This window comes from Arenibacter sp. F20364, assembly GCF_023015905.1.
Lineage (GTDB): Bacteria > Bacteroidota > Bacteroidia > Flavobacteriales > Flavobacteriaceae > Arenibacter.
Map to the genome: position 1 here is coordinate 1 of NZ_JALKBD010000030.1, position 57,671 is coordinate 57,671.

Here is a 57,671-nt window from a genome sequence, read left to right on the forward strand (position 1 = left end):
AATTGAAATCCGTTTAATCGAAAAACCTCTGTAACTAACTATATTTCAAATATTTCAAAGAACTATTTTAGATTTTAATGGGACAGTAATGAAATTAAATATTATGTCAACGACACTTTACAGCAGATTAGGTGAATTAAAAGGGATTACAAAACTTGTGGATGACGTGGTTGATCTTCATATGCATAACCCAACGGTAAGTCCACGATTTATACCATATATGGATCAACCGGACCGGCTTATGCTTATTAAGCAACATACGGTCCATTTCTTTTGCGCCGGTGCGGGTGGCCCCCAAGAGTATAAGGGAAGGGATATGGTTTCAACGCATAAGGGAATGAATATTTCGGAGCAAGAGTATTTGGCTGTTGTGGACGATATTATGGAAGCCTTGGATAAAAACCATTTCGGGGATCAAGAAAAAAAAGATGTTCTGGCAATCCTTTACTCACTTAAAGGGGTGGTAATTAGGTTATAGCTACAATTATGGGCTATATGCTACTTAAATGCTTCCGTTTTTATTAATGGCTCCAATTTACCGGGCCTTTCTTTATAATACCCTACAAAGCTATAGTTCCAGTGAAGGCCCAATCCAAACCCAAATGGACTAGATGGAATTAAAAAAAAAACCAAAACCTATGAAATTTTACTAATAACTATTCCTACAAATTGATAGACCTTTGTTTAGTTTAACACCCCAATATCTGACAAAATGAACCTATCCAATAATTTTAAAGGGATAATTGGCTGCTTTATTACGTTATTCTTCTATTCCTTGTCCGCCCAAGAATCCAAGGTTTCCACCAACAGTAAGGCCCATGGTTACGAAAACAATAAAAGAGCTGATAAGTATGAACAGCTTTTAAAATTGGGATATAAGGAAAACGAGATATTCGAGGATCTAGGTAATGCCAATTTTTTGGTCGAAAATTACGAGGAGGCCATTTTTTGGTATAAAAAGTTAATCGATACAAATACCAGTTCCACGGCAAAGGCCAGTTATTATGAACGATATCTCTTCGCTCTAAAAAAAATTAGATCCACGGTTACGGAAAGTACTGTCGAAGATAAAGACTGGCTGGCCCAAATTAAAGGGGACTATCAAATCAACGAAGGCACTGCGGAAAATAATACTTCTACCAAAAAGGTAAGTAAATACAGGGATTTCAATTTTCAACAGCCCCATGAACCAGTAGTTTCCAAAGAATTGACAATGGAAGATCTAGGTTTGAAAAATGAATTGGGATCCGACATTGAGGGCCGGGAAAAATTTAAATTTGCTTACAACGCCCCAATAGCGATCACTGAAGATGGGGGTACTGCTTATTTTAGTAAGGCGGTCTATACAAAACCTTTATACGGTGTGTTTTCTAAAAAGGAATTGGTGCACAGAATATTTAAGGCTAATAAGGTAAACGGGGAATGGAAGAATATTAAAGAAGTTGAGTTGGCTCCCAAACATTACTCCACTATTCACCCTACCGTTTCAGCTGATGGTAAAAGATTGTTCTTTGCTTCCAATATGCCCGGCACCTTTGGGAAATATGATATCTACGTAGCAGACATTCAAAACGACGGATCATTTGGTACAGCCAAAAATTTGGGTCAAAAAGTGAATACGGACGACAATGATCTGTATCCGAAAATTATAGGAGGTTCTTCCCTGGTTTTTGCTTCGGAAGGTAGAAAAGGGCTGGGCGGACTTGATGTTTACATGGTGCAGGTTGATCATAAAAAAGTGGGGACCTCTGTTAATCTGGGAACCGACATCAATAGCGTTGAAGATGATTTTTCAATTTTGCTAACGGGTAAAAACGGCATGGGATATGTTATGTCCAATAGAGGTGAAAGTAAAACCAATCCACAAAGGGTAGCATTTACCTATTCCAAAGAGAAAAGGGATAGGTTATTGGAGAAAAGGCAATTCAATATTTTGGAAAGTATTGATGACAACACTCAAATTAATTACTCCAATACTGTTTTCGAGGAGTAACCGCAAGGACTATTATGTGCCAATGGATTAATTGTATTACAACGAAACTATGATAAATTAACAGTAAGAATTTACTTACATGTTTGTAATTTGGTCCTCTATATTTTTTTGGACCAATTCAAGCATATTTTTCTAAAGCCCCGACCAGGTTCGCGGTCAATTTAAGATGAATTATCCAAGTTAAGCGAGAGACACGCCCTATATGATTATAAGAAACACATTATGATCGGAATAACTTAAATTTTCCCCCTTGGATGAATCGCAGAGTTGCCATATTTAAGAAGGTATTACTCCTAATATTATTTTGCATTGCACTCTGCAATAATGCCATATTTGGCCAAGAAGCTAATTCCGATTTTAATTCCTCTACCTCCTATCACAATCAATTGGTTTTCAATAGGTTTTTAATTCACCCAGCATATTCGCTTGTCCGGGAAAATAAAACCTATGTAAATATTCTGCACCAAAATCAATATGCCACCTTTAACGATAATAATCAAAATTATTTTTTGGGATATGGCAATAAATTAAACGATAATACCGCCATGGGAATTGGTGTCTATACCAATCGGGCCGGGGTTATGCAGGAATTTGGTCTAAACGCCAATTATGCCACTTCGGTACAGTTGGGTCGGAATAGTAATTTAAGTTTCGGGACCAATGTCACCTATCTTAACTCTGGAATCGACAAAAGCAGGATAATCGCTTCTGAAAACGACCCGGAAATATTGGATGCTAGAAAAGAGACCAAATTGGCCTTTCAACCAGGGGTAGTACTCTCTTTAGGTCAGATTGATGTTGGCCTGTATGCCCAAGACCTCATAAGTTATAACCAAACAACAAACAGTGTTATCACGGATTTTAGCGATAAAACCCTTAAGGCCTCTCTGCAATATACCCATGAACTGGACGCCAGGAGGGGATTATTTACCAATGCTAGAATAATGCCGCTAATACAGGTCCACAGGACGGAGGAGGCCGATTTTTCTTTTGCAGGATCGGTATTATTGGATTTACCGGATTACGGTTGGGTACAATCTACTTTGGATGATAGGTACGGATTGTCCGTGGGGCTGGGATTCAATCTAGGCAAAAAGATGACCTTGGGATATGTATTTGAAAAGAATTTCTTAAAATACGGCGCCAGTCTTGGATGGAACCACGAATTGTCCTTGGCATATACATTTAAAAATGACTTTCCCAACACTAGTAAACCAATAGTAAATTCAACCTACAGAAAACCTACATCATCCAAAAAAAGAAAATCGGACCCCATTGTAAAGAAATATGAACAGGAGATCCATAAATTGAAAGCTGAAATAAAGAGAAGGGATCAAGGTTTAAAATCAAGTAATCAAGAAGATTCAGAAGTAATTGATGATTATGTTGTTAACGAGGGTTCTGGAAATCAAATGTTAAGATTGGGTTCCAGTTATGATAGCAATGACAATAGCAATAACAATTGTGAATGTCAAAGTGCGTTGGCCTACCAAAATCATTTGCTCTTAAAAGAGCTGGTTAAAAATCAATACGCCAAAAAAGAATATGCTAAAAATGAGGATTCCAAAGATCATATTATAAACCTAACGGTTAATACCGCCAATGCCGATAAAAATGATGGGTGTCAAAATACCCTTGCCTCCGAAAACCGTTCGATATTGGACGGACTCATACTTAGACAGGACTCCTTGGAAACAGCAAATAAGAGGGAGATAGATAAGAGGTTCGATATGTTGGTGCGAATACTGAAGGACGAAATAAAACAAAACATGAAAACTGACCTACAGAAATTGAATAGTGAACAATATGAGACAGCTCTTGCCGATGTAGAAGAAAAAACCATATACCGAATTAATAATGCCGAGAAGAAGGATTACGCCAAATTACCGATAAGAATGGAGGAACAATCGGGTATAACCGGTGTAAAAACTGGCTATTATTTAATAGCCAATGTTTATAAGAATAAAGAAAATGTGGATTCCTTTATAAATGATCTTGAGCATAAGGGTATACACGCCAAACAGTTTTTCAATAAGGAAAATGGTCTTTACTATGTGTATTTGGCAGATTATAATAAGAAAAATGAGGCGGAAATGGCCTATACCACAGATTTGGACGGCAAATATCAAAAAGAAAAATGGATAATGAAGGTCTATAACAACTCAGGTACTGCCGATAACTTATACGAAGACGAGGATCAATTAATGGATCGTTTTGAGTAGTTTTAATTCCTTTTGGAATCCAATTATGGTTATAATATGAAGACGACAGACCACACATTTGGGGAATATAAAAATGGGTCCTTTTCCAAAGCACCTTATTAGTACCTCATATAAATGCAGCAAGACGGTTACCGCTACTCCCATACCCCGGAATATAAATTTTGAATTCGTTTGGCCTCCATTTTGTTTAAAGGTGTCTATCGAATTGCCTTTTAGGCTATTACATTTACAATTGAAATATATCAGTGAAATCGTTTTTTTTTAGTAATAATTCATAATTACCCTTACAATTTTATTTTGTAGGAAAATACATCGATTTTTTATGGATGTTCTGAATTTAATTTCTATATTTAAACTTTATTAACATAATTTTAAGTTTTAAAACCAAGCATAGGAAGATTAAGCATATCCTTTAAGATTTACCTACGATTTTAGATTGGAGTTAAGCAGTGTGTTCCTTATGATAACTTATAAAAATAAAACAGAAACCGAATAAATATTAATTACACCCCAAATCCCCAAATCATGAAAACCTACCGCAACCTATTTAGAAAACTAAGGAATTATTACGGCGTTCTAGCCAAGGATATATTTATTTCCCACACCTCAATAAGACAATTCTTTGCTTTAATCGAAGACAACGACCGGAACCTCAAGGGATATAAACCGAGCTTTAGCTAGGGGCATTGCCCATACTTGTACGATGTGCCCAAAAGCCATTATTGAATTAGAGCGATAATGCCAACCACAGGATTATTATTAATGGAAAAGCTAAAGAAAATCCCCCAAACCCCAAGAGTTATGAAATCTAATGTTCTAAAAATTATTGTAATAGACAATGACCTGTCCTTCCACGAGGCCTACAAATATTATTTTGAAACCTATAAAGAATACTCGCTTGTAGGAATATATGTCTCTGTAAAGGAGGCTCTGTTGGACTTCGACAATGTTCAGCCCGATATTATTGCTTCTGAAATTTCTATGCCCGATGGCTGTGGTATTGAAGGTATTGGACACTTTCGTAAAAAAGATCCCGAGGTTAAAATTATTATGATCAGTGGTCAAAGTGATTTTGAGATCGTAAAAAAGGCCTTTAAAAATATGGCCAATGGTTATCTTAGTAAACCCGTTGACATAGACAGTTTGCACCATGCCCTGAATGCAATCAAGTATGAAGGTGCTACCATAAGCAATGATATAGCCAAGAAAATAATTTCCATGTTTCAAAGGAAATCCTATGCTTATTTTTCTGAAAGGGAAAATGAGATTATAGATTATTTATGTCAGGGCGCTACCTATAAGACCATCGCTGATAATTTATTTGTTACTCCGAGTACCATTAATTTTCACATACAGAATATTTATCTAAAGTTAAATGTAAACTCAAAGTCTGAGGCCTTGTCCAAATTGAGGGAAATGGAATATTCTGCCCATTTAGTTTAAATAAAAAGAGATTGTGTATGGTAAAATAACTACTCTAAATTTCATGGCTTAACATGAATTTCAAAAGCAGAAGACCTGTTAAAATGCCATAATATAACAACCCCGTCTTATTGCCGGGGTTTCTGCTTTAATACGTGTACAATGGTACAGAATTTACTTCTGCTTTAGCTGTAAAATCAAGTAGATCAATATGTAGTTTGCGGTAAATAAAAAAGGTGCCTTGAAGCACCTTTATATTCTTAAATAAAATTATTTGTTACGAATTCATTGCTGAAATAATAAATTCCTTGAATTCTTTGGAAATAGGAATAAGTGTATTGTTAATTAAAATATCCTTGGAGTTAATGGCATCTATATGATCTACATTAACAATATAGGATTTATGTGCCCTATAAAATTTTTGCTGCGGTAATTTCTCCAAGTAGTCTTTCAGCGGAGATCGAACCAAAAACTTTTTATCTACAGTATTTACCTCTAGGTAAACGTTATCGGCCTTAATAAACTGTATATCCCCAAATTGGATTCGATAATACAAATGTTGTTTCTTAACGAAAATAGAATCCTTCAATACTTTGTTGGACATTAGTCTGTCATCTTCCTCTTCCTGATTTTCAACAGCCCCATTGTTCTTAACGGAAGTAAAGTTGGATAGCGCAATTTCAATGGAGGTATATAAATCCTGTTGTTCAAATGGTTTAACCAAATAGCCATTGGGCTTTACTGTCTTGGCATTTTCAACGGTTGCCCTATCGGAGTTGGATGTTACAAAAATAAAGGGGATGTTGTAGTTTTCCCTAATGTGTTTTCCCAGGTCAATACCAGTTTTGTCCGAGGCCAAGATTATGTCGATCAGCACAAGGTCTACTTCCTTGTTTTTTAATACTTCAACAGCTTGCTCGTAAACGATAACATTGTCCACGATTTCGTATCCAATCTCTTCCAACATAGATTGCATATCATCTGCAATTATCACGTTGTCCTCTACAATAAGAATTCTAATTGGTTGTTCCACGGGGTATTTATTTGATTGGTTATTAACTCAAAATTACGAAAAAATATTAAAACTAAAATAAAACAGAATGGCCAATAAAAAAGTACTCAATGCCAACTTCTTCAATTCAGGATCCAGCAGAACTGTATTTTTCAATTTCCACATTCTATTTAGATGTATAAATATGGGTACAAACGCCACTAAATGTAAGGTATTTAGCCAATTATCGTAATGTATAACGGTAAAGGCCAACATACTTAAAAAACTAAATGTGATGAGTAGAACATGGTATATTTTTCCGTTAATAACACCCATTTTCACTATCAAGGTGTTTTTGTTGGAAGCTTTGTCGGACTCATAGTCCCTTAAATTGTTAAGATTTAGCACCCCCGTACTCAGTAGACCGATGGCTACTGCCGGAAAAACGGTGATGGCATAAAGCGTTTTGGTGTAAAGAAACATGGAACCCATGACCCCTAGCAGGCCGAAAAATAGAAATACGAATAAATCCCCAAGACCCTTATATCCATAGGCAGACGATCCAACGGTGTATTTAATGGCAGCCCAAATACTTAGGACTCCTAGAGCGCCGAAAATGATGGTAAAAAGAAGATATTTGGTTCCGAATGATAGATATAGAAGGGCAACTACTAAAAAGGCACATACAATAATCGAAAACACAATACCTTTTTTAAGTTCATTCCGGGATAATTGTCCGCTTTGCAACGCGCGTTTTGGCCCTACCCTATTTTCATTATCGGTGCCTTTAACACCATCGCCATAATCATTGGCAAAATTTGAAGTAATCTGAAAACCGACTGTAGTTAATAGTGCAAATACAAATATATCCCAACGAAATTGGCTGTACATGCTTCCAAGACCTGTACCTACCACTATTCCGGACAACGAAAGAGGAAGTGTCCTCAAGCGGGCCGCACTAACCCATGCTTTTATTTTATGCAATTTAATATGGGTCTTCTATTTCTAAACGCTTTCCTTCTTTGTAAGAAGCGACGAATGCATCCTCAAATCCCATTTTCACCAATTGGAACCTAAAAGATCGAGCTTCTTCCAAGGTTTCAAAATTCCCAAGGGAGTACGAATAAAAGGGATTGGTTTTTACAAATATGGTATTGTTAAGAGACTCCGAAGCTAGAGTTATGTTGTTGTCTACAAAGGATTTAACCTGAACTGAATAAATTTTTTCTTTATCCAAGAACTTTTTGGCCAAGTAAAATTCCTTTACCAAACTAAGTTCCTCGTTCTGTTCCTTAAGATTATCGATTCTTGCTTTTATGACCTCCAAGCTATCTATAGATACCAAGAGGTTATTACTCATGCTATTCCTATTTTCATAGTTGGACGACCTAATAAATCCCGCATTGTAGGAAAAAATGGCTAGGGTGCCAATTAAAAAAAGCACTGTAATACTACCGAAAAGATTTCGCTGTATCTTACTGCGCTTTAATTCCTTGTTCTTGTATTTTATCTGATCCAATAGACGCTCATTAATTATTTGGGCCTTGTCTATATCTTTATGCAATTCCAATAAATCACTTTCTTCTATGAATGGCATAGTATAAATTGTTTAGGGGATGAGTTCTAAAATTAGTAAAAAATAATTGGCTATTTAGGTTTTTATTCTTGGTTGTTGTAAAAGTAATAGTTTTTGTTGCAAAACGACAAATATTTGAAACCAAAATCCTTAAATATTTGAATACCATTTGTTTAAAGACTATTATTTAAACCCAGTGGGTTATAGTAAGCGAATACTATCGGGCTTAATTTCTATTTTACGTTCTTTGTACAAGGTTCCAATGCCCTTTTTAAAGGTCTTCTTACTCATCTGTAAGATTCTCTTAATGTCTTCAGGGTCCGATTTGTCGTGTAAGTTTAGAATTCCACCGTTGGAAACAAGCTTTTCATAAATTAAATTTGCCGCCGGCTCTAAACTTTGGTACCCTATTGGTTGCAAGCTAACATCTATCTTGTTATCAGGTCTAATATTCTTAATATATCCGTGTAGTTTATCCCCTACGGCCACTTTTCTATAAATTTCATTGGAGTAGACCAACCCTTTGTGCTTATGATTGATGATAACCTCCCACCCTAAATCGGTTAGTCTGGTAACCGTTAGATCTACCTTGTCCAATGCTTTTACTGTTAACTCGTCATTGGACAAGAACTTGTCCAATTTATTGGAGGCCACCAATCTATCGGTTTTTTCATCCAAATAGCAATAGACAACATACCATTGACCTTCCTGCATTTTACTGCGTTGTTCCCTAAAAGGCACCAATAAATGCTTTTCCAAACCCCAGTCCATAAAGGCACCATATTCATTTACTTCGGCCACCTGTAGCAATTGAAACTGATCAACCATAATAAAGGGCACCAATGTAGTCGCTACAATGCGTTCTTCGTGGTCCAAATAACAAAAAACATCTATATGGTCCCCAATCTCAAATTCCTCAGGGACATATTTATTGGGCAGTAGAACATCGTTGCCTTCATCATCCCCCAAAAAGAGACCCACTGTAGTATCCCTAAGTATTTCTAAATTGCTATATTTTCCAAGTGCTATCATAGGGCAAAAATACGTTTAAAAAGAATCTCCATAAAAAAAAGCCGCTCTTTTTAAAGGCGGCTTGGATATAAAATGATTTGCAGACATTACTTATTGTAGACGGACTCTTTCTTAAAGTGTTTCGCCAGCATATAATAAACTACGGCCCTGTGCTTGCTCTTCACGGAACTACCGTATTTATCTGTCACGCTATTTATAGCTTCCATTAATTGCGGGCTATCCTTTAGTCCAAGTTTTTTAATTAGGAAGTTATTTTTAACCGTTTGCAACTCCTTGTCATCTGAACCTGATACTTTAGATGCATCCATATTATAGATCGATGGCCCCAACCCAATGGTAACCTTGGTCAATAAATCCATATTTGGTGTTTCGCCAAATTTGTCCTTGATGTCTGCTGCATATTTTTCGATTAATTCATCTCTTTTGCTCATAGTAGTAAATATTCTTAATGATTAGATTTATATCCTTCTAAGATATGAAATCAAAATAACTAAGCAAAATATTGTTATTTAATAATCTAGGGGTTTTAATTTCCATAATCTTAGGTTTTTTGGACTCTTTATAGAAATTACGAAATGCCTTATTTAAGTCGATTTTATTTGAAACGGATTCAAATTCAAATTGATACATTTCGGGCAAGGATTGGATATTAAGCTTATGAGTTGTCTCAAAAAACGTATTAAAATTGTCTGTTTCTTCTTTGCCTGGTAAGATTCTAAAAATGCCTCCTCCATCATTGTTGATGACTATTATCCTTAAATTGGGTTTAATGTAATTATTCCATAGGCCATTGCTGTCATAGATAAAACTTAAATCGCCCGTTATCAACAAAGTGGGATTTGGGTCGTAGATAGAAGCTCCGATTGCCGTTGAAGTACTGCCGTCTATGCCACTGGTACCTCTATTGCAAAAAACACGGATAGAGGGATCCAAATCGAATAATTGGGCATATCTCACGGTAGAACTATTGGACAACTGCAGTTGGTAATCCCTAGGAATGCCTTTCAATGCCAAATGGAATACCAGCATATCCGAAAATGGTATTTCCTGCAAGTACTTTTCTCTTCTTAACTTGTAATGATCCTTCTTTTTTGCCCAATAGTCATAATAGTTGCTCTCGGGGACCGTACTGTTTTCCAATAAATTTTCAAAAAAATCATTGGGGGTCGTTTTAAAATGTTGAGTTAGACAAAAAAAGGTATTGTTCGCTTTTTTTGTATCCACATGCCAATGTATGGAAGGAGTGTAATCTCTTAAAAAAGCCTTTATTTTCTTCGAAACAATAAGTCCCCCAAACGTTAGCACAATTTCAGGTTGTAGCATTTTAAACAATTCATCCTTGCTGTCTGATTTCTCAATGGGAGCAATGATACTGTCTATATTGGGAAAGAAGTTGGGATGAAATAAATTGGAAGTACATTCCGTCATGACTACAACCGTTGGGTCTTTGGCCAGAATTTCCAAATACCTCTGTTCTATCGTGTTTGGCGGATTTACCCCTACCAACACCATTTTTCGGGAGGCACTTTGCCAACTATTAATATAGTCCTGCCATTCTAGCTTGATATTTTCCACAGGACCTTTCAAAAAACAGACCTGAGGTATTAATGAAGACTCCTCGACAGTTTCATACAAGGGCTCTTCGAACGGAATATTTATATGTACTGGAGAAGCATTGGTGATGGCTGTATTAAAAGCCTTGTCCAGTGTCTCATCATTATACTGTTGAACCAGCGCTTGAAATTGGTCAACGTTATTATCCGTTAGTTGATCAGCTGCGTATTTCCGAACTTTATGGGCGGCATGACAAACATCCTGCTTAAGGTTTGCCGAATAACCAATGTGATTTTCAAATACATTTTCCTGTCTTATGGTTTGTCCGTCACCTATATCCACCTTATAAGGTGGCCTATCGGCCGATATGACAATAATGGGAATATCGCTATAGAAAGCTTCCGCTATAGCAGGGTAATAATTTAACAATGCGCTGCCCGAAGTACACAAAATTACTGTGGGTTGTTTTAGTTGTTGGGCCATGCCCAGGGCAAAAAATGCAGCACAGCGCTCATCCACAATACTAAAACAATTAAAAAAAGGGTCTTCCGTAAAACTTATGGTCAAGGGTGCATTCCTTGAACCTGGGGAAATAATTATATTTTTTATGTCCCTTGCCTTGCAATGATAGACAACAGACTGTGCGGAGGGAATAGTGGAATATTTCATTATTACAAAAATACAACTCAGGTATTTCTAAAACCAATGCAATGCTGATTTTTGGTCTACTTTAAAACTATATTTAACATGGTACTACTTTTATCCTTGGTCTCCTGCCATTCCTTTTCAGGGACCGACCTACTGGTTATGCCGCCACCTACGTATATCTTCACCGTATTTCCCAATAGCTGCATACATCTTAAATTTACGTACAATGAGGTTTTGTTCTTAATGGTCCTATATGCCTTGTTTTCCTGATTTCTTCTTGACGAGGGCCTGCTCATATCTTCCTTAAAATTCAACTCCCCTAGAAATCCTGTGTAGAATTGTCTTTGATAATTCTCATTCTTCAAAATAAACTCTTTAGCTGTATTTTTTGGTAGCCCGCAAACAGCTGGGGTTGGATGTAGGGCAGCTATAATTTCTTGCAGTCCCGAATTGTTCATGTGCCCGGAAATGGATGTTTTTATGTGCCAAAGATTGCCCGCCCTTGTAGACATGGTTTCCGATATCTCTATGGAGGAAACCTGATTTTTTAGAGAACTATGGATAAATTGGGTAACCATCTCCTGTTCCTCAAGTTCCTTTTTTTTCCAAATAGGTGCTTCCCCTGCCCTGTACAACTGAGTCCCAGCCAAGGACATGGTTCTAAATTTGTTGTTTTCGGTTTCTAGAAATATTTCTGGAGTTGCTCCCAACCATAGACCTATTTTTGGGTGGAACCAAATATAACAAAAAGCTGTTGGATATTGGTTCAACAGATCTTGGAACATAACGAATGGAGTTTTGGAGGTCTCTACCTCTATATTTCTGGAAAGTACTACCTTTTGTATAGATCCCGAATCAATTTTGCTAATTGCCCTGTCAATTAATTTGAGGTAAAAATCCTTATCGGCATCCTCATCCAATTTGTGGATGAGTGTACTTTCAGAATTCCTAGGTTCCAATTCAAAGGCTTCAACAATAACCTTGTCTTTTTTAATCAATACCGCAGGACTTTCTCCATCGAAAGGTGTAAAGACAAAGCCACTCTCGGTATAATCGCTTATGTAATGTAATTCCTTGTCCTTCTGAAAAATCACTTTTACTTCTACCTCATCGGGTTTTCTGTAAGCTACAAAAGGCAGCCCGTTTTGGAACTGCTCTATCATCTGATCCAAAAAACCTTTGGACATTCTATTTTCTTGATAAGGCAATGGTAGTAAGTTTGCAAATTGAAATTAGGTTCCCGTCTTTATCCGTAACTTTAATATCCCAAATCTGTGTGGTACGGCCTTTATGAACTACTTCCGCCCTAGCGTAAACATCCCCTTCCCGAATACTCTTGACATGATTGGCAGAGATTTCCAATCCACGGATAAAATACTCCTTGGCATCCAGAAAAATATGGGAAGCCATACTTCCTACACTTTCAGCCAATGCCAAAGTAGCACCACCATGCAAAACCCCATCAGGTTGATGAACCCTTGGGCTAACAGGCATTTTTGCCACCAAATAATTCTCCCCCACATCAATATATTCTATATTCAAGGTTTCCATTAAGGTATCCTTGTTGGACTCATTGCAAATTTTTAATATTTTCTCTTGGAATTCGTTCATGTATTAATTTTTTGTAAAATTAAGCATTAGAATTTCAACTATTGCCTTACTTTATCCGATATCTAAAATTTATGGGATCACAAGAAAAACAAATTTCATACAATACGACCAATACCTATAGTACATTAAATACTCTAAACGAAAAGACAAGGAATGTTTGGATAGTATTTCATGGCATTGGGTTTTTGAGCAGATATTTTATTAAATATTTCAGTGAACTACCTAAGGAAGAAAATTATATTATAGCTCCGCAAGCACCATCAAAATATTATTTAACCAAGGATTACAAGCATGTTGGCGCCAGTTGGCTCACCAAGGAAAACAGAGTTTTGGAAACAACGAATGTTCTAAGCTATATGGATAATCTGATTGCAGAGGAAAAAATTCCCTCCCATTGCCAACTTATTGTATTGGGGTTTTCCCAAGGGGTGTCCATAGCTACACGTTGGACGGCCAAAAGTAAAATAAACTTGGATCAGTTGATATTATATGCTGGGGGAATTCCAGATGAACTTACTCCCGATGATTTTAAATTTTTACTGTCCGGCGATACCAAGATTAGATTGGTCTTGGGCAATAAGGACGAATTTATTACTGAGGTCCGTATGAAAATAGAAAAGGAAAAGTTGGACTCCCTGTTTGGCGGAAAGGCCCAATTGATTGAATTTGATGGCGGACATGAAATAAAAAAGGATATTCTAATCAACCTTGTTGAATGAAAAACCCAAGCCCGTTTCTGGAAAACGATTTTGTAAAACTGGAGCCACTGTCGTTAGCCAATTACCATTATTTGCTTCCTGTAGCCAGTCAGGAAAAATTGGTGCAATATTCCCCTTCGGATATAGAAACAGCCGAAGCTCTAAAGAGGTACGTGAAGAAGGCCTTGGAGGACGAAAGAAAATTATTGGCTTTGCCCTTCGTAATTTATGACAAAAGGAGTAACCAATATGCGGGAAGTACCCGATATATGAATATAGACTGGAGAAATAAAGTGCTGGAAATAGGTTCCACTTGGATGGGTAGGGAATTTCAGGGCACAGGCCTTAATGGTCAGGTAAAACATTTAATGCTCAACTACGCGTTTGATGAAATGCATTTTGAAAAAGTTGAATTTAGAATTGATGAGCCCAATGTTCGTTCACGAAAAGCTGTTGAAAAATTGGGAGCGAAATTGGAAGGCATTTTGCGTAAGAACGTTTACCTACTTGATGGGTTCAAGAGGAACACCTGCTGTTATGGTATTCTAAAAGAGGAATGGCCATAACTTTTTTGAAAACATTAAAAACAGGTCATATTATTATTCTTAAGAACTTGCTTGGCATAAAAAATTATGACTTGACTTCCTCCGTAGCTTCCTTTTCGTAATATTTTATTTTTCTTGTTTTATAGGTGTTGTCCGGAGTAATGATCTGTTTTATCCAATTGCCAGATTCATGGCTGTCATATTGGTAGATATATTCCTGTACGGTTACAGACTTGCCTTTTACGGTTTTTAAGGAGGTCAGCATCCCCTGGGGATTGTAGGAGTAAATGATACTCTTGGTGGGAACAAATGTTTTTTGAGCTTCGTTGTAAACAAACTTCTTTTCCGATACTAATTTATTATCGCTGTCATAGGTTTGTTCCAGGGCCTTTTGTGGTTGCCCTTCCAAAAATTCCTTGGTCAGCACCAATTTTTGAACTGCATTGTCTTTGGCCTTAATTTTTGAGGTTCTAATGGATTTGAATATGATATCGTTCAAATAATAGGTTTCTGTAAGCTCCCCTTTGTATACCTCATACTTCACTGCAGTTTCATCAATACCGCTGTCATTGGTGCGCTTTATTGTGGAGAGTTTTCCATCCTCCCCATAATTGTATTCGTACTGATCTAAAAATTCTTTGTTGTATGAAATTATTTTCTCGGTAATCTTTTTGGCTTCCGTGGTATCCAATTCATAAAAATTGGCAATTGAGGTGTTCCTTACAAAAACACCATCCCTATAGTTTTCTACCCGTTTTTCCAATAGTTCGGATCCCCCCAACTTATACAGGGTTATATCATAATCAGTATCGTTATAGCGCGTAACAGCCTTTGTAAGCAATCCCTCTTTGTTAAAGTCATATTCTTCTTTTCCGTAATCCGTGGAAACCAAACAAGATTTCACAGGTCCGTTCAGATCAAAATCTTCAACAGTAAACACTTTTATTTCTTGGGCAGAGAGATTATTAAGGAAGGCAACGCCAAGAATATAGTGAATGTAAAAAGGAATATGGCGTAAGTAGTTTTTCATCATATGCCAAAATTAGTCTTTAAAAAGTCATAATAAAAACAAAATAGAACATAACGAAACCGTAGCATGGAGGCAAGTATTTTTTTTGACCTTCCCAATACTTGGATTTCTATAATTAAATGTAGACACGAAGGTAATAAATTTGGAAATTTATGTTGAAGTTGTTTTTGTCTAGATTACTAATAATAAACATTTTATGATGTTTTGGATATAATTTCTTAAGGGTTTTTCCGTGAACTCAATACAATCCTATACCAAGACGGTTATCCCTGACCGTTTTTCTTATTTTGGAAATTTATCATGTTTTCTTTAACCCTGAATTTCACGATTCTAGTGATTAATGGCCAAGGCAAAGGCTGGTTCAAAGGAAATTGTACAGATCCTTTTCCTTGTTTATACGGTTTCAAATCCCGTTCAAATTCTTTATGGCCAGTAGGCGTGGCATAGAATCCGATATGATCCTTGTAAGCAGCGAAGTAGTCCAAAACACCATAGCATTTATAAGCAGGCATCTTATAACTAATCAATTCTTCTGCCTCGGGAGCGGCTTTTTTGATGGTACTTCGCAGTTGTTCCAAAACCTCCTGCGTCGCCAAAGGACAATTGGCGATATAGTCAGTAACCTCCTTTGTGCGCCTATTTAATTTAGTATCAGGCATAACCTCTATGTAGACTGGTTTTCGTTGAAACTGATCATCCATCGAATACCAAACTTATCTATGAAACTTCCAAAATAATCACCCCAAAACATATCGGCCATTTCCATTTCTATATCACCCTCCTTGGAAAGTCCCTTGTATAGGCGATCAGCCTCCTTTTTACTCTCTGTTGTCAACATGATATAGGTTTGGCTGCCTGGTTGAAGTTTATGTCCGGCCGAAGGCACAATATCCGAGGCCATTAAAATGGTATCCTGTGCAATTTGCAGGGCAATGTGCATGGTAAGGTTTTGTTCTTCCTTGGAGAGTTTATCGGCCTCTGGGACTTCTGACATTTTCATATTGGCCAAGAATTCGCCTCCAAAAACAGATTTATAGAAATTAAAGGCTTCCTCCGCATGGCCGTCAAAATTTAAATAAGGATGTATTTGCATAATAATGAGGTTAGGATTTAACTTGTTGTTAATTCTGCATAATATTTGCCTACTAATGTAGGCACCACTACAGGCATTTTTTCCATATAGGCCCTATTAGGGGAAAAGCTTTTATAAAGATAATCCAAAAAACAGATCCAATAGATTTAATTATTTCATTATCAGGGGGTGATACGGATATTTTCTTTATTCTTAGAAGAAAATTCATAGGTGATAGAAGAAATACTTTTTTTGAAAATAGCCAGTTAAGGCCTTTACCACCCTATTTTTAAGAATATGATATATTGACCTATGGATCATCATATGAATATAGGCAGTTATATTGTGGGGTGATATTACCTATTACAACCTGAAAAAGTCATTTTTTAGATTGACATTTTTATGGATTTAATTGCGCTGGCCCCTATTCTATTTAGGCTGGCAGATTTATAATAATTTAGATTTAATTTTAGTATAACATACTGTATATTTGCTCCTTATAAAATGCCAAACACTAACCCTGGGCATTAAAGTTGTTGATGTTCCTGTTGCCAATGGTAGCGTGGAAATATGGACTGTTCCCGACTATGGGGTATGGGCCAACTTTAATACTTTATGGTAGTTTGTTTAAATTCCGACCATGAAAAACACTAAATTAAAATGCATTTTAATAGACGACTCCACGGTACAACGTCGTGCAGTTGCCAAAATCATAAAGGAACATTCAAAGCTTGATCTAATAAATGAATTTGATAATGGCATGGATGCCAAGAACGATATTGGCAGCAGTACTGTAGATTTGATTTTTCTAGATATAGAAATGCCCGGGTTTAACGGATTTGATTTTCTGGAGTCTATGGAGCACAAACCGCAGGTGATCCTTGTCTCCGGTAACCCCAACTATGCTATGAAAGCGTTCGACTACGACGTAACGGACTATTTGCAGAAACCTTTGGACAAAAAGCGGTTCGATGTTTCCATTAGGAAGGCCATTAATAACTTTGAACTCCAAAATGCGGAAGAGGTTGAATTAGAGTATATTTACGTAAATAGTAACCTTAAGAAAACCAAATTATTCCTGAACGAGATTTTATGGATCGAGGCTTATGGAGATTATGTGAAAGTGATCTCTATTGAGAAAAAAACTTTGATCCTCTCTACCATGAAGGCATTTGCCAAACAATTGCCCAGGGATAAATTTCTTAGAATCCACAAATCATATACTGTTAATCTTGAAAAAATTGAAAATTTTAATGGTTCTACAGTAGAAATAAACGAACAGATTATTCCTTTGAGCAGGCATAAAAAGGAGGCATTGATCAAGGCCTTGGTCGTTATTGAATAGGAAACGGTTTAAATCCAAATAATCCTGTAATTGGCGCCAAATTCAAAATTCTCTGTTTATAAGTTTAAATGTTATGGCTTATTACTTGGGTGTGTTGGGCAAAATAATTCCGAGTGTTATTTTTATCAAGACTTAAACTCAATAAGGTAAAAAATTATTATTGAGCTATATTATTTTTTACCTTTACTTTTGATGGGTAAATTGTTTTCCATAACGCTATCGCTATTATTGTTGTTCCAAAGTTTTAACTTGGATATGGTAGACCTTGCCCAATTGGATGATTTTTTAACCCATGCCCAATTCCATAAGCAGAAATACGGAGATAACTTGTTCGTATTTATTTCCAAACATTACGGGGAACTTAAAACCCAGCATGATTTGGAACATAGGGAAGAACATCAGGATCACGAGGAATTACCTTTTAACCATCACACCTGTTCCCATTTTGCATCTGCCTTCGTTTTGGGAGGAGCAGATTTTACAATACCTAAAACGCTGCAGGTGGCGGATATTGCTTCCAACTTTTTTTATCAAGAATCTTACTGCCAACTAGAAAAATCCGATATTTTTCAACCCCCCAAGACCACATAATTCTTTTCTGATTAAAATCATTTTTTAACAAGCCGTTTTCCAATAGCTTGTAACTTTTTTATCTGTGAATTATGTTATCCAATATTATACAATTCAGCATAAAGAATAAATTAATTGTTCTTTTGTTCACTCTATTTATTATAGGTTTTGGACTGTATTCCTTAACTCAAATACCAATTGGCGCCGTTCCTGACGTTACCAATAACCAGGTGCAGGTGATCACCACCTCACAAAATTTGTCGACCCAGGATATGGAGCAATTCATAACCTATCCCGTAGAATTGGAAATGGCCAATTTGCCGGGGGTAGTCGAAATTCGTTCCGTGTCCAAGTTTGGACTTTCTGTAGTAACCATTGTATTTGAAGACAATATGGGCACTTATTTGCCCCGACAGTTAATTTCTGAAAAATTAATATCTGCTTCCCAGAAGATCCCTGCAGGTTTCGGTACTCCTCAAATGGGTCCGATAACCACTGGCCTAGGCGAAATTTATCAATATATTCTAGATACTGAGCCCGGATATAAGGACAAATATTCTGCTATGGACTTACGTACCATTCAGGATTGGGTTGTTAAGAGGCAACTTTCCGGTATTCCTGGTGTTGTTGAAGTGAACACATGGGGCGGTTACCTAAAGCAATATGAGGTAGCTATAAATACCCAAAAGCTAAACGCTATGAATGTTACCACAGCTGATATTTTTACGGCTTTGGAAAAAAACAATAGTGTTTCCGGAGGTGGTTATATCGAAAAAGTGAATCAGGCTTACTTTATTCGGGGGGAAGGTCTTGTTACTTCGATAGAGGATATTGAAAACATCGTGGTCAAAACAACCAACAACCTTCCTCTTTATATTAAGGATGTGGCCGAGGTTGGTTTTGGTAGTGCAACACGCTTCGGGGCCATTACGGGGAATGGCGAAGGAGAGAAGGTTTTAGGTCAGGTAATGATGCTCAAGGATGCCAATTCCAAAAAAGTTATTGAAGCCGTTCATGAGCGCATAGATGCCATTTCCAAAACCTTGCCCGAAGGTGTTTTTATCAATGGGTTTCTGGAACGTTCCGAGCTTATCGACAAAACAACCTTTACCGTTGCGGAGAACTTGATTCTAGGCTGTTTGATCGTTATTTTTGTAGTGGTGATGTTGCTGGGAAATCTTCGTTCGGGCTTGGTAGTGGCTTCGGTAATTCCACTTTGTTTATTATTTGCGCTTTCCCTTATGTATATTTTTGGGGTAGATGCCAATCTTATGAGCCTAGGGGCCATAGATTTCGGAATAATTATCGATGGCGCGGTTATTATAGTGGAGTTCATTGCCTTTCAAATAACCGCTAAAAAGGGAGAATTGCAACTGCTGGGGGCTAAGGCCCAACAGGTCCTGAAAAATGAAATCACCTTTAACGGGGCTTCCAAAATGATGAACTCGGCCATCTTTGGACAGCTTATCATTCTGATTGTATTTATCCCTATTTTGTCTTTAAGTGGTGTAGAGGGAAAAATGTTCAAACCCATGGCGCTTACCTTTAGTTTTGCCTTAATAGGTGCCATGATCCTTTGTTTTACCTATGTTCCGGTGGCTGCCTCCATATTTATAAGACCATCTACCAAGTCCCAAAAAAACATTTCGGTACGTCTTATGGATTTTCTAAATAGATCTTATGATCCCATTATTCGTTGGGCACTTAAAAAGAAAAGGGTGGTGTTGGCTATTTCTGTCGTGCTATTGGGAGGATCCATATACCTATTTACGACAATGGGCGGTGAGTTTGTACCTACCTTGGACGAGGGGGACTTTGTAATACAACCCGTTTTAAAAACGGGGACCTCTTTGAGTGAAACTGTTGAAATTACCACCAAAATAGAACGGATTCTAATGGATAATTTCCCGGAGGTAAAACAGGTTGTAACCAGAATAGGTGCAGCAGAAGTGCCTACAGACCCTATGTCTATGGAAGAAAGCGATGTTATTATTATCCTAAAATCCAAAAAGGAATGGGTTTCTGCAGAAACTAAGGATGAATTAGCGGATAAATTCAAGGAGGCCCTGGGAGTGATTCCCGGTATGGAAGTAGAATTCACCCAGCCTATTGAAATGCGCTTTAATGAGCTTATTACGGGTGTCCGCGCGGATATTGCCATTAAAATTTTCGGAGAGGACCTGGAAATTCTCAATAGGAAAGGAAATGAAATAAGAAATCTTATCCAAGATGTGGAGGGTGCTGCAGATATTACGGTCGAGAAAATTGCTGGTCTTCCGCAAATGAACGTAAAATTTGATAGGGCTAAGATTGCCAGGTATGGTCTTAACATTTCCGATTTAAACAATCTTATTTCCATGGGGTTTGCAGGGACCAACCTTGGGAGTGTTTTTGAGGGAGAAAAGCGATTTGACCTAACACTGAGAATGGATCAGAAAAGTAGACAGGACATTTCAAATCTTAAGAATCTGTATGTGGACACTCCTTCTTCAGGTAAAATTCCTTTAGGGGAGTTGGCCCAGATTTCCTATACGACCGGAGCGGCCAAAATTTCAAGGGACGACACAAAACGTCGTATCGTAGTGGGTATCAATGTAAGGAACAGGGACCTTCAATCGGTAGTTGATGACGTTCAAAAGCTGATTGAAACAAATGTAAAACTACCTACTGGCTATACCATTACTTATGGAGGGCAGTTCGAAAATTTACAAAGTGCCAAAGACCGATTGAAAATTGCGGTGCCAGTGGCGTTGGTCCTTATTCTGATATTGCTCTATTTTGCATTTAGGTCTATAAGGGAGGCACTGATTATTTATTCGGCCATTCCTTTGGCGGCCGTTGGTGGAATACTTCTTTTGTTTGTAAGGGGCATGCCATTTAGTATCTCTGCCGGCGTTGGTTTCATAGCCCTTTTCGGGATTGCCGTACTTAATGGAATTGTATTGATAGAACATTTTAAAGAATTAAAACATGCAGGTATGGAAGATTCTGATGAACTTATTATACAGGGATCAAAAGATCGGCTAAGAGCAGTTTTGTTAACCGCATCCGCTGCCGCACTGGGGTTCCTTCCAATGGCTATTTCCACTAACGTAGGCGCGGAGGTACAGAGACCACTTGCCACAGTGGTTATTGGAGGGCTTATTACCGCCACCATATTAACATTGGTGGTATTGCCCATACTCTACTCTATTTTTCATTTGAAAGATAAAAAGGAGACGGTCAAATCCAAAATCAATGCGAAGGCATTAAGCTTGGTAATACTGTTTTTTATTGGTGTAAGTGGTGTTCAGGCACAGGAAGTGGGGCTCAATTTTGACGAAATACACAGCTTGGCTTTGAGTAACAATTCTGGCCTAAGGGCATCGAAACTTAAGGCGGATGAATCCAAAGCGCTTATAGGTAGTGCCTTCAGTTTTGATAAGACAGACCTGTACTATCATTACGATCAAAATAATATCGCTGTCAATAACAAGCCCTTGGAGGTGTTTGGTATTCAGCAGAACTTCCTTTTTCCAACCGTTTATTTTGCGGAAAAAGGTGTAAAAAAGACCAATTATCTTATTGAAAGAAGTGCTTATGAGAGGAAAAAGCGAATCTTGGAACAAGAATTGGCTTCCAATTATCACGGATTGCAATATGCAAGGCAGAAGGAAAAGACCTATAGCGAACTAAATGATCTGTATGAACGCTTTTCCTACTCCGCCCAACGAAGGTTTGAACTTGGCGAAAGTAATTATTTGGAAAAAATAACGGCACAGGCCAAACAAAAGGAGCTTCAGACGCTTTACACAAAAGCGGTCGAAGATGTTAATTTGGCGTATCAAGAACTCATTAAAACGGTGCAGCCAGATTCTACCCTCTTGGTTAGGACGATGCCAATGGAAAAACTTCAGATTAAAGATGTAAGTATTGAGAACAATGAGGGGCTGTTGTTTTATAAAAACAGAAATAAAATGTTCGAAGCCAAAAGTATACTTGAGCAGCAACATTTATTGCCGGACCTGAACATTAATTATTTCCAGGGGACCAATGCCACTTTGGGAGAGAACCTTTATGGTTTTCAAGTGGGGGTTAAGATTCCGTTGTTTTTTAGTGGTAATGCCTCCAAAATTAAGGCAGCCAAAATTGCCAAGGAGGTATCTCGGGCAGAAGCCAATGATTATACAATTCAGCTGAGGGCAAAATACGAGTCCCTTAGGGGGCAACTTAAAAAATATGAAGAGGTCTTAGCTTATTACGAGACCGAAGGTCAGGGGCTTGCCGATGAAATTATAAAAACCGCCACTCTAAGCTATCAGAGCGGGGAAATCGACTTTTTTCAATATATCCAAAGTATGGAGAATGGGTATAATATTACACTTACTTATCTAGAGAACCTCAATGCCTATAATCAAACGGTCATTGCTATCAATTACTTAAACTTATAAAATAAATACTATGTCACGATTACTATATATACTTCTTGTAACTGTCCTTTTCCTCAATGTGTCTGCATGTGGGGATTCCAACGAAAAAAGTAATGTTACTGCCAATACTGTGGCAAGTGAACAGGCGGCAAATACCATTAGCATTTCCAAAGCACAATTTGAGGGAGAGAACATGGAACTGGGACGTATTAGTCAACAAAACTTCCCAGTAGAGGTAGTGGTTGCGGGGACCATAGACGTTCCACCACAAAACAAAGCAATAGTAAGTGCCTTTATTGGGGGATATATAAAAAGAACGCCCCTATTGATCGGAAATAAGGTAAAAAAAGGACAGCCCCTACTTACATTGGAAAATCCCGAATTCGTACAATTGCAACAGGACTATCAGGAAAGCTTTGAACAGCTTAATTTTCTTAAATCCGAATTTGAACGCCAAAAAAGTCTAGTTGCTGAAAACATAACTTCACAAAAGAATTTTTTAAAGGCCGAGAGCGAATACAAACGCAATCTTGCCAGGTACAATGGGTTAGGCCAGAAATTAAAAATGTTAAACATCTCTCCCGAAAATGTTGAAAAGGGAATTTTGACTTCGGAGACAACCATTTTTGCCCCAATAGATGGCAGCATAACCAAAGTAAATGTGAGTAAGGGAATGTATGTTTCCCCTGCCGATGAAATTATGGAAATTGTAAACACAGATCATATCCACCTGGAGTTGTCCGTCTTTGAAAAGGATATTATGAATATAAAAAAGGATCAAAAAATTCGTTTTAAAATTTCGGAGGCTTCACAAGAATATTATGAGGCCGAGGTATATTTGGTGGGGACTTCCATTGATGCGGATAGTAGAACGGTAAAGGTCCACGGCCATTTACATGATGATGAAAACCACAATTTTGCAGTAGGTATGTTTGTGGAGGCTGCTATCGTTACTTCTAACAAGAGCATAAACGCCCTGCCCATTGAAAGTGTCATTGTACAGGATAACAACCATTACGTTATAACCTTGGTTACAGAAGGAAATGAAGGAAGTGTTTTTGAAACAAAGGCGGTTAAAATAGGCGATAGTTATAATGGGTATACGGCCATTACCGATATGGGCGACCTAAAGGAAAGTGATCAGGTCATTGTTAAAGGAGGGTTTAATTTGCTGGCAGACTCTAAGGGGGGGTGATCACTAATCCATGGACGACCTTTAAAAAGGCATTATATTTATCTTAATTTACATCCAAACCCTAAAATTTCAAATCATGAAAGTGATTGTGTTTATTTCCGTTCTGTTTTGTTTAAGTGCTTGCAGTAGCCCTCCATCCGAAAAAGAGGATATGACCGCTATTAAAAACTTAATGGAGATTCAAGAAAAGGCCTGGTCCAATTATGATTTGGAATCTTTTATGGGAACCTATATAAAATCGGATTCGTTGACGTTTTTCAGTGGTAGTAAGGTGACCACGGGATGGGAAAGTACTTTGAAAAATTATAGAGAAAGATACCCTACAAGGGAACATACAGGTACCTTGGAATTTACCCTGCATAATATTTCAAAGATAAGTGAAGATGCTTATTGGGTAATGGGCGAATATCATTTAACTAGAAAAATGGGAAATGCCAATGGTACCTTTATGGTGATCGTTAAACGAATTAATGGGGAATGGAAAATAGTTGCGGATTCTTCTTGCTGAGACCAATTGTTTAGAGATCATAGACTAGAACCTTCTATTTGGGGAAAAACCATAGATATCCATAGATGTTTTTTTATCAGATATTATTTCCGAAACCAGTTTACCGCTAACAGGACCAAGACTCCAGCCCATCATGGCATGCCCGGTGGCTATGGTTAAATTTTTTAGGGAACTGCTCTTTCCAATATACGGTAGACCGTCCGGGGTTACTGGGCGTAATCCACTTTTTGCATCGGCTTTTTCCGCTTTGCTGATTTGGATGTCCGGATAAAACCCGGAGGCAGCTTTGGCTATGGCCTCTACCCGCTGTTTTCTTATGATATTGTTGATTCCCGAAAATTCCATGGTACCTGCAAAACGGGTATATTCTGTCATTGGTGTTACCGCCACCTTGGCTTCCATCAAAATGGCCGGAATGGTGATTCCGGTGGGTCTGGGAACATTTATCCTATAACCCTTCCCTGCCTGTATGGGAAGCTTTATTTTCAATTTCTTTGATAAATTATCGCTCCAAGAGCCAGCTGCCAAAACAACTTCTTCAGGGGAATAGTCATTCTTATTGGTAGTTACCTTTATTATTCGACCATTTTCTGTGGATAAATCTATTACCTCTTCATTAGTCTTAATAATTACCCCGATTCTCTTTAAATATTCCAGCATTTTTTTCATGAACTCGGTTGGAGTGGTATGTCCGTCACACTCATAATGAATAGCACCTTTGACATTCATGGTAACATTTGGCTGAAGTGTATCCAGTTCTTTTTTGTTCAAAGAGCTAACCTCTAGGCCTAAAAAGGAAGCCTTTTTGGCTACTTGCATTTCATGTTCACCTTCCTTATCGGTTTTATAAAGCATTAATAGCCCCTTGCGTTCCAGTTGAAAATCCCCTAGATCCCCGGAATTCTTTATGGATGAATAGAGTTCCCTGCTAATTAGGTTGATTTCCTTGATCAATGGTATGGCCTTGGCAACTTTTTCTTTAGTGGAGGATTTGTGGAAATACCAAGACCATTTAAAAAAATCTGTATCCCAGCGGGGTTTCATGTAAAATGGACTGGCCGGATTGAACATCCATTTAATTCCTTTTGAAATCATTCCCGGAGAGGCCAAAGGAACTATATGGCTAGGGGTAATATACCCGGCGTTCACAAAAGAGGCACCGGATGTAATGTCCGATTTGTCAAATACGGTAACTTTATGTCCTTCCTTATGCAAAAAGTAGGCGGAACAGAGTCCTACTATTCCCCCACCTATGATCAATACGTCTTTTTTCATTTATTATATTACTTGAAAACCGTGGGCATAGGGATCTTCATCGTCAATAATGATATTGTTATAGCCGTAAACCTGTGCCCAACCTTTAATACTGGGGATAATGGCCTTTATTCCCCCCAAAGAAGTTTCTTCTTCGATATTGCCAATAAATTGGGACCCAATAAAACTTTCATGTATAAAATCCTCCCCAACTTTCAGTTTGCCTTTGGCATGCCATTGTGCCATTCGGGCAGAAGTACCTGTGCCACAGGGCGACCTATCTATGGCCTTATCCCCATAGAAAACGGCATTCCTTGCAGTAGCCTCTGGTGAAATAGTGTTGCCGGTCCATTGTATGTGGCTTACGCCATTGATGGTAGGGTTTTCTGGATGGATAAACTTGTCGGGGTATTTCAGATTTATCTTTTCCCTTAATTCCTGACTAAATTGGATCAACTTACCAGCAGAGTACTCCTGAATTCCCTTAAAATTCTTCTGGGGGTCAATAATAGCATAATAGTTGCCACCGTAGGAGATATCAAAAATAAGTTCCCCTAAAACTGAACAATTCACGCTGAGTTCGGAGGCTGCCAGGTATGATTTAACATTCGTTAATTTTACCCAATCTACTTTTTTTTCCGTTTGTTGGAATTCAATATTTACCAAGCCCGCTGGGGTTTCCATTCTAATTTTTCCAGGTTCCTTGGGGGATAGTAGACCTTCCTCAATACCTATGGTTATTGCCCCTATAGTGCCGTGCCCGCACATGGGAAGGCAACCGCTTGTTTCGATAAACAGGATTCCAAAATCGTTTGCAGGATCGGAAGGAGGGTAAAAAATACTTCCGCTCATCATGTCATGCCCGCGAGGTTCAAACATTAGTCCTTTTCTAATCCAATCGAACTCCTTTATAAAATGCTGGCGTTTTTCGCTCATGTCCTTGCCCAACAGATCTGGTCCTCCCCCGGCAACCACCCTAACGGGATTCCCACAGGTATGGGCATCCACACAAAAAAAGGTTTTTCTGGCCATTAAACTAAATATTCTTCTTGGTATGCTCTCCGTTCAATAATCTCATGATCCCCAAAGGGTTATTATTTTTCAGGGCCTCCGGCAATAATTCCTCGGGCCAACTTTGGAAGGATACTGGTCTTACCCATCGTCTTATTGCAGAAGTTCCAACCGAGGTAAATCTACTGTCCGTTGTGGATGGAAATGGACCTCCATGCATCATGGACGGACAAACTTCTACTCCTGTGGGCACCCCGTTGAAAATGATACGCCCTACCCTATTTACCAATGCATTTACTACCTCTGAGCTGCTTTTTATTTCGGCTTCGGTCCCAAGGATAGTTCCGGTCAACTGTCCCTCCAAATGTTGGATTACGGTAGCCAATTCTTCTTTGTCCTGGCATTGGACAACCATTGAAAACGGTCCAAAAACCTCTTTGTGAAGAACGGGATTGTCCAAAAAGTCCTCAGCAGCAACGGTCAATATTTTTTGTTCAGCAAAATTGGGGGCAACCTCTCCTTTAAAAGCAGCTACTTCTGCTGTTTTGGGTTGAGAGGACAATTCTTTTTTGCCTTTTTCATAGCCTGCATAGATATTGGGATGCAGCATGCAAGTTGGTTCCAATTTTTCTATTTCAGTACTTAAGCTAGATATAAAACCATCTAAGGCTTCACTTTTTATGCCTAGGATAAGGCCTGGGTTAGTACAAAATTGTCCTGCTCCCAACACTATGGATCCCGCGTATTGGGCAGCCCATTCGGACCCTTTTTGTTCCAGAGCAGATGGTAGCACCACCACTGGGTTAATGCTGCCCATCTCGGCAAATACCGGAATAGGCTCCTTTCTTTGCGATGCCAATCTATAAAGTGCCATACCTCCATTGGTACTTCCTGTAAAACCTACGCCTTTCACCTTTGGATGCATGGTCAACAATTGTCCTACCTCGGAATCGCTACTGTTTAAGTTGGAAAAAACACCATCGGGCATTCCTGTCTTTTTGGCGGCTTTGGCAATGGCCGAGGCTACCAATTCTCCAGTTCCTGCATGCATTGGGTGACTTTTTACTATCACTGGGCAGCCTGCTGCCAAGGCACTGGCGGTATCTCCACCTGCGGTAGAAAAGGCCAATGGGAAATTGCTAGCGCCAAATACGGCAATAGGGCCAATAGGAAGCAACATTTTTCTAATGTCTGCCTTTGGCAACGGCTCCCTATCTGGCTGAGCTGTATCTATAGTGGCCTCTACCCAAGAACCCTCCTCCAATAAGGTGGCAAAAGCCCGCAGTTGTCCCATGGTCCTCCCTCGCTCTCCTTTAGCCCTGCCTTCAGGCAATCCTGATTCCTGGACATAGACTGAAATCAATTCATCGCCCAGAGCTTCAATTTCATTGGCAATAGCCTTTAGAAATTCGGCTTTTTTTAGGTCAGAAAATTTGCCATATGTTTCAAACGCTATCGCTGCTTTTTCCACGGCGGCATTCACCTCTTCTTGGGAAGCCTCATGGAAAGTCCATTCGGTAGGTTTGTTTAATTTTGGATTGAAAGTTGAATATGTTCTACTGTTCTTGGCCGATGTATCTACTCCAATATAGTTTTTCCCTGTAATCATTATGAATTTATATTATAATTATATGCTCAAATAAGTTTTTATTTACTTTACTAAAGTAACACTTTAGCTGGTTTTTCCTGTTATATTTAGGTTAAACCAGTTCTGGTTTATAATCCGGAAGGCTTGGCCTTGTCTTTATCCCTTGTTCAATAATTTTTAAGACCCTTTTCCTTTCCTCTCCTTGGAGGGGTAATCTTGGAGCTCTTACCAGCTCTGTTCCAATTCCGGTAGCGACTTCGGCCAATTTTATATTTTGGACCAATTGAGGATTGATGTCCAGTTCCAATAAAGGTAAAAACCATCTGTAAATAGTCAAGGCTTCTTTTATTTTTTCAGCTTTGGCCAAACTGTAAATGGCTACAGTTTCTGCAGGAAAGGCACAGACCAGACCAGCTACCCAGCCGTCGGCACCCATGAGGATACTTTCCAGTCCTAAGGTGTCTACGCCTGTCAACACCTTTAAGCGGTCGCCAAATCTATTTTTAATCCTTGTAATGTTCGAGATATCCCGGGTAGATTCCTTTACAGCTTGAATGCTGGGCATGGTCAATAATTCCTCGAACATATCCAGAGTTACCTCTATGCCATAATCTACAGGATTGTTGTATATCATTATTGGGAGATCGGTGCTTTTGGCTACTTCTTTAAAATAGGTTACCGTTTCAAAATCATTGGCCCTATAACGCATTGGAGGCAGCATCATTAAACCACTGGCCCCATATTTTTTTGCTTTAGAGGCAGCCTCAATAGCACCTTTGGTGGTTTGTTCCGCTATGTTTATGATTACAGGTATTTTACCGTCAACAATTCTTACCGTCTCTTGTATCAATACCTTCTTTTCATCATCTGTCAGGGTGCTGGCCTCTCCAAGTGTACCGCCCAAGATAATAGCACTGACCCCAGCTTCCAGCTGTGCTCGAATATTAAGTTCGAACATTTTTAGGTCCAAGGTGTCGTCTTTTGTGAATTTCGTGGTAACCGCTGGCATTACGCCTTCCCATTTTATTTGCATGACTATAATTTTTACAATGAATTACAAATTTAATACAAGCCTGGACCTTAATATAGACGAATGTTAGCCAAAATTGAGAGAATATTAACTTATTGGGCATTCAACATAGAGATATTCCGGATTAAAAACTTTTTGTTCCAAAACTATTTCCAAATATTTGGAGATCTAACAGGTCTTTATCACAGTTTTACTCCATTATCGAGATTAAAACCTGCCTGCCCGTATCCATTCAGGCGGGCCTGCCCGTTCCGTTTAAGCGGACGTGGAAATCTAAAATAAGGGTTCTTTCAATGCTTCGCGGGCCTGCCTTTGTCGGTCAGGCAGGCTTGACCCGAGGTAGTTTACTCATAATCCATTTAAGCTTCGTAGAATTCACTTCGTGTTACAGTCCAAGCAGTTTTATAAAAATACTAAGATTCTTTCTTAAAGATTTCCCTATTTTTGGAAAATTCCGAATTAATTAAAAATAGCTGAATGAAAAAGATACTGTTTGTTGCGTTAGGACTTACCATGGCCTGCAACTCATCGCAAAAAACCATTTCCCAACAAATTGAACCGGTAAAAACTAGTGTAGACCCCCGGATTTATGCTGAATCCATTACGGAGGCAGAATTAAAGGAACATCTTTATACTTATGCTTCTGACGAATTTGAAGGTAGGGATACAGGAGAGCCGGGGCAAAAAATGGCGGTGGAATATCTCAAGGCAGAATATGTAGAGCTCGGCATTCCTGCTGCCCAAGCTGATGGAAATTACTTTCAAAATGTTCCTTTGGTCATAGGTAAATTACCTAAGGGATCTGTTACCATAAACGGGAAGGAATACGGGAATGGTGAAGGTCTATTGACCTTTTCAGCTGCGAGTGGCAGCTATGATAATATTGTTTATGTAAGCTATGGTATAGAAGAAGAGGATTACTCGGATTATACCAACGTGGATGTAAAGGGTAAAATAGTTTTGGTTAAGGCAGGGGAGCCTATGAATGAGGATGGTACCTATACCCTATCCGGCACTAATGAAAAGTCCGTTTGGAGCAATATGTCGGAATCCTTAGGAAAAAGAATGGAATTGGCTGCAAGTAAAGGTGCCATTGGGGTAATGTATTTTGACGAGGGCAACTACGGTCGCTTTAAAAATAGGTTTAATTTTATGCAGAGCAAGGATAGCGGAAGTATGGGATTGAAGGATGAGGTCCAAAATGATTTTTTCAGCTTTTTTATCGATAGCATGGTGGCCAACGCCATTCTCCCAAATATTTTATCGGAAAATACTTCCAAAAACGTTTCCGCCAAATTGATGCTTAATATTGAAAGTGATAGTCAGGATGTGGAATCAGAGAACGTAGTTGCTGTAATCAAAGGTTCTGAAAAGCCTGATGAGTATGTTATCATTTCGGCACATCTTGATCATGTTGGGGTAAACAAGGAGGGGGAGATTTTTAACGGTGCAGACGACGATGGTTCTGGAACCGTTGGTCTTTTGGAGATAGCCGAAGCTTTTAAGAAGGCTGCAGATGAAGGGCATGGTCCAAAACGATCCGTTGTATTTCTTCATGTCACAGGTGAGGAAAAAGGACTTTTGGGATCAAAATATTACGCCGATCACGACCCTGTTTTTCCTTTGTCTCAAACGGTGGCCGATTTAAATATTGATATGATCGGGAGAATAGACCCTAACCGCACTGGGGACAGGAATTATATTTATCTAATCGGTTCGGATAAGTTGAGCACGGAACTTCATGAGCTATCCGAAGAGGTCAACAGAAAGTATATGAATATTGAATTGGACTATACTTTTAACGACGAAAATGATCCCAACCGTTTCTACTATAGAAGTGATCATTACAATTTTGCGAAAAATAATATTCCTATCATATTCTACTTTAATGGAACCCATGCCGATTATCACCAACCAGGGGATACCCCGGACAAAATAAATTACGACCTACTGCAAAATAGGACCAGGCTGGTTTTTTACACCGCTTGGGAAATAGCCAATAGGGATGCCCGTCTAAAAGTCGATAAGGCTGCTAGATAAAAAAAAGACTTTTTTTAATTCAGGTAATAAAAGGTGGATGAACTGGTTTTGTCCACCTTTTTTTTGTCGGCTATTGGCGTTTTTTATGTTGCTGGAGGGCTTAAAGATCACGGACCCCATATTTGGGATAGACGCCCAAATTCCAAATCAAAAATAGAATGGGTTATATTCCAAACATTCATCAACTTTTATGTTGGACATCGTAATTATTCCTATAATAATTTCAATGATTTACAAGATAGTCTTAATTTTGCATGCTAGTAAAAAAGTAGGCAATTTGCCTGTTTACGAATATTAAATCTAAGATCATAAATCATAACCCTATAAAATGAAGAAAACGTTATTTGATAAAGTATGGGATTCCCATGTTGTTCATAAGATTGAAAATGGGCCGGATGTATTGTTCATAGACCGTCACATGGTCCATGAAGTTACTAGTCCGGTAGCATTTTTGGGTTTAAAAAGTAGGGGTATTCCAGTTATGTATCCAGGGCGTACTTTTGCTACTGCAGACCATAACACTCCTACCATTAACCAGCATTTGCCGGTTAAAGATCCACTTTCCGCCAATCAGTTAAAAGCTTTGGAGGAAAATTCCAAGGCCCACGGTATTTCCTATTGGGGGCTTGGGCATGAAAAAAATGGAATTGTACATGTGGTAGGTCCCGAATACGGAATTACCCAACCTGGTGCTACCATTGTTTGTGGTGATTCGCACACCTCTACCCATGGTGCTTTTGGAGCAATTGCATTTGGTATTGGAACTTCCGAAGTGGAAATGGTATTGGCTACCCAATGTATTATGCAACAGAAAGCCAAATCTATGCGTATCAATGTAAATGGAAAACTTAGTAAAGGCGTTACCCCAAAGGATGTGGCTTTGTATGTAATTTCCAAATTGACAACCTCCGGTGCAACAGGATACTTTGTGGAATATGCTGGTGATGTTTTTAGAAACATGACCATGGAAGGCCGTATGACCGTTTGTAACCTAAGTATTGAAATGGGTGCCCGTGGAGGCATGATCGCTCCTGACGAAAAAACTTTCGAATATATCAAAGGACGCGAATTTACTCCCGTTGGTGCCGACTGGGATAAGGCCATGGAATATTGGAAAACACTTAAAACGGATGAAGGTGCTTCTTTTGATAAAGAAATTACTTTTGATGCTGCAGATATAGAGCCAATGATTACCTACGGAACGAATCCAGGAATGGGTATCGGAATTTCCAATGGTATTCCACAGGCCGAATCTGTGGAAGGTGGTGTTGCCACTTATAAAAAATCACTTCAATATATGGCCTTTAATGAGGGCGATAACATGATTGGAAAGCCAATCGATTTTGTGTTTTTGGGTAGTTGTACCAATGGCCGTATTGAGGATTTTAGAGCCTTTGCTTCCATAGTTAAGGGCAGAAAAAAAGCAGATAATGTTACGGCTTGGTTAGTACCTGGATCCCATAAAGTGGAATCGGCTATCAAGGAAGAAGGAATTTTGGACATTTTGCAGGAAGCTGGTTTTGAATTACGCGAGCCAGGATGTTCTGCGTGTTTGGCCATGAACGATGATAAAGTACCCGCAGGGAAATATGCCGTCAGTACCTCGAATAGAAATTTTGAAGGTAGACAGGGCCCTGGGTCAAGAACACTTTTGGCAAGTCCGTTAGTGGCAGCTGCCGCGGCCGTGACCGGAAAGGTAACGGATCCAAGGGAGTTGATGCAGGAGGAATTGGTTTAAGACGTCAAAGTACTTTTGGCAACAAATAGATCATGAATTAGAAATTATGGCGATTAAAATATTACCCGTTGGAAATTGCTGCCGGAGGGTTTTGTGGAAGTCAAATTAATTTTGCAATAAAATAAAGTTTAATTTTCGTTTTGCGCTAAGCGCTGAGCACATAAGTTTAAATAACATGGCATACGATAAATTTAATATACTTAAAACAACAGCAGTTCCACTTCCAATAGAGAATGTGGATACAGATCAAATAATTCCGGCCCGTTTTCTTAAGGCTACGGAACGTAAAGGTTTTGGGGATAATCTTTTCAGGGATTGGCGCTACAATCCGGATAATAGTCCAAAAGAGGATTTTGTTTTAAACAATCCTACTTTTAGTGGTAAAATATTGGTAGGTGGCAAAAACTTTGGATCCGGTTCCTCTAGGGAACATGCCGCTTGGGCAGTTTACGATTATGGATTTAGATGTGTGGTATCCAGTTTTTTTGCAGATATTTTTAAGAACAACTGTTTAAATATTGGTGTATTGCCGGTCCAGGTAAGTGCTCCGTTTTTAGAAAAAATATTTGAGGCCATCTATGCGGACCCAAAAACCGAATTGGTAGTCAATTTGCCGGAACAGACCATTACGTTGACAACTACTGGGGAATCCGAAAGTTTTGACATCAACGATTACAAAAAAGATAATATGCTTAACGGCTTTGATGATATTGATTATCTTTTGAACATTAAGGAGAATATTAGGGAATTTGCCGAAGATACTCCATTGTAAAGTATTGGGTAGTAGTAAATGTACCTCATATTAAGTGAAGGTTCACCTTCGTCTTGATATGCTACAGAGGCATTTTACTGTTTTTAGTTATTGGACAATAGAGATACGGTTACTAGTTCTGCATAAATGAAACGAAGAATAATTGAAATAATGGACACCACCCTTCGGGATGGCGAACAGACCTCAGGGGTGTCCTTTTCGGCATCCGAAAAGCTTACCTTGGCTAAGTTATTGTTGGATGAGTTGAATGTAGATAGAATTGAAATTGCTTCTGCCAGGGTATCGGAGGGAGAACTTTCAGCGGTGCAACAGATAACCGAATGGGCCAAAGCAAAAGGGTATCTAGACCGTGTTGAGGTATTGACTTTTGTTGATGGTGGTGTTTCTATTGATTGGATGAAAAAATCCGGGGCCAAGGTCCAGAATCTTTTGACCAAAGGTTCTATGAATCACCTAACACACCAGCTTAAAAAAACTCCTGAGCAGCATTTTAAGGAAATTGCGAATACCATAGCCGAAGCCGCTAAGGAAGGTATTTCTACCAATGTATATTTGGAGGACTGGAGCAATGGCATGCGAAATTCTAAGGAGTATGTGTTCCAATTTTTGGATTTCCTATCTGCACAACCCATAAAAAGGGTTTTGTTGCCGGACACTTTGGGAATTCTTACCTACACCGAAACTTATAAATATATATCGGAAATAGTACAGCGTTATCCCACAATGCATGTTGATTTTCATGGGCATAACGATTATGATTTGAGTGTTTCCAATGTAATGGAGGCCTTAAAAGCAGGTTGCCATGGACTTCATTTAACAGTAAACGGTATGGGGGAAAGAGCGGGCAATGCTCCAATGGCCAGTGCCATTGCGGTTATTAACGATTTTATGCCCGAAATAGAGGTCGCCGTTAACGAGTCTTCCCTCTATAAGGTAAGCAAATTGGTATCCGCTTTTACTGGATTTGGAATTCCCGCCAACAAGCCAATTGTAGGAGACAATGTGTTTACTCAAACAGCTGGAATCCATGCAGATGGAGACAGTAAAAAGAACCTTTACTTTAATGACTTAATGCCAGAGCGATTTGGTAGAAAGCGCAAATATGCCCTAGGTAAAACCTCGGGAAAAGCCAATATTCAAAAGAATTTGCAGGAGCTTGGACTAACACTTAATGATGATGAGTTAAGAAAGGTTACTGCCCGTATTATAGAATTGGGAGACAAAAAAGAAAAGGTAACCAAAGAAGATTTGCCTTATATCATTTCCGATGTGTTGGACAGTGACACCTATCAGCAAAAGGTTTTTGTGAAATCTTATGTGCTTACGCATTCGAAAGGTTTAAAGCCCTCCACTACCCTAGCCCTCGAAATTAATGGAGAACTTATAGAGGAACACGCTCAGGGAGACGGGCAATATGATGCCTTTATGAATGCCTTGAGAAAGGTCTATAAATCTAAAAAATTGGACTTGCCAACTTTGGTGGATTACGCAGTGCGAATTCCGCCAGGCAGTAATTCAGATGCCCTTTGTGAAACCATTATTACATGGAAAAGGGGTGATAAGGAATTCATTTCCAGGGGTCTGGACTCTGATCAAACTGTTTCAGCCATAAAGGCCACCGAGAAAATGTTGAATATAATCTAGGAAAAACACAAACAATTATAACCAAGCCAGTCGAATAAACGTTTGGCAAAAAGCAAAACTGAATGAAATTAAATATTGCCCTTTTAGCAGGAGATGGAATAGGTCCTGAAGTAATTGATCAAGCGGTAAAAGTATCGAACGCTATAGCCAAAAAATACAATCATGAGATTAATTGGACACCGGCCTTAACCGGTGCTGCCGCAATTGATGCTGTAGGGGAGCCTTATCCAGACGAAACCCATGCCGTTTGCGAGGCAGCAGATGCTGTTTTATTTGGCGCCATTGGGCACCCAAGATTTGATAACGACCCCTCTGCTAAGGTTCGTCCGGAACAAGGGTTGTTGAAAATGAGACAAAAATTAGGTTTGTTTGCCAATGTTAGGCCTACTTTTACTTTCCCGTCACTTATAGATAAATCCCCTTTGAAACGAGAGCGTATAGAAGGGACAGATCTAATAATTCTAAGGGAGCTTACCGGAGGTGTCTATTTTGGAGAGAGAGGCAGAAAAGACAATGGAAATACTGCCTTTGACACCATGACTTATACCCGAGCAGAAATTCAACGTTTGGCCAAGAAGGGTTTTGAAATGGCTATGGCCAGGTCAAAAAAGTTATGTTGTGTAGATAAGGCCAATGTTTTGGAATCTTCCAGATTGTGGAGAGAGACTGTACAAGCTATGGAAAAGGATTACCCAGAAGTTACCGTTTCCTATGAATTTGTTGATGCGGTGGCCATGAGATTGGTACAATGGCCAAGCTCTTACGATGTTATGATCACGGAAAATCTTTTTGGAGATATTTTAACGGATGAGGCTTCTGTTATCTCTGGATCAATGGGATTAATGCCATCGGCTTCTGTGGGTACCAAGACCAGATTGTACGAACCAATACACGGATCTTACCCGCAGGCTGCAGGAAAGGATATTGCGAATCCTCTAGCTACCGTTCTATCTGCAGCTATGATGTTCGAAGATTTTGATTTAAAGGAGGAAGCACAGGACATTAGGGATATTGTGAACAAATCTCTGGCAGAAGGTGTTGTTACCGAAGATTTGGCAGAAGGAGGCAAAGCTTTTAAGACCAGTGAAGTTGGCGATTGGTTGGCAAAGAATATATAGTACAAATGTCATTCCTGTGTAGACAGGAATCTATAAAAAGAGGGCAGCTAATTACAATTAGCCGCCCTCTTTTATGATATAAGGTTTTTTTTCCGAACCTTAGGAGTTGAACGCCATTTTTCTTCTAGTGTTGACTGCTCTATTCTTGGAAAACACTATGATCAATACGGCAATGGTTATCCCGGTACCTGCCATTAGGGCCCCGACCAAACTTGCGGATGTAAAACCAAACCCCATGGCTATTGGTAATCCCGCAAAGAATGCTCCTGAGGCATTCCCCATATTAAAGGCACTCTGGTTCATGGAAGATCCCAACATCTCAGATCCTTTGGAGGCCTTTATAATGGCCAATTGTATTGGGGTTCCTACCATAAAGGACACGATTCCTATTATAAAGGTCAAAATTAGTATGGCTACAGGGTTTGCGGCAACCAAAAAGTTGATCAACAGTACCATTACCATTAAGGACAAGCTGATGATAACAGCTTTTAATGGACTAAATATCTCTGCCATTTTAGCACCAATAAAGTTTCCGAATACCATTCCTACTCCGGCCAAAATCATGGCATAACTCACCATACTCTCGGAATGTCCGGATACATTGGTCAACAAAGGGGCAATATAGCTATACCAGGCAAAGAATCCCCCAGTCCCGATGGTGGTAAGTAATATGAGCAGCCAAATTTCCACTCTTTTAAAAACCTTCAAATCCTTGAAGAATCCCTCAGAGGAGGATTTTTCCATTTTTGGAATCCAAAAGTAAATACTGAGCAGCGCTATAATACCAACAATACCTACTAATAAAAAGGAAAGGTTCCAATTGTAATGATGCCCGAGGTAAGTACCTATTGGGACACCTATTACATTGGCAATGGTTAAACCGGCAAACATAGTGGCAATTGCCTGTGCCGCTTTTCCTTCTTTAGCCAACTTTCCTGCCACTACCGCACCAATTCCAAAAAATGCCCCATGTGGCAATCCCGATAGGAATCTCGTAATCATTAAAGAAGTATAGTTTGTAGAAAAAGCTGAAAGTGTATTGAAAACCGTAAACCATATCATTAAATACAGCAACACTTTATGTGCTGGCCATTTTCCGCTCATAGCTGTTAAAGTGGGGGCGCCAATTACCACTCCCAAGGCATAGGCCGATATAAAATGACCTGCTTGAGGTATGCTTATCTGTAGAGAATTGGCCACGTCCGGGAGAATACCCATTATTACAAACTCGGTCATCCCTATACCAAAGCCTCCTACCCCTAGGGCAAGTAGCGCTTTATTGTTTGATTTGTCCATATTCATAATATTATCATTTAGAACATTAATACAGGTACAATATTACTACAAGGTATTTTCCCATGGCTATGGATAATTAACCTATTTATATTCATTTATATCCTGCAAAAAAGCGGCAAAAGTAATACTATTTGCTCAAATACTGTGTGTTTACAATGGTTATTGCGTTTTATTGGGAAACATTTAAGACATATTGGGTGCTGCTTGTTTTATGGAATTTTGAATCTAAATGTTTCATCTGTGACAACCAATAGGCTTAATTTCGTCAAGGAGAGTGTTAGATAATTTTTTGTATGAATATTAAAGATGCCTTTATTGCCGTTGCATGGCCTGTTAAATTTCAAAGACTATACGATTTGGAGATATTAAACGTTGATACCTTATAATAACTTAAGTATTTTCCTACAAATTAAAATACCATGAAAATATATCAGCATAAAATACTTCAACTTGAAGACCTTGATCATTTGGATTTGGATTTTATTCCTGATGTATTTTTTCTCTTCGCATCACCCACCTTTAAAGGAACGAAAGAATTTGTTGCCCAACTAGCTAATAAATATACCAACGCTAATTTAATAGGATGTTCCACTGCAGGTGAAATTCTAGGGAATGAGGTGTTGGATTCAACCATTGCCTTAACGGCAGTAAAGTTTGAAAAAACTATAATCCGTATAGAAGAAGTAGATTTGGTTTCGCATAATCTGGATAGTTTCGATGCAGGAAAGGCCTTGAGCACTAAGTTAATGGGACCAGATTTGAGACATATATTTGTATTAAGTGATGGACTTGTTGTAAATGGGGCCGAATTGGTAAAGGGACTACATAAGGATATGGACAAGTCCGTAAGTATCACTGGTGGTCTGGCCGGGGATTGTTCAAACTTTGAGAATACCTTTGTCATTTCCGGAAATCAAGTGTCTTCCCAAAAGATTGTAGCCCTAGGATTATATGGCCCGGAATTAAGTATTGGATTTGGATCCAAGGGTGGATGGGACAGTTTTGGTATTGAAAGATTGGTTACAAAATCCAAAAATAATGTGCTGTATGAATTGGATGGGCAACCCGCTTTGGAATTATATAAGTCATTTTTGGGTGACATGGCCAAGGATTTACCGGGTTCCGGACTTTTATTTCCTTTGAGCATGAGGGATGAGGATAATCAAATACCAGTGGTAAGGACCATTTTATCTGTTGATGAGAAAAGTGGAAGTCTCACTTTTGCCGGAAACATTCCCCAGGGTTCTTATGTAAGATTGATGAAAGCCAATATTGATAGAATTATAGGAGGTGCGGAACAATCGGCAATAACTGCCAAGAAGAGTACGGAAGATCAGCATCAATTGGCATTTTTGATAAGCTGCGTAGGAAGAAGATTGGTTATGAAACAATTGGTGGAGGAAGAAGTAGAAGCAGTAAATGAAGTATTTGGAAACGATATTTTCACCACAGGGTTCTATTCTTACGGGGAAATTGCTCCCTTTGATAAGTTTTCGCCATGTACCCTGCACAATCAAACTATGACGATAACAACCTTTTCTGAATGAGCAATAATTACCATAGACTACTCAAAAGACAGTTAAAAAAGATAGATTTGGATGATAGTACTCTGGATCTTATCACCCCTTTATTGCATCAAGTCAATGAAGCATATAAGGCGTTTGACAGTGACTTGGAGCATATAGAGAATGTCTTGGAGAAAAGTTCCCAAGAACTTTTTCAAACCAATCAGCAATTAAAGAATAATATTGAGTCCATTAGCGGGCAGTTGTCAAAAGTGGCAGGTAACATTAAGGATGTTATTTTTGAAATGGATTTGAACGGCAATTGGTCCTACCTTAACCCTGCCTGGAGAAAGTTGACCGGATTTAAGGTAAAAGACTGTTTAGGAAAACCTTTCTACCAATTTTTGAAGGATGATGAGGGTGAGGATTACAAAGATCTTTTAAATCTAAAGGCCCCTAATTTTAAAACCACGAGTAAAATATTTAAGTCCCAAACTATCGATGGCCAACATAAATGGTTGGATTTTTCCATAAAGGTGATAATGTCGGAAGAAGGAAAAATTGAAGGTTATATTGGTGCAATTGTAGATATAAGTAAGATAAAGGAAACGGAATTGGCTTTAATAGAAGCTAAGGAGAAAGAGTCGATGGCCAATAAGGCCAAAGATGAGTTTTTAACCACTATGTCCCATGAGATTAGAACCCCTCTCAATGCAGTTATAGGAATAAGTCACTTGTTGCTTTTGGAAAATCCTAAAAAGGAGCAGTTGGAAAACCTAAGTACGCTAAAGCATTCATCGGAACATTTATTGTGTTTGGTAAATGATATTTTAGACTTCAATAAAATTGCCTCGGGCCAATTGGAATTGGAAGAACGAAATTTTAGCTTAAATCAAGTCCTAAATGGTTTACAGAGTATATTCCACAATACGGCCAAAGAAAAGGATCTTAGGCTAATTGTTAAAAAGGATACCACCCTTCCAAAAACATTTATCGGGGACAGTACTAGATTATCCCAAATCCTGACAAATCTGGTCAGCAACGCCATAAAATTTACCGATGAAGGCAAAGTTACCGTAGATATAGAGGCATTGGAGATTGCCGAGGAGTATTATGTTGTAGAATTTATGATCACCGATACTGGAATTGGGATCCCTGAAGATAAACGAGATAAAATATTTCTTTCGTTTGCACAGGCTAATTCCGATACCACTAGAAAGTACGGGGGTACTGGCTTGGGTCTGGCCATATGTAAGCGACTACTGGAACTTATGGACAGCGAGCTAAAATTGGAAAGTGAAGTTGGTAAGGGATCTACATTTAGTTTTAAGTTAAAATTACAAAAAAGCACAAAGTCAGATTATGCGGAAGATATATATGCCTTTGATGCCAAGACCATACATCAGCAAGAAAATTTGAAAGGTGCTAGAATACTGGTAGCCGAGGATAACAAGGTGAATATTATGGTTATTGAGAAGTTTCTCTCCAAATGGCAGGTTGATTTTGAAATAGCCGAAAATGGCCTTATAGCCCTTAATAAGGCCATGGAGAATACCTACGACATGATTTTAATGGATCTACAAATGCCTGTAATGAATGGTTTTGAAGCTAGTAAAGCAATACGGGAATCCAGTAATCCGCTGAACAAGGTTATGCCGATCTACGCCCTATCAGCTTCCACCGGAATGGATATTAAAAATCAATTGGGACAATACGGAATAAATGGTCTAATATGCAAACCTTTTAATCCTACCGAATTGTTTAAAACATTGACATCTATACTGCAACAAAAATATATTCTATAGTCATCTGTACAGATGTGAAATTAAAAAACTAAAGCCCACGAGATAAATATCAAGTTGGGCTTTAATTTTTATAAAATTTTCAAGTTCCAATAAACCTAAAATAAAATATCGGCTATAGAATATAGTCGGTACTTATAAAGTTGGACAATTTTGATTCTAATAACTGTTCTACGGTTTCGGTGTTTAGATCGTTATCCTTAAAGGCAACAAAAGTCCTTATGGAAAAGGAACGCAAGGCATCATATACACTTAAAGTGGCTTGGGCAGAATCTTTTCGTCCCGTGAACGGATATACATCCGGGCCACGTTGGCATGAACTGTTTAGGTTGACCCTACATACCAAATTGACCAAGGTATCTATTAACGGAGCTATGGCATATACATCCCTACCGAACAAACTAACTTGTTGTCCATAGTTGGATTCGGCCATATCATCCAAGGGTTCTTCTATATCCTTAAAGGTCACGATCGGAATTACCGGACCAAATTGTTCCTCCTGATATACCCGCATTTCTTTGTTCACCGGAAATAGCACTGCTGGCCATATGTAATTATCGGAATGCGTCCCCCCCTTTTTGTTCAATATTTTAGCTCCTTTCTCCCTGGCGTCATCTATTAATTCTTGAATATAGGCAGGTTTGCCAGGTTCTGGCAGCGGAGTTAACTTAACACCGTCTTCCCATGGGTTTCCAAATTTTAGGGCATCTACCCTTTGCGAAAATCGTTTGTTAAATTCACTGGCAATATCCTCGTGGACATAGATTATTTTTAACGCTGTACAACGCTGTCCGTTAAAGGATAAGGTGCCGGCAATACACTCGTCTATGGTCAAATCCAAATCTGCGTCGGGCAGTATTATCGCCGGATTTTTTGCTTCCAATCCAAGCACCAAACGCAGTCTGTTGCTTTTAGGATGCTGGTTTTGCAGGGCATTGGCCGATTTACTATTACCGATCAAAGCCAATACATCTACTTTCCCTGTTTTCATGATTGGTGCAGCCACTGCCCTACCTCTACCAAATACAATATTTACGACCCCTTTTGGGAAACTGGATTGAAAAGCTTCCAATAATGGAGTAATCAAGAGAACCCCATGTTTCGCAGGCTTAAAAATGGTAGTATTCCCCATTATTATAGCAGGAATAAGCAAGGCAAAAGTTTCGTTTAAAGGATAGTTGTATGGTCCTAAACAGAGTACGACCCCAAGAGGTCCCCGTCTAATATGGGCATAAACACCATCGTTTTTTTCAAATTTGGCATTATCCCTGTCAAGTTGTTTGTAATCCTCAATGGTGTCTTTTATGTACTCTACCGTTCTGTCGAACTCCTTTTGGGAATCAGGAAGTGATTTTCCGATTTCCCACATTAAGAGTTTTACAATTTCATCCCTTTTGGTCTGCATTTTGCCTACAAAAATCTCCATGCAGTCTATGCGTTCCTTAACGCGCATGGTCGGCCAAATTCCCTTGCCCTTGTTATAGGCCACCAGCGCTGCATCAAGGGCCTCCATAGCTTCTTTTTCCTCCATGTCCGGAATACTTCCCAATAAGGTTGGCTCGTATTTTTCCGTGCTGGATATGGTGGAGTAGACCTCAGTGGTTTTCCCGTTCCAAGGCCTTAATTCTCCATTGACCAGATAGGTTCTTTGATGGATGGCCTCGTTTATAATATATTCAGAAGGTATACTCGATTTGCCCATAAGTGATTCTTTTTTGAAAAATGAAATTATTAAAATTAAACTCTCAGACCACTAAATTAAGAAAAGGAGAATTTTAATTCCCTATAAAATATATGGAATATTTGTAGTAAAGTCACGAAAAGGCTTTCGCAGCTTGCAATATCATAAAAATCGTACTAAATGTTATTAGATTAAGTACTGAAATAAATCCGGCTTATCGTTGATGTAGTCGCCAAAAAAGTTGTTTTCCTTCATCCTTTTGATAAGCGGGGCCAAATCTTCTGAATTTTTTAATTCTATTCCCACCACGGCCGGGGCATTCTCCCTACTAGATTTTTTTGAATATTCAAAATGGGTAATATCATCTGTTGGACCCAAAATATCCACAACGAATTCCTTCAACGCACCAGGTCTCTGGGGAAAGCGTATAATAAAATAGTGTTTTAATTTGCCGTATAACAAAGCACGTTCCTTTATCTCGGCCGTACGCGTAATATCGTTGTTACTACCACTTACAATGCAGATCACGTTTTTACCTTTTATTTCTTCCTTGTAATCGTCCAGAACGGTAATCGTAAGGGCTCCTGCCGGTTCCACAACTATGGCGTCCCTGTTGTAAAGATCCAAAATGGTCTGGCAAACCTTGCCCTCTGGAACAGTCACCATATCATAGAGGTTGTCCTTGCAAATATTAAATGTAAGATTGCCTACGCGCTTTACAGCAGCACCGTCAATAAATTTATCTATATGTTCCAGTTCTGTGTTAACCCCTTTTTCTATGGAAGTTTTCATAGATGGGGCGCCTTCCGGTTCAACGCCAATAATTTTTGTTTGTGGCGATAACGTCTTGAATACGGCACAGAGGCCCGAGGCCAAACCGCCACCACCAACAGCCACAAAGATGTAGTCTATTGGTTTCTTGGTCTGTTCCAGTATTTCCAAACCAACCGTAGCCTGACCTTCAATTATTTTTGGGTCGTCAAAAGGATGGATATAAGTCTTTTTCTCTGCGGCACAGAATTCTTTGGCCGCATTTGAGGCATCATCAAAGGTATCACCCTCGAGTACTACGGTTACCCAATCCCCTCCAAATAACTTTGTTTGCTCAACCTTTTGTTTTGGCGTTACTGAGGGCATATATATTGTACCGGGTATTCCTAAGTAATTGCAGGCAAAAGCTACGCCCTGGGCATGATTGCCAGCACTGGCACATACTACACCATTCACAGTTTCGGCCTTGGTAAGGGAGCTAATTTTATTAAAGGCCCCCCTTATTTTATAACTTCTTACCCGGTGTAAATCTTCCCTTTTCAAAAGAATATTGGCATCATAGGTCTTGGAATATCTAATGCTCTGCGTCAATGGAGTGATATCCGCAACTTGCCTAATGGTTTCGGCCGCCTTCCTGATGTCTTCTATTTTGGGAAAATAAGATTTCATAAATGCATATATAAACAAAGGCCTGCCGAGTTAATTAAACTTGGCAGGCCTTTTAAATTAGTTAAGTTTAATTATACTATAGGTTTCATAGCGGTCATGGATGCTCGCAACCTAGCTCCAACTATCTCTACTGGATGTTCACGTAAAGCCTTGTTTACAGCAATGAGTTTTGCGTTATCGACACTTAGATGTTTTTGGTCGGCAAAATGTTTTCCAATTACATCGGTATCGATTTTTTTCATGAAATCGGCCAATAAAGGCTTACAGGCATGGTCAAACAAATAACAACCGTATTCTGCTGTATCGGAAATTACCCTGTTCATTTCGAATAATTTTTTTCTAGCAATGGTGTTGGCGATCAATGGAGTTTCATGAAGCGATTCGTAGTAAGCAGATTCTGCAATGATGCCAGATTCTGTCATAGATTCAAAAGCCAGTTCCACACCTGCTCTAACCATAGCTACCATGAGTACGCCATGATCATAAAATTCCTGTTCAACAATTTTATCGGATCCCGCAGGAGTTTTTTCGAAAGCGGTCTCTCCAGTTGCGGCTCTCCAAGTCAATAGGTTTTTATCATCGTTGGCCCAATCTTCCATCATAGTTTTGGAGAAATGGCCGCTCATGATATCATCCATATGCTTATGGAAAAGTGGTCGCATAATATCCTTTAATTCTTCGGATAGTTCAAAAGCCTTAATTTTTGCGGGGTTGGACAAACGATCCATCATGTGGGTAATACCTCCATATTTAAGACCTTCTGTTATGGTTTCCCATCCGTACTGAATTAATTTGGAAGCATATCCCGCGTCCATTCCTTTTTCAATCATTTTATCAAAACAAAGAATGGAACCTGTTTGCAACAAGCCACATAAGATGGTCTGTTCACCCATTAAATCGGATTTTACTTCGGCAACAAAGGAAGACTCCAAAACACCGGCCTTATGACCACCAGTGGCAACTGCGTAGGCTTTTGCCTGTGCCAAACCTTTATCTTGAGGGTCATTGTTTGGGTGCACTGCAATTAGGGTAGGAACACCAAAGCCTCTTTTGTATTCTTCACGTACTTCAGATCCTGGACACTTTGGAGCTACCATTATAACCGTCAAATCCTCACGGATCTGCATACCTTCCTCTACAATGTTAAAACCGTGAGAGTAAGATAAGGTAGCACCTTTTTTCATTAGGGGCATAACGGCGGAAACTACACTGGTATGTTGTTTGTCCGGAGTTAAATTAATAACCACATCGGCTGTCGGAATTAGTTCCTCGTAGGTCCCAACATTAAAACCGTTCTCACTTGCATTTATAAAAGATTGTCTTTTTTCTTTTATAGCCGCACCTCTTAGGGTGTAAGAAATGTCCAATCCGGAATCGCGCATATTCAGACCTTGGTTAAGTCCTTGAGCACCACATCCAACGATTACAATTTTTTTCCCTTTTAAAGCGGATACACCATCAGAAAATTCTGAAGATTCCATAAACCTACATTTTCCTAATTGAATAAGTTGTTCCCTTAATGATAGTGTATTAAAGTAATTTGCCATTTTTTAAACTCGATTTTATATCCCGATTCTTCTCGGGGTTGGTTATTGATTAAACTCTTTTAGTAATGAGGAAATTTTCATTTCCGATTTTGTCACCGCTATCCTTCCAGAACGCACAAACTGCATAATTCCATAGGGTTTCAATTGTTGATACATTTCATCAATCTCATTTCTTCTACCACTCTTTGCCAGCACAAAAAACTCCCTGGATACCGTTACAATTTGGGAATTACTATCCTTAATGATATTTTGTATATTTCGTTCATCGAACAACAAGGTAGAAGCTACTTTAAATAATGCCGATTCCTGATAGATGGTTTCTTCATCGGTATGGTAATAAGCTTTGATGACCTCAATTTGTTTTTCCACCTGTCCTACGATATTGCGGACCCAATCTTCAGTAGTATATACCACAATGGTAAACTTGGACACGTGGTCTATTTCCGATTTAGAAACATTTAAGCTTTCAATGTTTATATGACGTTTTAAAAATATCCCTGATATTCTGTTCAGCAATCCTACACTATTTTCGGAGTATACTGAAATTGTAAACCATTTATTTTCCATCTCCTAATCCCAATCCCCTATCCAAAATATTGGTTCAAGGGGAATTTAAATTAATAATTATTTTATTTTTTTACTGCGATAATTAAACCCGTGGACCAATTCATTTTGGTAACAACTAAATCTTGTCTTTCTTCAAGGTAATTAACCAATCTATTAACGTTTTCAAAATGTCCTTCGGGCCAGTTGGGCTGTTGGTTTAGATCATCCACTACGTAAAATCCTCCAACATTGATTAGATTTAATAATTCATCCAACTCGCTGTACTTTCCTGGCCAAGCATCCGCAAAGACTAAGTCGAATTTTTTTCCTCTATAATTTTTTATCCATTCACTACCATCTTCGCAAATTATTTTTACCCTAGCATCCTGTCCAAAGTAATTCTTTGCAATTTCACTAAGCTTAGAGTCGTTATCAATGGTAAACAATTCTGAACCTTCATTCATTCCAGCTACCATCCAAGAAAGTGAAAGACCTATTCCCGTTCCCAGTTCCAAGAATCGTGAATTAGGTTTAGAGGCAATCAACGACTTAAGCAGTACCCCAATATAAAGATCCGAGGGCATAGTAAAACCGATCTCCTTGGATTTTTTTTCTATATCTGCATAGTGCATAGGTCTGTCTGAAATATCTAAATCGTTCATTTGACTACTTTTAATTATAAATGCCGCTTTCTATTTATTTCAAACGAATGTCCGATACTGACGCCCCTGAAGGAATCATAGGAAAAACATTGTCCTCTTTTTCTACCTTAACTTCCAAAAAGTAAGCATCTTTGGAGGCCAACATTTCTTTAATGGTAGCCTTTAAATCTTTTCTCTCACTAATGCGCTTGGATTGTATATGGTAACCTTCCGCAATCTTTACAAAGTCTGGATTTACCATTACTGTAGAAGCATATCTACTTTCAAAGAATAGTTCCTGCCATTGGCGTACCATTCCCAAATGGTCATTATTAAGGACCACGATCTTAACCGGGGTCTTGTTCTGGAAGATAGTGCCCAATTCTTGGATGGTCATTTGATATCCCCCATCACCAATAATAGCAACTACTTCCCTATCCATGGCTCCCATTTTGGCTCCGATGGCCGCGGGCAGGGCAAAGCCCATAGTTCCCAATCCACCAGAAGTAACATTGCTTTTGGTCTGTTTGAATTTGGCGTATCTGCAGGCAATCATTTGGTGCTGCCCAACATCTGTCACTATTATAGCTTTATGACCACTGGCAATATTGATTTCTTCAATAACTTCTGCCATGGTAAGTTTATCCTTGGTAGGATAAACGTCATTTTTAATGATCTGTTCAAACTCTATCTTATACTTTTCCTTAAACTCATTGTGCCAAGATTCATGCTTATTGGTTTTGATCATTGGCAGCAGTAGATCCAAGGTTACCTTGGCATCTCCCAAGACCGCTACATCGGCTTTAACATTTTTGTTTATTTCTGCAGGATCAATATCGAAATGGATAATTTTTGCCTGTTTGGCATAAGTATCCAAACTTCCGGTTACCCTATCGTCAAACCGCATACCAATGGCAATAAGAACATCACATTCATTGGTCAATAAATTGGGTCCGTAATTACCGTGCATCCCAACCATTCCCACGTTTAAAGGGTGATCGGTATCCATAGCCGAAAGACCAAGTATGGTCCAGGCAGCAGGAATACCAGCTTTCTCTACTAGGGTTTTAAGTTGCTCCTCAGCTTCGCCCAAAATAACACCTTGACCAAAAACGATAAATGGCTTTTTGGCAGCATTGATTAAATTGGCTGCTTGCTCTATAGCTTTTAGGTCCGGTTTAGGGTAAGGGTTGTAACTGCGAACCCCTTTACAATGCTCGTATGAAAAGTCGAATTCATCAATTTGTGCATTTTTGGTAATATCTACCAAAACTGGTCCCGGCCTACCCGATTTTGCAATATAGAAAGCCTTGGCCAATACCTCTGGAATTTCGGAGGCTTTGGTAACTTGGCAGTTCCATTTGGTTACGGGAGTGGAAATTCCTATAATATCTGTTTCCTGAAAAGCGTCAGACCCCAACAAGTGTCTAGCTACCTGCCCTGTGATGCAGACCATGGGTGTAGAATCTATCTGAGCATCGGCAATACCGGTAATCAGATTGGTGGCCCCTGGACCTGAGGTGGCCACGGCCACACCTACTTTACCGGTTACTCTAGCATAGCCTTGGGCAGAATGGGTAGCTCCCTGCTCATGTCTTGTTAAGATATGCGTTAGTTTATCCTGAAATTTGTACAATTCATCATAAAGGGGCATAATGGCCCCACCGGGATATCCGTAAATCAAGTCTACCCCCTCAGCCAATAGGCAATGAATAATAGCCTCTGCACCACTTATTCTTTTGGTGCTCTGCTTTGTTGACGCTGTTTTTTCCTTTTTCAATGTTTCCATAATTGTAGACCTAATCGGTTAACATACTTGGTATAAACCCCTTTTTAACTTCCTTGGGGAGTTACCGGTGATTTATACCCCTTAATATTATATTTCATCGGTAACACAACCATTTGAGGCTGAGGAAACCGTTTTGGCATATTTGTATAAACTTCCTTTCTTGACCTTTAGGGATGGTTGTACCCAATTGGCCCTACGTGTTTTGATCTCGTCTTCTGACAAGGCCACAGAAATACTATTTTTTTCAGCATCAATGGTAATAACATCCCCGTCTTTCAATAGAGCAATAGTTCCACCATCCTGAGCCTCCGGGCATACGTGACCAACAACAAAACCGTGTGTACCTCCAGAGAAGCGACCATCGGTAATCAATGCTACATCCTTCCCTAATCCCGCACCCATAATAGCTGCAGTAGGCTTTAGCATTTCCGGCATACCTGGACCACCTTTGGGACCTTCGTACCTAATAACAACAACATCGCCCTTTTTTACCAAGCCCTTTCCAATTCCGGCATTCGCCAAAAACTCATCATCAAAAACTTTGGCAGGACCGGTAAAGTGTAATCCCTCTTTTCCGGTAATTTTGGCTACGGCACCGTCTTCTGCAAGATTTCCATATAATATTCTCAAGTGACCCGACTCTTTGATCGGAGCGTTCAAAGGCATAATTATTTTCTGTCCTTCTTTTAAACTTGGGACTTCGGCAAGGTTTTCGGCAACAGTTTTACCGGTTATGGTTAAACAATCCCCGTGCAACATATCATTTTCCAGCATAAACTTCATCACAGCCGGAGTACCACCAGCACGATGTAGATCTTCCATAAGGTATTTACCGCTAGGTTTTAAATCTGCCAAGAAAGGAGTACTATCGCTAATTCTTTGGAAATCATCCAAGGTAAAATCAACATCAGCGGCTTTTGCAATAGCTAAAAAGTGTAGCACCGCGTTGGTGGAACCCCCTAATAAGGTTAGCAGGCGAACTGCGTTTTCAAAAGATTTCCTTGTAATGATATCGCTGGGCTTAATATCGTTTTCCAATAAATGCCTTAATGCAAAACCAGCGCTAATGGCATCTTGTTTCTTTTCCTTGCCAATGGCAGGGTTGGAAGAATTGTAGGGAAGGGCCATGCCCAATGCTTCAATTGCGGAGGCCATGGTATTGGCAGTGTACATACCACCACAGGCACCTGCTCCAGGACATGCATTTTGAATTACACCTTTATAATCCTCCTCGTTCATGGTTCCGGCTACCTTTTCGCCCCATGCTTCAAAGGCGGAGACAATATCCAATTTCTTGTCCTTATAACAACCGGAAGCAATAGTACCACCATAGACCAAAACAGATGGTCTGTTTAGTCTTATCATGGCCATTAGGGCCCCAGGCATATTTTTGTCACAACCTACAACAGTTACCAATCCGTCATAGTTCATAGCTTGTACCACAGTTTCCATGGAATCTGCAATAATATCCCTTGAGGGTAAGGAATATCTCATTCCATAGGTACCCATAGAAATACCATCACTAACACCTATAGTATTGAACACAAGTCCGACCAAACCGCCTTTATCGGTTCCGAGTTTTACTTCTTGTGCCAGATCATTTAAGTGCATATTACAAGGATTGCCCTCATAACCTGTACTTCCTATTCCTATCAAGGGTTTTTTTAGATCCTCTTCCTCCAGTCCTATAGCATATAACATAGCCTGGGCGGCAGGTTGTGTAGGGTCCTGTGTAACGTTTTTGCTAAATTTATTTAATTCCATTAATTTGTATTCTTTGTATTTTAATTCTGTTCTATATAAACTATGACTACCAAAGATAAAAGTTTAAAAACCCTTAGATTTTTAACATAAAAATTTGATTTAAATTCAATTATAATGATTTAATTTTAAACACTTAGTAATCAGTAACTTAAACATGTAAATCATATCATATTCAGTAGGTTTTTATTCTTTGATAAACCGTTTGGCGTCGACTTAAAAAGACCCTAAATCCAAACGTTATTTCAGCAAAACCCTTAAAAAAAAGCCTGTATCAAATATATCTGATACAGGCTTTTTAAATCAATATAAATCCGTATCATCCCATTTAGGGGACGATAATGACTAAATTGATTATGTTTCTATTTATTTTCATTAGGGTAAAATTAGGCATTAAAATTTAATTGGCAAAGAAATAAATATCCATCACCTATTTTAGCTTAAAATTAATAAGGTCACCTGATCTTTTTTGCGCCAAAATGGACATGGCCATATCCGATAACTGCAAAATTCTTGGATAGCCACCAGTGGTCTGACCATCTTTCATTAGAATGATCAATTTTCCGGCAGGGGTCAATTGAATGGTGCCGGGCAGGGTGGCCGAAGTTAGCATGGACACCTTATTACTATCAATCACCTCATTGAGCTGATAGGCCATTCTGTTATTCTCATTGGCGACCGAAAATTCCCGATAAAATAATTTAGCCAATTGTTTATCTGTCAATAGCCCATATTCCGGCCCCTTGTAAACTTCCAATTCGGATTTGTACAATACGGAATCGACCTTAAGTTCCGATATTTTGGGATTAAACTGTTTGCACTCGGCATATGGAAGACCAGACACTTTCTTAATAGAGTCCTGTTCGGTAATCGGTTTAAAAAAAGATCTACTTCCCAAGACCGATGCGGTGTCGAATCCGTCCTTAATGCCCAAATATGCCCTGAAGCCTTTTAATAATTTGCCATAGGTTAGTATATCGCCACTTTTAACCTTATAAACTGTATAGTTCTCAATGGCAGTCTCGTTCAGGGTTACGGACATTTCCGCACCGCCCAACACTATATAGGTGTCCTGTTCAAATTCCAATGTTGGTCCTGTCATGGTTATTTCTAGGACAGCGCAGTTTTCCTCGTTTTCCAACAAGGTATTTACTTTGGAGACAGAGAATGAATCCATAACCCCTGCAACCGGAACGCCCTTATCCCTGTATCCAAATCTACCGATATCCTGTACTGTTGTGAAAAAGCCCGATTTTAAAATGTTAAGCATCCAGCACTATTTTTTCTATATTATATATTCCTACCTCACTTTCAATTTTATGCAATTGGTATTCAGCCATTGAAATAGGGTAAAATTGTATTTTATCCCCCACTTTAACAAAACAGGGATTTTCCTTCTTTACGTCGAACATGGGAACCGGACATTTACCAATTATGTTCCATCCGCCAGGGGAATCCTGAGGGTAAATTCCTGTTTGTTTTGCGGCTAAGCCAACAGAGCCTTTGGGTACCTTTGGTCTGGGATTGGATTTACGGGGAACTTCCAAAGCCTCTGGCACACCTCCCAGATACATAAACCCCGGCAAAAACCCTATACCATATACCGTATAAACATTTTGGGAGTGCAATTCAATTATGCGTTCCACAGACAAGCCCAACGGTCCGGAAATCTCTTTGAGATCCAGCCCAAATTCCAAATCATAACTTACCGGTAATCGCCAGAGGTATCTGGTAGCTGGTTCTATCTTTCCTTTTATGTCATACCACTCTTTTATCTTTGGTTTAAAATAATCAAAATCAAGGACGGTGTCCTTGCATATCAAAGTAAGTGAATTATAAGCGGGTACAAACTCCCATTCCTTCTGGTCTAAATGATTTTGCTTAAGGTACTGGATGAACTGGAGAATGTCCTCCAAGATGGATTCTTCTACTTTAATGGGCCATTCCACCAAAATGGCATGGACACCAAATTGCCTGACTGATATTTTGAAATCGCTCACTTCTTTATTAAGATTTGGTTCTTTGGTAACTGTTTGGAAAGATACATTAATATTTGCAATGTTGAAGGAGAATCCCCGTGAATACAATAGGTATCCGCCTTTATTTTCACCGATTTCCCGGAAGGTGTCACCACCGAGCCCTTTGTAACCATATGTAGTATATGGGTTTCAACATCCTTGGGATTTTGTATCAAGGCCAAGGGCTCATTTCGGGAAACTAGGGAGAGATCTGCATTATAATTACGATCGGCAAAGGCTTCATATTTTATTTGAAATCCTAGACGCAATGCTTCCTCTTCTATTCTAGAATGGTAAGGAACATATAGAAACACTTCTTTTTTATATTTTTCAATACAATCCAAAAAAAGCAATGCCAATTCCCTATCCCTGGCTATATCATTATACAGGGCACCATGGGGCTTTATGTGATTTAGTTCGATTCCCAAGGATTTAAGAACGGCACTTAAATCCGCAATTTGGGCAAGGATACTTTTTTTCAATTTCTTTTCAGCAATTTGAATGGTAGTTCTACCAAAATTCTCCCTGTCCGGATAAGAGGGATGGGCACCAACTAACACATGGTGTTCTTTGGCCAAACGGGCTACCTTCATCATGGAAACAGTATCGCCGGCATGGCCGCCACAGGCAATATTACAGGAGGAAATAAAAGGCATTAGCTGTGCTTCGTTGTCTAAACCCTCCCCTACATCGCAATTTATATCGATTTTGATCATGTCCTTAAAATAGTCCAAAAACGGTTAATATACTTTTAGTCCCCAATATAACGGACAAAATAATTATGATTATCCCTATTATATTTTGAAATCGGGTATTTTGATATTCCAGCATCACAGTTTTCCGATTTACGACCCATAATAGAAAAATAGCGATAATTGGCAATAGCATTCCGTTGGTCACTTGAGCAAATTTGATAATCTCCAAAGGTCTTATGCCTATGGACATAAACAGCACTCCCACCAATAAAATGATCATCCAAACTATTTTGAACCTTATATTATTCATGGTCATATTCCATCCAAAACAGCTACTGGCCACATAGGCAGCGGCTAAGGGTGCCGTAATTGCGGAGGTTACCCCGGCAGCAAAAAGTCCGATTCCCATAAAGTATTTGGCACTTTCCCCATACAGTGGTTCTAGGCCTTGGGCCATGTCCATAATATTGGTTATATCGTTGGAGGGTATGGCAGTTGCGGTAACGATTATCGCCATGGATACCATGCCTCCCAAAACAATGGACACGACGGTATCCCTAAGCGCCTCCTTTAAATTCTCTTTGGATTTCCATTTTTCACTCACTAAGGAAGTATGTAAAAATAAATTATAGGGTACCACCGTGGTGCCTACCAAAGCGATAATGGTCAAAATACTTCCTTCTGGAATTTGAGGGGTAAAGAGTCCTTTTAATATGGCCGAAACATCGGGTTTTGTAATTATTGCCGTAAATAGAAAGGATAAGCTCATGACTACCACCAAGGAAACCAAGACCTTTTCCAGAAGTTGATAATTACCAAAAAACAAGAGTAGAAATGCAAAAAGGCCCACTATCCACGGGTAAAAAATTAGATATTCTTGCCCAAAAACTGCCTCTAGCCCCAAAGAAGCCCCCCCTATATTGCCACCTTCATAGGCAGCGTTACCAACGACTATTGCGGCCAGGATCAAGCCCAATACCAAAATCTTTATCCATCGGACGCCTATCTCTTCCTTTATGACATGGGCCAATCCTTTTTGGGCTACAATCCCCAATCTAGCTGCCATTTCCTGTAATACTACGGTTGCTACAATGGAAAATAACATGGCCCATAGTAGCAAATATCCAAATTGTACCCCGGCAATGGAGCATACGGTAACGGTTCCAGGGCCTATAAAGGCAGCGGCTACCAAAACTCCCGGCCCCATTTTCCAGGACATATTACTGAGCTGAATTTAAGGCATACAAGGCAAAACTTCCCAACCAATGGGTGCCGCTATAATTATCGTCAACAATACTGGGTAGGGAGTAATTAATATGTTCGGTGGCAATCTGTTTTAAATGGGAGTATTGGGGAAGTGTCTTCGCAATTCCGTATAAACACCAGGCCCTACTAAAATTGAGACCATCCAAATGCACCAATTTTCCATCGGTTCTGTCCGACACTTTTCCGGGCTCAAGACTAAATTGGGGATTTGCCAATTGTGGCAAAAATTTTTCCAACCATTTTTTAAACTTTTCGGGGCTGTAAATTTTTCTGACCAAATTGGCTTCTTCCAGGCAGGGCGATAAAAAATCGAATCCGCTAGGTTCCCAAGTCATTGGACAATCGGCATCGTTTTCATAAAAACGTGCTACACTGGAGGTGATGGCGTTTTTTAAGCCATCGTCCTCAAAAATTACCGCATAATCCCAAGCCATGGAAAGTCCGAATGCGGTGTTGGTGTGTTCTCCCACCCTAATCGGATAATTTAATTTTGGCAAAAAATCTATGTAGGCCGCCACAATATAATTTGTCAAGGGCTGTAAATTATTTTCTAGATCACGTGCCAACGGATCGTTCCATGTGTGAAGTTCCTCGGCCAATTTCAGGATCCAGGCCCAGCCATATGTCCGTTCATAGGACTTATTTCCTGTCATATTGAAATAGGCCACCTCTGCCAATATATTTTCCGTTGAAATATTCTGCACTAATTTATTTCTAATGGTGGAAGCCTGATTTAGACTGGGGAATTGTTTTAGCAGGGAAACCAAAGACCAATGACCGTGCACAGAGGAATGCCAGTCATAGCAACCATAAAATGCCGGGTGCAATTGTTCGGGGCTGCCCAAATGGGTGGAATCCTGAAGGGACTGATTTAATTTGTTGGGATATTCCGTTTGTAGGCATTCCAATGGCAAACGGACCAGCCGATTGGCTTCATTAAAAGTCAGCTCGGGCAGCGTCAATGGAGGAGCTTCTTTGGGTCCTGCATTTTTTTGGTCCCTGCAGCCCATGAGCACAAAGAAAACCAAAAAAGTTGTACCTATTGTATTTAGCAGTGTTCTATAGTCCATTATTCAAGTTTCAATTAGAGAATATGTAAATATATAGGGATATTCCAAAACGCAGAAGAATATTCAAATTTTAAAGGCCAAGTAGTTTAAAAAGTAGGTTGTTCATCTAAAAAGTTGCAGTTCGTCTAAAAGATGGCCTTTTTGGATAACCCCCATATAATAATCCCAAAATATTACGGTTATAATAGTCCCAAATTAAATTTTTAACCTACTTGAATGACATGTTTAGAATGTAAAAAAAAGCTTGATTATCTTGACCATAAAAGTGCAATGGATCTCTTTGGAATAGAGCTTTGCGCGAAGCACAAAGACAGAATGGAAAAGCTGATCAAACTTAAAAGGACCCCCAAAGAAGCCATACAATTATATTATGGTTTAAAAAGTGCAGGTGTAAATCCAATGCTGGAATGGTGGGATGGAAAAAAGTCAGTTGATATAGCTATATCTAGGGTAAAACTTAATATAGAAATCGACACGGAATACCATTCATTAACCCATGAACAAGCCATTAACGATTTGGAAGAAGCCATGCATTCGTTTAAAAATGGATTTACCACCATTCGTATCCCCCACGTACTTATAAAGTATTATTTAAAGGAAACCGTAGATAATATTTTAGGGATCATGGAAGGACTAAAGGCCAATACCAAGGTCCTTTAGTGAGTGATAGAATAGGGAAATGCCTTTACAGGTAAGGACAAAAGGCCTTTCAGTTCAATAAAAACTAAAAGGCCATAAATCTTAAAAACAATTTTATGGAAACAGAAAAGAAGATTTTGAGAATACCTTTAAGAATTGCTATTTCCCTACTTATTATTGGCTTTATTTGTAAAGTTCTACATTTTACGACTATCGCAAATCCTATCATATTAATAGCCCTTATGGCCATTGGCGTATTATACGGCCTGCGATTTTTGAAAAAAACCAAAAAAGGCTTTCTGGAATACAACAAATTAATTCTGGTTGCTTCTTGGTCCTTAAACGGAATTTTCAAAATTCTTGATATCTCCCACAATGATTTTTTTCAGGTAATAGGCAGTGTGGCCTTTATTATCTGGATCATCATGGAAGGCACAACATATCTTATAGATGATAAGGACGACAATAGAAGTGATATTGCCTATTTTATGTGGAACACCATGATGATCATTGGCATATTGGCCATCATCATTGGTAGTCTGACGAAAATATTGGAATGGGAATATGCTACCCCTACCCTTATTACAGGATTTGTTCTTGTTGCTGCATACGTCTTAAAGGACCTACTGGTACAGAGCCTTCAAAAAAAGGAATAACAAGATTCTTTCCTTGTAATCTTTCTGTCTTTCTTAATATAATTACCATTAGGGGGATCTTTCAAGAATGTTATTTGGTAATTGGTAAAAGATTGAATAGTCTATCCCACAGTCAGTGCATCGCCCAAATGCCTGGCATTCATGATACCTATAAAAAAGCAATAGACCAACTCCAAGGCCTAGTATATTTTCATGGCAATTTCAAATTTTTGTAGTATTTTCTACCTCTAAATTAAAACCATGGAAAAACCAAGACGAATTTTTATTCAAAAGGCGGGATTAATTGCAGCAGCTAGCGCGTTTACTCCCCAAATTTTACTATCCTCAACTCGGTCACAAAAGAAAAAATTAGGGGTAGCCCTCGTTGGATTAGGTTATTATAGTACCGATCTTCTTGCCCCTGCCCTGCAATTGACCAACAATTGTGAATTAAGGGGAATTGTTACGGGCAGTCCTGAAAAAATTCCAGTATGGAAAGAAAAATATGGTATAAAGGACAAGAACGTCTACAATTACAAAAATTTTGATACCATTGCGAATAACCCGGACATAGATGTTGTTTATGTGGTGCTGCCTCCTTCCATGCATGCGGAGTATACTATAAGGGCGGCCAAGGCAGGTAAGCATGTTTGGTGCGAGAAACCAATGGCACCCTCTGTTGCCGATTGTGAGGCCATGATCAAGGCCTGTAAGGATAATAAAG

General features: G+C 39.0%; 50 protein-coding genes (1 of these 50 running past the window's edge). 22 read left to right on the top strand and 28 right to left on the bottom strand.

Going from position 1 to position 57,671, the window contains the following annotated elements; all coding sequences use genetic code 11:
- Nucleotides 1-103 precede the first annotated feature (103 nt).
- The 5 genes from MWU84_RS19120 to MWU84_RS19140 all read left to right on the top strand — a co-directional run bounded on the left by MWU84_RS19120 (nt 104) and on the right by MWU84_RS19140 (nt 5,658).
- The gene (locus tag MWU84_RS19120) at nt 104-478 is read left to right on the top strand and encodes a group 1 truncated hemoglobin (protein ID WP_246904638.1); all 375 of its coding nucleotides are present in this window, start codon (nt 104-106) and stop codon (nt 476-478) included.
- 234 nt (nt 479-712) lie between these two features.
- A complete protein-coding gene (locus MWU84_RS19125) occupies nt 713-1,993 on the top strand; it encodes a cell envelope biogenesis protein OmpA (RefSeq protein WP_246904640.1) in 1,281 nt (426 codons plus the stop codon).
- 254 nt (nt 1,994-2,247) lie between these two features.
- Nucleotides 2,248-4,215 (top strand): PorP/SprF family type IX secretion system membrane protein, encoded by a 1,968-nt coding sequence (locus tag MWU84_RS19130; RefSeq protein ID WP_246904641.1) that lies wholly within the window; start codon nt 2,248-2,250, stop codon nt 4,213-4,215.
- Between the two features lie 525 nt (nt 4,216-4,740).
- The gene (locus MWU84_RS19135; RefSeq protein ID WP_246904642.1) at nt 4,741-4,896 is read left to right on the top strand and encodes a hypothetical protein; all 156 of its coding nucleotides are present in this window, start codon (nt 4,741-4,743) and stop codon (nt 4,894-4,896) included.
- Between the two features lie 120 nt (nt 4,897-5,016).
- The gene (locus tag MWU84_RS19140; protein ID WP_246904644.1) at nt 5,017-5,658 is read left to right on the top strand and encodes a response regulator transcription factor; all 642 of its coding nucleotides are present in this window, start codon (nt 5,017-5,019) and stop codon (nt 5,656-5,658) included.
- Between the two features lie 256 nt (nt 5,659-5,914).
- Here the strand turns inward: MWU84_RS19140 and MWU84_RS19145 are convergent, their stop codons facing one another.
- The 8 genes from MWU84_RS19145 to MWU84_RS19180 all read right to left on the bottom strand — a co-directional run bounded on the left by MWU84_RS19145 (nt 5,915) and on the right by MWU84_RS19180 (nt 13,049).
- Nucleotides 5,915-6,670: a response regulator gene (locus MWU84_RS19145; RefSeq protein ID WP_246904646.1), complete on the bottom strand. Its 756-nt coding sequence runs from the start codon at nt 6,668-6,670 to the stop codon at nt 5,915-5,917.
- 33 nt (nt 6,671-6,703) lie between these two features.
- Entirely contained in the window at nt 6,704-7,612 is a 909-nt protein-coding gene (gene menA, locus MWU84_RS19150; RefSeq protein ID WP_246904647.1) for a 1,4-dihydroxy-2-naphthoate octaprenyltransferase, read from the bottom strand.
- A 1-nt stretch (nt 7,613) separates the two neighbouring features.
- Nucleotides 7,614-8,225 carry an SPOR domain-containing protein gene (locus tag MWU84_RS19155; protein ID WP_246904648.1) on the bottom strand — a complete coding sequence of 204 codons (612 nt, stop codon included), beginning with the start codon at nt 8,223-8,225 and terminating at the stop codon, nt 7,614-7,616.
- A gap of 180 nt (nt 8,226-8,405) precedes the next feature.
- Nucleotides 8,406-9,236, bottom strand: coding sequence for a S1-like domain-containing RNA-binding protein (locus MWU84_RS19160; protein WP_246904649.1), 831 nt, complete (start codon nt 9,234-9,236; stop codon nt 8,406-8,408).
- Between the two features lie 86 nt (nt 9,237-9,322).
- Nucleotides 9,323-9,667, bottom strand: coding sequence for a DUF2853 family protein (locus MWU84_RS19165; protein ID WP_246904652.1), 345 nt, complete (start codon nt 9,665-9,667; stop codon nt 9,323-9,325).
- Between the two features lie 37 nt (nt 9,668-9,704).
- Nucleotides 9,705-11,459: a 2-succinyl-5-enolpyruvyl-6-hydroxy-3-cyclohexene-1-carboxylate synthase gene (locus tag MWU84_RS19170; RefSeq protein WP_246904653.1), complete on the bottom strand. Its 1,755-nt coding sequence runs from the start codon at nt 11,457-11,459 to the stop codon at nt 9,705-9,707.
- A 56-nt stretch (nt 11,460-11,515) separates the two neighbouring features.
- Complete coding sequence (locus tag MWU84_RS19175; RefSeq protein ID WP_246904655.1) at nt 11,516-12,625, bottom strand: chorismate-binding protein; 1,110 nt, start codon at nt 12,623-12,625, stop codon at nt 11,516-11,518.
- Between the two features lies 1 nt (nt 12,626).
- The gene (locus MWU84_RS19180; RefSeq protein ID WP_246904658.1) at nt 12,627-13,049 is read right to left on the bottom strand and encodes a PaaI family thioesterase; all 423 of its coding nucleotides are present in this window, start codon (nt 13,047-13,049) and stop codon (nt 12,627-12,629) included.
- Between the two features lie 71 nt (nt 13,050-13,120).
- Between MWU84_RS19180 and MWU84_RS19185 the strand changes: the two genes are divergently transcribed.
- Both MWU84_RS19185 and MWU84_RS19190 read left to right on the top strand, forming a co-directional pair.
- Nucleotides 13,121-13,768: an esterase gene (locus MWU84_RS19185; protein WP_246904660.1), complete on the top strand. Its 648-nt coding sequence runs from the start codon at nt 13,121-13,123 to the stop codon at nt 13,766-13,768.
- Nucleotides 13,765-14,313 carry a GNAT family protein gene (locus MWU84_RS19190; RefSeq protein WP_246904662.1) on the top strand — a complete coding sequence of 183 codons (549 nt, stop codon included), beginning with the start codon at nt 13,765-13,767 and terminating at the stop codon, nt 14,311-14,313. Before MWU84_RS19185 ends, MWU84_RS19190 begins: the two co-directional genes overlap by 4 nt.
- Nucleotides 14,314-14,377: 64 nt before the next feature.
- Here MWU84_RS19190 and MWU84_RS19195 read toward each other — a convergent pair whose 3' ends face one another.
- From MWU84_RS19195 to MWU84_RS19205, 3 genes are all read right to left on the bottom strand, one after another.
- Nucleotides 14,378-15,325, bottom strand: coding sequence for a hypothetical protein (locus MWU84_RS19195; RefSeq protein WP_246904664.1), 948 nt, complete (start codon nt 15,323-15,325; stop codon nt 14,378-14,380).
- Between the two features lie 260 nt (nt 15,326-15,585).
- Nucleotides 15,586-15,981 carry a DUF1801 domain-containing protein gene (locus tag MWU84_RS19200; protein ID WP_246904667.1) on the bottom strand — a complete coding sequence of 132 codons (396 nt, stop codon included), beginning with the start codon at nt 15,979-15,981 and terminating at the stop codon, nt 15,586-15,588.
- A gap of 5 nt (nt 15,982-15,986) precedes the next feature.
- Nucleotides 15,987-16,415: a VOC family protein gene (locus MWU84_RS19205; protein ID WP_246904669.1), complete on the bottom strand. Its 429-nt coding sequence runs from the start codon at nt 16,413-16,415 to the stop codon at nt 15,987-15,989.
- A 619-nt stretch (nt 16,416-17,034) separates the two neighbouring features.
- Here MWU84_RS19205 and MWU84_RS19210 point away from each other — a divergent pair.
- The 5 genes from MWU84_RS19210 (at nt 17,035) to MWU84_RS19230 (ending at nt 24,421) form a co-directional block, all read left to right on the top strand.
- Nucleotides 17,035-17,739 (top strand): LytTR family DNA-binding domain-containing protein, encoded by a 705-nt coding sequence (locus MWU84_RS19210; RefSeq protein WP_246904672.1) that lies wholly within the window; start codon nt 17,035-17,037, stop codon nt 17,737-17,739.
- Nucleotides 17,740-17,931: 192 nt separating this feature from the next.
- Nucleotides 17,932-18,330, top strand: coding sequence for a hypothetical protein (locus MWU84_RS19215; protein WP_246904675.1), 399 nt, complete (start codon nt 17,932-17,934; stop codon nt 18,328-18,330).
- Nucleotides 18,331-18,401: 71 nt separating this feature from the next.
- Nucleotides 18,402-22,739, top strand: a complete 4,338-nt coding sequence (locus MWU84_RS19220) for a CusA/CzcA family heavy metal efflux RND transporter (protein WP_246904678.1) — start codon at nt 18,402-18,404, stop codon at nt 22,737-22,739.
- Nucleotides 22,740-22,749: 10 nt separating this feature from the next.
- The gene (locus tag MWU84_RS19225; RefSeq protein ID WP_246904681.1) at nt 22,750-23,913 is read left to right on the top strand and encodes an efflux RND transporter periplasmic adaptor subunit; all 1,164 of its coding nucleotides are present in this window, start codon (nt 22,750-22,752) and stop codon (nt 23,911-23,913) included.
- A gap of 76 nt (nt 23,914-23,989) precedes the next feature.
- Nucleotides 23,990-24,421, top strand: coding sequence for a DUF4440 domain-containing protein (locus MWU84_RS19230; protein ID WP_246904683.1), 432 nt, complete (start codon nt 23,990-23,992; stop codon nt 24,419-24,421).
- Between the two features lie 24 nt (nt 24,422-24,445).
- Here MWU84_RS19230 and MWU84_RS19235 read toward each other — a convergent pair whose 3' ends face one another.
- The 4 genes from MWU84_RS19235 to MWU84_RS19250 form a co-directional block, all read right to left on the bottom strand.
- Nucleotides 24,446-25,696, bottom strand: coding sequence for an FAD-dependent oxidoreductase (locus MWU84_RS19235; RefSeq protein WP_246904684.1), 1,251 nt, complete (start codon nt 25,694-25,696; stop codon nt 24,446-24,448).
- A 3-nt stretch (nt 25,697-25,699) separates the two neighbouring features.
- The gene (locus MWU84_RS19240; protein WP_246904685.1) at nt 25,700-26,707 is read right to left on the bottom strand and encodes a 4-hydroxyproline epimerase; all 1,008 of its coding nucleotides are present in this window, start codon (nt 26,705-26,707) and stop codon (nt 25,700-25,702) included.
- Nucleotides 26,708-26,711: 4 nt separating this feature from the next.
- Nucleotides 26,712-28,295 carry an aldehyde dehydrogenase (NADP(+)) gene (locus MWU84_RS19245; RefSeq protein ID WP_246904686.1) on the bottom strand — a complete coding sequence of 528 codons (1,584 nt, stop codon included), beginning with the start codon at nt 28,293-28,295 and terminating at the stop codon, nt 26,712-26,714.
- Between the two features lie 91 nt (nt 28,296-28,386).
- Nucleotides 28,387-29,307, bottom strand: coding sequence for a dihydrodipicolinate synthase family protein (locus MWU84_RS19250; RefSeq protein ID WP_246904687.1), 921 nt, complete (start codon nt 29,305-29,307; stop codon nt 28,387-28,389).
- A gap of 474 nt (nt 29,308-29,781) precedes the next feature.
- On the opposite strand from MWU84_RS19250, the gene MWU84_RS19255 reads away from it, so the two are divergent.
- From MWU84_RS19255 to leuB, 5 genes are all read left to right on the top strand, one after another.
- Nucleotides 29,782-31,344, top strand: a complete 1,563-nt coding sequence (locus MWU84_RS19255) for a M28 family peptidase (RefSeq protein ID WP_246904688.1) — start codon at nt 29,782-29,784, stop codon at nt 31,342-31,344.
- Between the two features lie 328 nt (nt 31,345-31,672).
- Complete coding sequence (gene leuC, locus MWU84_RS19260; RefSeq protein WP_246904689.1) at nt 31,673-33,082, top strand: 3-isopropylmalate dehydratase large subunit; 1,410 nt, start codon at nt 31,673-31,675, stop codon at nt 33,080-33,082.
- Between the two features lie 175 nt (nt 33,083-33,257).
- Nucleotides 33,258-33,854 carry a 3-isopropylmalate dehydratase small subunit gene (leuD, locus tag MWU84_RS19265; RefSeq protein WP_246904690.1) on the top strand — a complete coding sequence of 199 codons (597 nt, stop codon included), beginning with the start codon at nt 33,258-33,260 and terminating at the stop codon, nt 33,852-33,854.
- 126 nt (nt 33,855-33,980) lie between these two features.
- A complete protein-coding gene (locus MWU84_RS19270; RefSeq protein WP_246904692.1) occupies nt 33,981-35,498 on the top strand; it encodes an alpha-isopropylmalate synthase regulatory domain-containing protein in 1,518 nt (505 codons plus the stop codon).
- A gap of 62 nt (nt 35,499-35,560) precedes the next feature.
- Complete coding sequence (leuB, locus tag MWU84_RS19275) at nt 35,561-36,616, top strand: 3-isopropylmalate dehydrogenase (protein WP_246904694.1); 1,056 nt, start codon at nt 35,561-35,563, stop codon at nt 36,614-36,616.
- Between the two features lie 99 nt (nt 36,617-36,715).
- On the opposite strand, the gene MWU84_RS19280 is transcribed toward leuB, so the two are convergent.
- Nucleotides 36,716-37,912, bottom strand: coding sequence for an MFS transporter (locus MWU84_RS19280; protein WP_246904696.1), 1,197 nt, complete (start codon nt 37,910-37,912; stop codon nt 36,716-36,718).
- Nucleotides 37,913-38,331: 419 nt separating this feature from the next.
- Between MWU84_RS19280 and MWU84_RS19285 the strand changes: the two genes are divergently transcribed.
- Nucleotides 38,332-39,459, top strand: coding sequence for an FIST N-terminal domain-containing protein (locus tag MWU84_RS19285; RefSeq protein WP_246904698.1), 1,128 nt, complete (start codon nt 38,332-38,334; stop codon nt 39,457-39,459).
- Nucleotides 39,456-41,222, top strand: a complete 1,767-nt coding sequence (locus MWU84_RS19290) for an ATP-binding protein (protein ID WP_246904699.1) — start codon at nt 39,456-39,458, stop codon at nt 41,220-41,222. Before MWU84_RS19285 ends, MWU84_RS19290 begins: the two co-directional genes overlap by 4 nt.
- Nucleotides 41,223-41,334: 112 nt before the next feature.
- Here MWU84_RS19290 and MWU84_RS19295 read toward each other — a convergent pair whose 3' ends face one another.
- The 12 genes from MWU84_RS19295 to MWU84_RS19350 all read right to left on the bottom strand — a co-directional run bounded on the left by MWU84_RS19295 (nt 41,335) and on the right by MWU84_RS19350 (nt 55,613).
- Nucleotides 41,335-42,921: an NADP-dependent glyceraldehyde-3-phosphate dehydrogenase gene (locus tag MWU84_RS19295; protein ID WP_246904701.1), complete on the bottom strand. Its 1,587-nt coding sequence runs from the start codon at nt 42,919-42,921 to the stop codon at nt 41,335-41,337.
- A gap of 165 nt (nt 42,922-43,086) precedes the next feature.
- The gene (ilvA, locus tag MWU84_RS19300) at nt 43,087-44,340 is read right to left on the bottom strand and encodes a threonine ammonia-lyase IlvA (protein WP_246904703.1); all 1,254 of its coding nucleotides are present in this window, start codon (nt 44,338-44,340) and stop codon (nt 43,087-43,089) included.
- A gap of 71 nt (nt 44,341-44,411) precedes the next feature.
- Nucleotides 44,412-45,887 carry a ketol-acid reductoisomerase gene (ilvC, locus tag MWU84_RS19305; protein WP_246904704.1) on the bottom strand — a complete coding sequence of 492 codons (1,476 nt, stop codon included), beginning with the start codon at nt 45,885-45,887 and terminating at the stop codon, nt 44,412-44,414.
- Between the two features lie 42 nt (nt 45,888-45,929).
- On the bottom strand, nt 45,930-46,454 hold the full coding sequence (ilvN, locus tag MWU84_RS19310) for an acetolactate synthase small subunit (protein ID WP_246904706.1): 525 nt from the start codon (nt 46,452-46,454) through the stop codon (nt 45,930-45,932).
- 62 nt (nt 46,455-46,516) lie between these two features.
- The gene (locus MWU84_RS19315; protein WP_246904709.1) at nt 46,517-47,095 is read right to left on the bottom strand and encodes a class I SAM-dependent methyltransferase; all 579 of its coding nucleotides are present in this window, start codon (nt 47,093-47,095) and stop codon (nt 46,517-46,519) included.
- 34 nt (nt 47,096-47,129) lie between these two features.
- Nucleotides 47,130-48,863, bottom strand: a complete 1,734-nt coding sequence (gene ilvB / locus MWU84_RS19320) for a biosynthetic-type acetolactate synthase large subunit (protein ID WP_246904712.1) — start codon at nt 48,861-48,863, stop codon at nt 47,130-47,132.
- Between the two features lie 87 nt (nt 48,864-48,950).
- Entirely contained in the window at nt 48,951-50,627 is a 1,677-nt protein-coding gene (ilvD, locus tag MWU84_RS19325) for a dihydroxy-acid dehydratase (RefSeq protein WP_246904714.1), read from the bottom strand.
- Between the two features lie 427 nt (nt 50,628-51,054).
- Nucleotides 51,055-51,894, bottom strand: coding sequence for a biotin-dependent carboxyltransferase family protein (locus MWU84_RS19330; RefSeq protein ID WP_246904717.1), 840 nt, complete (start codon nt 51,892-51,894; stop codon nt 51,055-51,057).
- Nucleotides 51,887-52,624, bottom strand: a complete 738-nt coding sequence (gene pxpB / locus MWU84_RS19335) for a 5-oxoprolinase subunit PxpB (protein WP_246904719.1) — start codon at nt 52,622-52,624, stop codon at nt 51,887-51,889. The genes MWU84_RS19330 and pxpB overlap by 8 nt, the downstream gene beginning before the upstream one ends.
- Complete coding sequence (pxpA, locus tag MWU84_RS19340) at nt 52,621-53,358, bottom strand: 5-oxoprolinase subunit PxpA (protein ID WP_246904721.1); 738 nt, start codon at nt 53,356-53,358, stop codon at nt 52,621-52,623. Before pxpA ends, pxpB begins: the two co-directional genes overlap by 4 nt.
- A gap of 4 nt (nt 53,359-53,362) precedes the next feature.
- Nucleotides 53,363-54,556 (bottom strand): Nramp family divalent metal transporter, encoded by a 1,194-nt coding sequence (locus tag MWU84_RS19345; RefSeq protein ID WP_246904723.1) that lies wholly within the window; start codon nt 54,554-54,556, stop codon nt 53,363-53,365.
- Between the two features lies 1 nt (nt 54,557).
- Entirely contained in the window at nt 54,558-55,613 is a 1,056-nt protein-coding gene (locus tag MWU84_RS19350) for a DUF2891 domain-containing protein (RefSeq protein WP_246904741.1), read from the bottom strand.
- 276 nt (nt 55,614-55,889) lie between these two features.
- On the opposite strand from MWU84_RS19350, the gene MWU84_RS19355 reads away from it, so the two are divergent.
- The 3 genes from MWU84_RS19355 to MWU84_RS19365 form a co-directional block, all read left to right on the top strand.
- A complete protein-coding gene (locus MWU84_RS19355) occupies nt 55,890-56,333 on the top strand; it encodes a hypothetical protein (RefSeq protein ID WP_246904725.1) in 444 nt (147 codons plus the stop codon).
- A gap of 95 nt (nt 56,334-56,428) precedes the next feature.
- Complete coding sequence (locus MWU84_RS19360; RefSeq protein ID WP_246904727.1) at nt 56,429-56,968, top strand: hypothetical protein; 540 nt, start codon at nt 56,429-56,431, stop codon at nt 56,966-56,968.
- Nucleotides 56,969-57,208: 240 nt separating this feature from the next.
- Nucleotides 57,209-57,671, top strand: the 5' end (the start) of a protein-coding gene (locus MWU84_RS19365) for a Gfo/Idh/MocA family oxidoreductase (protein ID WP_246904729.1). It continues 626 nt past the right edge of the window; the window shows 463 of its 1,089 coding nt (coding positions 1-463); the start codon lies at nt 57,209-57,211; the stop codon falls past the right edge of the window.

Bases quoted from the DNA above. Each gene is read 5' to 3' on its own strand.
- MWU84_RS19120 (WP_246904638.1), top strand. From the start codon at position 104: ATGTCAACGACACTTTACAGCAGATTAGGTGAATTAAAAGGGATTACA.
- MWU84_RS19125 (WP_246904640.1), top strand. From the start codon at position 713: ATGAACCTATCCAATAATTTTAAAGGGATAATTGGCTGCTTTATTACG.
- MWU84_RS19130 (WP_246904641.1), top strand. From the start codon at position 2,248: ATGAATCGCAGAGTTGCCATATTTAAGAAGGTATTACTCCTAATATTA.
- MWU84_RS19135 (WP_246904642.1), top strand. From the start codon at position 4,741: ATGAAAACCTACCGCAACCTATTTAGAAAACTAAGGAATTATTACGGC.
- MWU84_RS19140 (WP_246904644.1), top strand. From the start codon at position 5,017: ATGAAATCTAATGTTCTAAAAATTATTGTAATAGACAATGACCTGTCC.
- MWU84_RS19155 (WP_246904648.1), bottom strand. From the start codon at position 8,225: ATGCCATTCATAGAAGAAAGTGATTTATTGGAATTGCATAAAGATATA.
- MWU84_RS19160 (WP_246904649.1), bottom strand. From the start codon at position 9,236: ATGATAGCACTTGGAAAATATAGCAATTTAGAAATACTTAGGGATACT.
- MWU84_RS19165 (WP_246904652.1), bottom strand. From the start codon at position 9,667: ATGAGCAAAAGAGATGAATTAATCGAAAAATATGCAGCAGACATCAAG.
- MWU84_RS19170 (WP_246904653.1), bottom strand. From the start codon at position 11,459: ATGAAATATTCCACTATTCCCTCCGCACAGTCTGTTGTCTATCATTGC.
- MWU84_RS19175 (WP_246904655.1), bottom strand. From the start codon at position 12,625: ATGTCCAAAGGTTTTTTGGATCAGATGATAGAGCAGTTCCAAAACGGG.
- MWU84_RS19180 (WP_246904658.1), bottom strand. From the start codon at position 13,049: ATGAACGAATTCCAAGAGAAAATATTAAAAATTTGCAATGAGTCCAAC.
- MWU84_RS19185 (WP_246904660.1), top strand. From the start codon at position 13,121: ATGGGATCACAAGAAAAACAAATTTCATACAATACGACCAATACCTAT.
- MWU84_RS19190 (WP_246904662.1), top strand. From the start codon at position 13,765: ATGAAAAACCCAAGCCCGTTTCTGGAAAACGATTTTGTAAAACTGGAG.
- MWU84_RS19195 (WP_246904664.1), bottom strand. From the start codon at position 15,325: ATGATGAAAAACTACTTACGCCATATTCCTTTTTACATTCACTATATT.
- MWU84_RS19200 (WP_246904667.1), bottom strand. From the start codon at position 15,981: ATGCCTGATACTAAATTAAATAGGCGCACAAAGGAGGTTACTGACTAT.
- MWU84_RS19205 (WP_246904669.1), bottom strand. From the start codon at position 16,415: ATGCAAATACATCCTTATTTAAATTTTGACGGCCATGCGGAGGAAGCC.
- MWU84_RS19210 (WP_246904672.1), top strand. From the start codon at position 17,035: ATGAAAAACACTAAATTAAAATGCATTTTAATAGACGACTCCACGGTA.
- MWU84_RS19215 (WP_246904675.1), top strand. From the start codon at position 17,932: ATGGGTAAATTGTTTTCCATAACGCTATCGCTATTATTGTTGTTCCAA.
- MWU84_RS19220 (WP_246904678.1), top strand. From the start codon at position 18,402: ATGTTATCCAATATTATACAATTCAGCATAAAGAATAAATTAATTGTT.
- MWU84_RS19225 (WP_246904681.1), top strand. From the start codon at position 22,750: ATGTCACGATTACTATATATACTTCTTGTAACTGTCCTTTTCCTCAAT.
- MWU84_RS19230 (WP_246904683.1), top strand. From the start codon at position 23,990: ATGAAAGTGATTGTGTTTATTTCCGTTCTGTTTTGTTTAAGTGCTTGC.
- MWU84_RS19235 (WP_246904684.1), bottom strand. From the start codon at position 25,696: ATGAAAAAAGACGTATTGATCATAGGTGGGGGAATAGTAGGACTCTGT.
- MWU84_RS19240 (WP_246904685.1), bottom strand. From the start codon at position 26,707: ATGGCCAGAAAAACCTTTTTTTGTGTGGATGCCCATACCTGTGGGAAT.
- MWU84_RS19245 (WP_246904686.1), bottom strand. From the start codon at position 28,295: ATGATTACAGGGAAAAACTATATTGGAGTAGATACATCGGCCAAGAAC.
- MWU84_RS19250 (WP_246904687.1), bottom strand. From the start codon at position 29,307: ATGCAAATAAAATGGGAAGGCGTAATGCCAGCGGTTACCACGAAATTC.
- MWU84_RS19255 (WP_246904688.1), top strand. From the start codon at position 29,782: ATGAAAAAGATACTGTTTGTTGCGTTAGGACTTACCATGGCCTGCAAC.
- leuC (WP_246904689.1), top strand. From the start codon at position 31,673: ATGAAGAAAACGTTATTTGATAAAGTATGGGATTCCCATGTTGTTCAT.
- leuD (WP_246904690.1), top strand. From the start codon at position 33,258: ATGGCATACGATAAATTTAATATACTTAAAACAACAGCAGTTCCACTT.
- MWU84_RS19270 (WP_246904692.1), top strand. From the start codon at position 33,981: ATGAAACGAAGAATAATTGAAATAATGGACACCACCCTTCGGGATGGC.
- leuB (WP_246904694.1), top strand. From the start codon at position 35,561: ATGAAATTAAATATTGCCCTTTTAGCAGGAGATGGAATAGGTCCTGAA.
- MWU84_RS19280 (WP_246904696.1), bottom strand. From the start codon at position 37,912: ATGGACAAATCAAACAATAAAGCGCTACTTGCCCTAGGGGTAGGAGGC.
- MWU84_RS19285 (WP_246904698.1), top strand. From the start codon at position 38,332: ATGAAAATATATCAGCATAAAATACTTCAACTTGAAGACCTTGATCAT.
- MWU84_RS19290 (WP_246904699.1), top strand. From the start codon at position 39,456: ATGAGCAATAATTACCATAGACTACTCAAAAGACAGTTAAAAAAGATA.
- MWU84_RS19295 (WP_246904701.1), bottom strand. From the start codon at position 42,921: ATGGGCAAATCGAGTATACCTTCTGAATATATTATAAACGAGGCCATC.
- ilvA (WP_246904703.1), bottom strand. From the start codon at position 44,340: ATGAAATCTTATTTTCCCAAAATAGAAGACATCAGGAAGGCGGCCGAA.
- ilvC (WP_246904704.1), bottom strand. From the start codon at position 45,887: ATGGCAAATTACTTTAATACACTATCATTAAGGGAACAACTTATTCAA.
- ilvN (WP_246904706.1), bottom strand. From the start codon at position 46,454: ATGGAAAATAAATGGTTTACAATTTCAGTATACTCCGAAAATAGTGTA.
- MWU84_RS19315 (WP_246904709.1), bottom strand. From the start codon at position 47,095: ATGAACGATTTAGATATTTCAGACAGACCTATGCACTATGCAGATATA.
- ilvB (WP_246904712.1), bottom strand. From the start codon at position 48,863: ATGGAAACATTGAAAAAGGAAAAAACAGCGTCAACAAAGCAGAGCACC.
- ilvD (WP_246904714.1), bottom strand. From the start codon at position 50,627: ATGGAATTAAATAAATTTAGCAAAAACGTTACACAGGACCCTACACAA.
- MWU84_RS19330 (WP_246904717.1), bottom strand. From the start codon at position 51,894: ATGCTTAACATTTTAAAATCGGGCTTTTTCACAACAGTACAGGATATC.
- pxpA (WP_246904721.1), bottom strand. From the start codon at position 53,358: ATGATCAAAATCGATATAAATTGCGATGTAGGGGAGGGTTTAGACAAC.
- MWU84_RS19345 (WP_246904723.1), bottom strand. From the start codon at position 54,556: ATGTCCTGGAAAATGGGGCCGGGAGTTTTGGTAGCCGCTGCCTTTATA.
- MWU84_RS19350 (WP_246904741.1), bottom strand. From the start codon at position 55,613: ATGGGCTGCAGGGACCAAAAAAATGCAGGACCCAAAGAAGCTCCTCCA.
- MWU84_RS19355 (WP_246904725.1), top strand. From the start codon at position 55,890: ATGACATGTTTAGAATGTAAAAAAAAGCTTGATTATCTTGACCATAAA.
- MWU84_RS19360 (WP_246904727.1), top strand. From the start codon at position 56,429: ATGGAAACAGAAAAGAAGATTTTGAGAATACCTTTAAGAATTGCTATT.